Origin of the sequence: Nostoc sp. DedQUE08, assembly GCF_034530895.1 — a bacterium.
Lineage (GTDB): Bacteria > Cyanobacteriota > Cyanobacteriia > Cyanobacteriales > Nostocaceae > Nostoc.
Window position 1 is genome coordinate 230,687 of sequence record NZ_JAVRCD010000004.1, and the last position, 57,671, is coordinate 288,357.

The 57,671-nt window shown below is 41.4% G+C and carries 29 protein-coding genes and 2 pseudogenes (2 of these 31 running past the window's edge); 21 read left to right on the forward strand and 10 right to left on the reverse strand.

From position 1 onward, the window contains the following. The 4 genes from RMY64_RS04505 to RMY64_RS04520 all read right to left on the reverse strand — a co-directional run. Window positions 1-729, reverse strand: partial view of an acyl-CoA dehydrogenase family protein gene (locus tag RMY64_RS04505; RefSeq protein WP_322699436.1) — the 5' portion only. It extends 510 nt beyond the left edge of the window; only the first 729 of its 1,239 coding nucleotides appear in the window; its start codon is at window positions 727-729; its stop codon lies off the left edge, out of view. Between the two features lie 631 nt (window positions 730-1,360). Then, window positions 1,361-3,589, reverse strand: a complete 2,229-nt coding sequence (locus RMY64_RS04510) for an adenylate/guanylate cyclase domain-containing protein (protein ID WP_322699416.1) — start codon at window positions 3,587-3,589, stop codon at window positions 1,361-1,363. A gap of 77 nt (window positions 3,590-3,666) precedes the next feature. Next, on the reverse strand, window positions 3,667-4,404 hold the full coding sequence (locus RMY64_RS04515; RefSeq protein WP_322699417.1) for a DUF928 domain-containing protein: 738 nt from the start codon (window positions 4,402-4,404) through the stop codon (window positions 3,667-3,669). A 242-nt stretch (window positions 4,405-4,646) separates the two neighbouring features. Then, window positions 4,647-9,629, reverse strand: a complete 4,983-nt coding sequence (locus tag RMY64_RS04520) for a CHAT domain-containing protein (RefSeq protein ID WP_322699418.1) — start codon at window positions 9,627-9,629, stop codon at window positions 4,647-4,649. Window positions 9,630-10,249: 620 nt separating this feature from the next. Here RMY64_RS04520 and RMY64_RS04525 point away from each other — a divergent pair. Further along, window positions 10,250-10,570 carry a hypothetical protein gene (locus RMY64_RS04525; RefSeq protein ID WP_322672794.1) on the forward strand — a complete coding sequence of 107 codons (321 nt, stop codon included), beginning with the start codon at window positions 10,250-10,252 and terminating at the stop codon, window positions 10,568-10,570. 113 nt (window positions 10,571-10,683) lie between these two features. Here the strand turns inward: RMY64_RS04525 and RMY64_RS04530 are convergent, their stop codons facing one another. Continuing rightward, window positions 10,684-11,010, reverse strand: a complete 327-nt coding sequence (locus RMY64_RS04530) for an anti-sigma factor antagonist (protein ID WP_322672793.1) — start codon at window positions 11,008-11,010, stop codon at window positions 10,684-10,686. A 226-nt stretch (window positions 11,011-11,236) separates the two neighbouring features. Continuing rightward, the gene (locus tag RMY64_RS04535) at window positions 11,237-13,459 is read right to left on the reverse strand and encodes a sensor histidine kinase (RefSeq protein WP_322672792.1); all 2,223 of its coding nucleotides are present in this window, start codon (window positions 13,457-13,459) and stop codon (window positions 11,237-11,239) included. Between the two features lie 851 nt (window positions 13,460-14,310). Between RMY64_RS04535 and RMY64_RS04540 the strand changes: the two genes are divergently transcribed. From RMY64_RS04540 to RMY64_RS04555, 4 genes are read left to right on the forward strand one after another with little or no spacing between them, the layout of a single operon-like run. Next, window positions 14,311-15,045: a DUF3865 domain-containing protein gene (locus RMY64_RS04540; RefSeq protein ID WP_322699419.1), complete on the forward strand. Its 735-nt coding sequence runs from the start codon at window positions 14,311-14,313 to the stop codon at window positions 15,043-15,045. 19 nt (window positions 15,046-15,064) lie between these two features. Then, window positions 15,065-16,159, forward strand: coding sequence for an aromatic ring-hydroxylating dioxygenase subunit alpha (locus RMY64_RS04545; protein WP_322672790.1), 1,095 nt, complete (start codon window positions 15,065-15,067; stop codon window positions 16,157-16,159). A 51-nt stretch (window positions 16,160-16,210) separates the two neighbouring features. After that, window positions 16,211-16,417 (forward strand): hypothetical protein, encoded by a 207-nt coding sequence (locus RMY64_RS04550; RefSeq protein ID WP_322699420.1) that lies wholly within the window; start codon window positions 16,211-16,213, stop codon window positions 16,415-16,417. Next, window positions 16,395-17,006, forward strand: coding sequence for a hypothetical protein (locus RMY64_RS04555; protein WP_322684356.1), 612 nt, complete (start codon window positions 16,395-16,397; stop codon window positions 17,004-17,006). Before RMY64_RS04550 ends, RMY64_RS04555 begins: the two co-directional genes overlap by 23 nt. A 100-nt stretch (window positions 17,007-17,106) precedes the next feature. Here the strand turns inward: RMY64_RS04555 and RMY64_RS04560 are convergent, their stop codons facing one another. Further along, window positions 17,107-17,475 carry a Dethiobiotin synthetase gene (locus tag RMY64_RS04560; protein ID WP_322672787.1) on the reverse strand — a complete coding sequence of 123 codons (369 nt, stop codon included), beginning with the start codon at window positions 17,473-17,475 and terminating at the stop codon, window positions 17,107-17,109. A gap of 209 nt (window positions 17,476-17,684) precedes the next feature. On the opposite strand from RMY64_RS04560, the gene RMY64_RS04565 reads away from it, so the two are divergent. From RMY64_RS04565 to RMY64_RS04620, 12 genes and pseudogenes are all read left to right on the forward strand, one after another. Then, the gene (locus tag RMY64_RS04565) at window positions 17,685-17,921 is read left to right on the forward strand and encodes a hypothetical protein (RefSeq protein ID WP_322672786.1); all 237 of its coding nucleotides are present in this window, start codon (window positions 17,685-17,687) and stop codon (window positions 17,919-17,921) included. A 527-nt stretch (window positions 17,922-18,448) separates the two neighbouring features. Then, window positions 18,449-18,694, forward strand: a complete 246-nt coding sequence (gene psaC / locus RMY64_RS04570; protein ID WP_012411495.1) for a photosystem I iron-sulfur center protein PsaC — start codon at window positions 18,449-18,451, stop codon at window positions 18,692-18,694. 536 nt (window positions 18,695-19,230) lie between these two features. After that, a complete protein-coding gene (gene glmS, locus RMY64_RS04575; protein WP_322699421.1) occupies window positions 19,231-21,102 on the forward strand; it encodes a glutamine--fructose-6-phosphate transaminase (isomerizing) in 1,872 nt (623 codons plus the stop codon). A gap of 152 nt (window positions 21,103-21,254) precedes the next feature. Then, on the forward strand, window positions 21,255-21,914 hold the full coding sequence (locus RMY64_RS04580) for a TnsA endonuclease N-terminal domain-containing protein (protein ID WP_322699422.1): 660 nt from the start codon (window positions 21,255-21,257) through the stop codon (window positions 21,912-21,914). Next, on the forward strand, window positions 21,898-22,791 hold the full coding sequence (locus RMY64_RS04585) for a Mu transposase C-terminal domain-containing protein (RefSeq protein WP_322699423.1): 894 nt from the start codon (window positions 21,898-21,900) through the stop codon (window positions 22,789-22,791). The genes RMY64_RS04580 and RMY64_RS04585 overlap by 17 nt, the downstream gene beginning before the upstream one ends. Next, a complete protein-coding gene (locus RMY64_RS04590) occupies window positions 22,775-24,442 on the forward strand; it encodes an ATP-binding protein (RefSeq protein ID WP_322699424.1) in 1,668 nt (555 codons plus the stop codon). Before RMY64_RS04585 ends, RMY64_RS04590 begins: the two co-directional genes overlap by 17 nt. Before the next feature lie 4 nt (window positions 24,443-24,446). Beyond that, window positions 24,447-25,394 (forward strand): TnsD family Tn7-like transposition protein, encoded by a 948-nt coding sequence (locus RMY64_RS04595; protein ID WP_322699425.1) that lies wholly within the window; start codon window positions 24,447-24,449, stop codon window positions 25,392-25,394. 140 nt (window positions 25,395-25,534) lie between these two features. Beyond that, the gene (cas6, locus tag RMY64_RS04600; protein ID WP_322699426.1) at window positions 25,535-26,266 is read left to right on the forward strand and encodes a type I-MYXAN CRISPR-associated protein Cas6/Cmx6; all 732 of its coding nucleotides are present in this window, start codon (window positions 25,535-25,537) and stop codon (window positions 26,264-26,266) included. 58 nt (window positions 26,267-26,324) lie between these two features. Continuing rightward, a complete protein-coding gene (gene cas8a1 / locus RMY64_RS04605) occupies window positions 26,325-27,860 on the forward strand; it encodes a type I-MYXAN CRISPR-associated Cas8a1/Cmx1 (protein WP_322699427.1) in 1,536 nt (511 codons plus the stop codon). A gap of 56 nt (window positions 27,861-27,916) precedes the next feature. Further along, window positions 27,917-28,891 carry a DevR family CRISPR-associated autoregulator gene (locus tag RMY64_RS04610; protein ID WP_322699428.1) on the forward strand — a complete coding sequence of 325 codons (975 nt, stop codon included), beginning with the start codon at window positions 27,917-27,919 and terminating at the stop codon, window positions 28,889-28,891. A gap of 1 nt (window position 28,892) precedes the next feature. Then, on the forward strand, window positions 28,893-29,534 hold the full coding sequence (cas5, locus tag RMY64_RS04615) for a type I-MYXAN CRISPR-associated protein Cas5/Cmx5/DevS (protein ID WP_322699429.1): 642 nt from the start codon (window positions 28,893-28,895) through the stop codon (window positions 29,532-29,534). A 254-nt stretch (window positions 29,535-29,788) separates the two neighbouring features. Beyond that, a pseudogene (locus tag RMY64_RS04620) lies at window positions 29,789-30,804 on the forward strand (ISAzo13 family transposase). A 709-nt stretch (window positions 30,805-31,513) separates the two neighbouring features. Here RMY64_RS04620 and RMY64_RS04625 read toward each other — a convergent pair. Both RMY64_RS04625 and RMY64_RS04630 read right to left on the reverse strand, forming a co-directional pair. After that, complete coding sequence (locus tag RMY64_RS04625; RefSeq protein WP_322672779.1) at window positions 31,514-31,678, reverse strand: hypothetical protein; 165 nt, start codon at window positions 31,676-31,678, stop codon at window positions 31,514-31,516. Further along, window positions 31,675-31,914, reverse strand: a complete 240-nt coding sequence (locus RMY64_RS04630) for a hypothetical protein (RefSeq protein ID WP_322672778.1) — start codon at window positions 31,912-31,914, stop codon at window positions 31,675-31,677. Before RMY64_RS04630 ends, RMY64_RS04625 begins: the two co-directional genes overlap by 4 nt. Window positions 31,915-32,087: 173 nt before the next feature. On the opposite strand from RMY64_RS04630, the gene RMY64_RS04635 reads away from it, so the two are divergent. Beyond that, window positions 32,088-34,094, forward strand: coding sequence for a TnsD family transposase (locus tag RMY64_RS04635; RefSeq protein ID WP_322699430.1), 2,007 nt, complete (start codon window positions 32,088-32,090; stop codon window positions 34,092-34,094). 103 nt (window positions 34,095-34,197) lie between these two features. Here the strand turns inward: RMY64_RS04635 and RMY64_RS04640 are convergent, their stop codons facing one another. Further along, window positions 34,198-34,392, reverse strand: coding sequence for a hypothetical protein (locus RMY64_RS04640; protein WP_322672776.1), 195 nt, complete (start codon window positions 34,390-34,392; stop codon window positions 34,198-34,200). Window positions 34,393-34,536: 144 nt separating this feature from the next. Between RMY64_RS04640 and RMY64_RS04645 the strand changes: the two are divergent. The 3 genes and pseudogenes from RMY64_RS04645 to RMY64_RS04655 form a co-directional block, all read left to right on the forward strand. Beyond that, a pseudogene (locus RMY64_RS04645) lies at window positions 34,537-34,674 on the forward strand (transposase); the annotation flags it as partial. Window positions 34,675-36,249: 1,575 nt separating this feature from the next. After that, a complete protein-coding gene (locus RMY64_RS04650) occupies window positions 36,250-47,580 on the forward strand; it encodes a non-ribosomal peptide synthetase (RefSeq protein ID WP_322699431.1) in 11,331 nt (3,776 codons plus the stop codon). Then, on the forward strand, window positions 47,577-57,671 hold the 5' portion of the coding sequence (locus RMY64_RS04655; protein WP_322699432.1) for a non-ribosomal peptide synthase/polyketide synthase. The gene runs 4,200 nt beyond the window's last position; 10,095 of the gene's 14,295 nt are visible here — the first part of the coding sequence; it begins with the start codon at window positions 47,577-47,579; its stop codon lies beyond the right edge, outside the window. The genes RMY64_RS04650 and RMY64_RS04655 overlap by 4 nt, the downstream gene beginning before the upstream one ends.

The window sequence follows — 57,671 nt, forward strand, 5'->3', positions numbered from 1 at the left end:
TCCTGGCTGACCGATTAAATAGCTTTGATCCAACTCGACACCGCTAAAATCCACTTTGTAACTAGCAGTAGCTCGCATCCCAGAAGGTTGCCACCAAGCGGGATCGCTAAGAGTTGTCACTTCGTCCATTGGCACAATGCACATTTGCCAACCGCCCTCTGGCAATACTCCATTCACGAAAGGACGTTCAACATAGCCAGTACCACTACAAAACGTTTTAGAACCTTCCAGCCGATAACGCCCATTCTCACAAGGAATTATCTTCACACCATCAGAGGCTTCAGCATTCCAAACGCCAAATATTTTCTGGCGATCGCGGGCATCATCAGCGCAGCTTGCGATCTGTTCTATGGAACCAAAGGTCTGAATCAGTTGTAGGGCGTTGATATGTCCTTCATAAATTCGCCCAACTGCCAGATTGCCATGCCCTATCTGCTTTAATAGCATTAAAAGCTCGTAGGTAACATTAGCATCAATTCCTGCACCCCATCCGCCTAATTCTTTCGCTAATGGTGCAGCCAATAACCCAGCCTTAGCAATTAGCTCAAACTCTTGCTTGGGAAAAGCAGTATTGCAATCGATTGCAGTGGCATTGTTTAAACAATAATCCGCAATTTCTGCGGCACGTTTGAGATCCAGAGCAATGTTGGAATTATGCCATTTTGGGATGACGACATTCTTTAATAATTGGATGCTAATAGCCGACTCCTTTCTGTAATATTTCTTTATATCTTGTTAAGAAGAATTAAATTAAATAAGTTAACATCTCTATCTTTTGTATGATTATATACCTAACAAAAGGGAGATTATTATATGCATAAATTATTTTTTGCGTAGGACAATGGAGTATACTTTAATTTTAGCAGAATCACCAGAGTTTAACCATCAACTCTCATCTGCCAATATTAAACGTGCCAAATTAGAAGAATTTCATTAAGCAGCGTATAACTATTCAGGTAGAGCGTATGATGCAACTTTTGAACTGATGGATGCGATATTGCTGACGCGAAACGCTTACAGTTTGGTAGATTTATTGCTATCATTGAATGTCTGCTTGATTAAGAGTAGCGTTAAGTAGGCCGGCAGACAATACTTGTCGGGTTTTGGGGGAAGGAGAAAAGGTAAAAAAACCCTTATAACAATTTTTTATAAAGCTGCATAGAATTCGATCCCCCCTAACCCCCCTTAAAAAGGGGGGAACCGGAAAAACATCTATCAAAGTCCCCCTTTTTAAGGGGGATTTAGGGGGATCAAGATATGTGCAACTTCACATTAAATTGGTATTAACCCTTATCCTTTAGCCCTTTCCCAACAATGAACGAGGCTAAAATCCTCTTCCTTTCTGCCCGATCCCAACTACTTAAATCTTACTAAAAATTGCTTTTATCTCAGAACTTTTAGTAGTAAAGTAGATATAAAACAACCCATCTTCTATTGGTTTTTCTAAAACTTTAGCATAAATATCAGCGCTTAATTCTTTTGAATAATTTGGTGATAAAACTAATTTAATATTACTGAATAAAGAAGGGATGACATCTTTTTCTATATCCTTGGGACGTACCTCGGCTCCCTTAGTGGACAGTTTAACTAAACTGCCTTGAAAAAGGGTTTTTTCAATGTGCTTTTCATCTAAAATTGTATATTCTATTGGTATTGCTTCAGCTAAGGGTAGTAATCTTTCTTCTTCTTGAGTTAAAAAGAGATTGTATTTTCCAATAATCCCGCTAACTTCGTAAATATTTATCGGTAGTTTAATTCCTTTTACTTGTACTTGCTTTTGTCCACAGATTTTAACAATTGACTCTACTTCTCTAAATGTCGATTCTGAAATAACAATCTGTCCTCCAATTGTATAGGATTCAATACGATAGGTGAGATTCACCTGGCCACCGACTACACCATACTTGGTTCGGATATAAGAACCAATATTTCCAACAACAACTTCGCCGGTGTTGACAGCTATTCCCATTTCTAATGGCGGCAGATTCCACTGCTGCATCTTTTCATTTATATTCATCATTGCTAACTGCATAGCGATCGCACAAGCAATAGCCCTTATAGTGTCGTCTTCTTTGGCAGTAGGCGCACCAAACAATACTAAAATACCATCGCCTGTAAACTCATCAATGGTTCCTTGATATTGGGTAATGATATCTGCCATTGATGCTAAATAAAAGTTGAGAATTTGAACAACCTTTTCCGGGGGTAATTGTTCCGAAATACTGGTAAATCCTCTTAAATCGGAGACGAGTATGGTGATTTTACGCCGTTCGCCCCCAAGCTGTAAACCTTTTGGGCTTTCTAATAAGGTAGTGACTACTTCTTTGCTTAAGTAACGCCCAAATGTATAACGAATTTCTCCAGCAGTACGGGCGATGTAGACTGTAATAGCGATCGCAGATCCCAACAATGCTAATAATGGTGGTACTACAGGTATCCACCAACTAGCGATAAAGGCTGTATATGTACTAGCCAATAGCACACCTGCTGCCAAAATTGGGCTAGTTATTTTCTGGAAGGATAAAAATTTTATCCCACCTGCATATCGCCATTGCCAAGTTAGACTTGCACCCACAAAAGACCACAAAAAAATCCATCCTATTTCTATTGGCTGCGACCAACTCTTAATTAGTGGGCGACCTGCTGTAGCTGCACTGATAATTTGGCTAGCCATATTCGCATGAATTTCTACCCCAGGCATAGGTTCAGGAGAAGTCAACAAATCACTACTATAGGGAGTGAAAAATAAATCCTCAAAACTCTCGCTGACGTTACCAATCAAAATAATGCGATCGCGTCCCCATTCTGGTGGTACCTTGTCTTCTAAAATATCTGTCATCGTGACTGTAGAAAAGCGCCTAGCTGGCCCCCTGTAATTTATTAAAATTTGGTAGCCACGGTCATCAGCTCGCACATAGCCACCATCATTAGCAGCAAAAGGGATAAATCTTGTCTTTCCTAACTGCCAATTTTTTGTCTGTCCAGAAGTTTGGGGTGCAATACCTTCGGCATCGAGATAAAGTAAAGCTAAATATAATGCAAAACTGTAAATAGTCTCTCCATTTTTATCTGTTAAGTAGAGCAAACTGCGTCTTACCTTTTTATCTGGATCTAAAACCAAATCATTTGCACCTACTTGCCCTTTATCTTTGAGTGCTGGTGGCGGGTCAATTGGCTCGCGTTGGTTATCTCCTACCACTCTTTGAATCCCGACTAAATTGGGGGTAGATGTAAATACTTTGGTTAATTCTTGATGTCCTGGTTCTACAGGTAAATCGCGGTAGATATCTAAACCAATAGCTCGTGGTTTCCTGGCTTTTAATTTTTGCAACAATTGAGCATACAGACCATCTGGAACGATTGGCTGACGAATTTTTTTCATGTCTGCAAGATTTACTCCCACAATGACAATTCGATCGTCGGGTGCTTCTTGGGGTCGCAGACGCATATATCCATCAAAAGCCTCCAACTCCCAAGGCTGCATTAAACCAGCAAAGCGTAATAAGATGACTACACCAGCCACACTAGGAGTAGTAATCAAAACACCGCGCCATTGCCACAGTAGCTTTTTCCACTTTCTCCAGATCATCTTGTTTGTACCAAAATTAATTTTTCCGGGTAGCAAAGTAGCCGTTTTAACTTTGCTGATATTTAGCTGTACTGAGGTTAGGGATCGCTCGTGCAGCAGTCAAGGAAAGGTTCTTTGGCGATCGCCTCTAAACCGACTGATTGTAAAAGTTCTTCCCATTCAGTTGGCTTCTGGCGGCGCAATTGAGCAACGGTATTCAGTGCTTCCTGCCAAATTTGAGACTTTGCATAAATTTTTGCCTGTTCTAGAAGTCCTGCCCCAGCTAGCTGATTTTTCAGGGATGAACTTATTTCAGTACGCTGGAGTAATCCCTTGACAAATTGATCCTGAGAGCGGTCTTGAAAATCGCAAATCATCGTGAAGTACCATCGATAATACTTGCCAATTTGGAGAGAAACATTTGCTGGTAATTCCAGTTTAATGATGCCAGGAGTACTAGGCAGTTTAAAAGTTGTCAGATAAACCTGATTGCCAGCTTCATCTGTCAAAGCCAATTCTCCAGATTGGGCAGTATTTTCAGGAATGTACCAATATAGTGTTGGATTGGCTGCAACCGTTTTCCCAAAATTATTTTTTGACGGCATCAAAGGCGTTATCGGTATTCCTCTCTCATCGATACAAGAAGAGCCACGCGTTCCTCCACCCAATGTTTGAGAGGGCGCTCCTCGGTCATCTACAGGTGGGAATTTGAGACTGACTTTCCACTCCACGTTGGATGGCGATCGCCGTGATGGCAAGCCAGCAAAAGTGACAATGGTGGGAGAAAGTGCGCTAACAAGGATCGCTAAAAACAGAAAAGATTTTGGTAAATTCATGATCCACGTAAAGACTTGTATTGAATGTAAATCTTTGAAGCAGTAAATCAGTCTTTTCAGAAGTATAGTTGAGTGCTGTTAACGGATAGCTAAAGTTTAGCCCGTGCTGAGTCAAGAGGCAGAGCCTCTTGGAACTCGTTCCCAGCCTGGAGGCTAGGAACGAGGGTACAATAAGTCTTTGGGCTTTACAAGCGTGCCATTCCGATCCCAGTTAATTGGATCGTTTATTTTCTGGAAGTCCCTTACCAGGGATTGCCGACGAGCGTGAAACCGCTCCAATAATAAGGATGAGCAAATTCTTTGTCTCCTATCTGTCTTAACTCCGGCGGTAAAGGAAAACTCTGACTCGCTGTTACCAACTGACCCTTCTCTAGTCGCACCTGGCCCTTGAGCATCGCTACCTGTGCTTGCCGTAGAGCCTCGGCTTTGATGGGAGTTTCTTTCAATTTCTCGTAGAAACTTGTCATTAGTCCCATTGTGCTTTCATCGTTGACAGACCATAGACTGCCCATCGCTGATTTCACTCCTGCTAACACCGCCAAACCTGCAAATCCCAACTCCGCTTCTGGGTTGCCTAATGCTGTACGACAGGCACTCAAAACCAATAGTTCCACTGGTGGCTGACTTAACTTCAACTGCTGCAATTGGCTAATTAGTAATTTGCTATACCAAAACTCAATATAGGATTTATTGATATTACCAGGCTGAAAGTTGGCATGGGTAGAGAAATGGACAATACCAAACGTCTGTAAAGCGCGGGCTTGTTTGAGCTTTTCCACTGTGAAGTTTTCGTTGAGGAAAGACTTACCAGACCACAATTGACTAACGATTAAAGACAACTCTACTGAAGCTGCTGGTAAGGGCTTTTGATCGGGGAAGCGATCGGCTCCCATCGCTAAGACTTGCTGATTTCTCACATCCGCATAGCGAGTGTCAGTAAGTGATAGGCTGGGCATAAGACCAACGCTGTATCTTTCCACAATAAACCCTTGTCCGTCATGCAGGGCGGCGATCGGCAGGGAGCGTAAACCCGCGTCCATCAAAAAGCTGAGATTCGTGATTTTTTGAGCTTGTAAATCCTTTTCCAAAGGCCCAAGCAGCCACTTATAGAGCTTTTGAGCCAAAGCTAGATATGGGGGAGAGCGTTGAATGTTAGTGATAGCTGCTTGGAATTCTTGAGCGTTTTTGAGGACTTGCTCTCGCGTCGCTCCCTTAATCTGCCGTCTGATTGGTGTTCCAGAGGAAGTGACCATCACTAGTTCGAGCTGGTAGTTACCTTGAGCTTGTTGCGTAGTGGGTTGTACTTGCTGTCGGCGCTGCTCCAAACTTTGAGAATTGAACTCCCAGATAGGTTGTGGTTGCTTAACAGTCTCCTCTGGTTGAGATTTGGAGTCTTGCTCGGTTTTGGGTTGAAATAAGACATAAATCAGGGCAGGTTTAATGCCAGTGGCTTGTTCAATTCGGCGCAATATAGCCTGAGCTTCTTTTAGGGTTTTGATGCGGGCATTGCTGATGCCCAAATGGTTCTCAAAGGTCTTGGTGAAGGCTTCCTCCAGTTCTGGTAGGTTGGTGTCAGTTGCTGGTGTGGAGGCAAAGGTTACTTGTAGTGGCTGCGTAACAGGGAAGGGATTGCTGAGATCGACGGGATTAAAATTAACAAGTGGAGTCTCAGTTGGGGGTGGAGGGGGGATAATAGAGATTTTCCCGCCAACGATCGCACCAGCTGTACCATTTACCGAGGCATTGCCAATCTGAAACGGATTTAAGTTGCCTCCCCCATGCCGGATCGTGATGTCTCCGCCACTGTTACCGCCAAGGCTGGAAATGCTAGCCAGACTGCTGTTGCTGTCGGTGAAGGTGTCTGTGACTCGGAAAAATTGTCTAGCGGTAATATCTATGTCACCGCCTCTACCGTTTTTCCCACCTTGGGCGTTAATCTGGGTAGCTTGAATGTCACGGCTGGAGTCAAGGGTGATATTGCCACCGTTGCCGAAACTACTGCTGGAATCAATTGCGCCAGTGGTAATATTGGTGGCAGCTTTGGCGATGATGGCACCACCGTTAACTCCTGAACTGTTCAGGTTGCCCGTGGAAATGGCATCGCCGCTTTCGAGAGCGATCGCTCCTCCATTCCCAGTTGTAGAACTAGTATTGAGAGTTCCCGCACTGGTATTGATATTGCCATTGGTACTGGTTATTCTAATCTCTCGACCTTGATTTACCACATCGCCAGTGGTAATGTTTTGGTTGGCTTGCAGGTTAAGGGTGGCATTGTCAGCTCCTGTGAGTTGAAATCCACTAGTGTTGATGGAACCTGAGCCAAAGGGCGATCGCAAAGTAACCGGATCGTTGAAAGTCACATCACCTGCCAAGGTAATGCTACCGCTGCTGTTATCTCGCCCGATCGATATTTGAGAAAAGCCATTTTGCCAGGTGTTTAATTTACTGGCATTTAGATTTAAACGGGCATCGTTAATGTTGCCACCCAAGGTAATGCCTAAGCTAGGAGTCCGAGGCTGCAACTGAAGGATACCAGTACCTTTGATTTGGGTGGAGCCAAGGAAGTTCATTTCATCAGCAGTGAGGGCGATCGTACCACTGCCTGTTCCAGTGGGGTTAATCGAACTGTTGTTAATGCTAATTCCTTCTGTGCTGTTTCTACTAGCACCTTCTAAGGTTATATTTCCTGTTGCCGTCGATTCCACTTCTGCGCCGTCTTCCAGTAAAATACCGAAGTTACGATTTCCCTCTCCATTACCGCCAGTACCCGTGAGGTTGATATTTCCATTGGCTGAACTGACTTTGGAATTGCGACCGATATATATCCCCTCACTAATATCAGTCCCGACTCCGGCAATCCCCTCTAGAGCAATTGTCCCCGTTTTAATCGCAGTGATGGCGCTACTGTTTACTTCAATGCCGTCGTTGTCCCTACCTCCTCTGGCGTTACTAGTACCTTGGAGTGTAATCTTCCCAGTACCCGTGGAACTTACCAGGCTATTGTTAAGCTGAATCCCGTTGTTATTGTTTCCATTCCCGTAGCCTATGCCTGTTAAGCTGATATCTCCATTTTCAGCCATGATGCTGCTATTATTCAGCAAAATACCTTTCTGCTCGCTCGCATCAGCGTTGTTTCCCTGACCTTTAATTGAAATATTGCCAGTACCAGAGTTGAGAGTAGCTCCATTAAGGCTGACTCCAATGGGATTTGCTGCTGTTCCTTGTGCCGATTCGTTTAAGGGGTTACTACTACCGCCCAGAATTATATTGCCTCCATTAGAATCGATCGCAGCACCGCTTTTGATAGCGATCGCTCCTCCATTGATACCGTCTCGATCTGCATTGAGGGTGACATCCAACTTCCCCACACCACTGGCTGTTAGCTTGGCATTTGAGTTGATAAAAATACTGTTATTAGCTTCTAGCGTTAGATTTGTATTGGCAGTACCCGTTGTGCCGATGTTGGCATTGATGTTGATATTGCGATCGGCAGCTAATTTCAAGTCAGAACCGCTACTCCATGAGATCGGATTGCTGACTGTAATATCTCCTTTGCCAGCCAAACCCGATGTTGTCGAAACGGTAACATTACTCAAAGCTAGTTGATTTTGTAGTCTAGTCGAGTTGAGATTAGAAGAGGTTGTAGTGGTGTCAGCAAATATCCCCCTACCGAAGGTCATACTGGCAGTATCCATCGCGCTGCTGATGGTGATATCAGTCGGATCTAGCAGGAGCGTGCCGACTTCTCCCGCAGGCGATCGCAAATCAACTAAGCCTTGAAATAAGAGCAATCCCTTGCTAGATACTTCTACTAACCCGCCATTGCCATTAAGCCCGCCGATGGCGTCGATCTTACCAAAGAACTGAGTGCGATCGTTTGACCAAACAATCGCCCGACCGCCATCACCGTTTCGCAGGGCGTTAGCATTAATTACCGAATCATTGCTAACAAACGTCTGTGAGGCATTGGGCAAAATACCTTGACCTTTGTAGTCTCCCCCAATCCGAACGATGCCGCCACCAGATGTGCCAGAGGCATTAATGTTAGCACCAATCAATCCGACGCGATCGCCCAAGACGTTTACTGTACCACCTGTCTGCATAACTCCTGTATTAGAAACATCTAGGGTTCCAGAAGCGATCGTAGTTCCTGCGGCAGTTGGGATAGTTGTACCAGATCGTGTTAACTGTACTGTGCCAGCATCTAAATTAGGTCTTACACCCAGATTTAGTCCCTTAGCCCCTTGGGTTAACAGCGTTGGCAAATCCAGAGGGTTAATTGCTAGGTGTTGGTCTGTTGTATTTCTTGGTAGTTCTAGCTCTAAACTCAGCAGGTTTCCCGCTTGAGAGATCCGAATCAGGTTTGTCCCTGGTACTGCTGCAAGAGTGATATTGCCGCCAGGTGCGCTCAATGTAGCCGTATTGATAATACTTCCACCGATTAAAGCCAGATTGTATCCTTCTAAAACTGACAAACTACCAGCATTGATAATAGTCCCAGGATTGGCGAAATCAAAGGCAAACCCGGAGGGATTACCATTTAAATTTGAGTAATCATTTTTACCGACTGCATTAAACCAAAAACGATTGTCAAAACCAATTGCTGTAGCAGTCGTTACTGTAAAATCAGCCGGAAGGTTAATTTGGGCATTCGGCCCAAAAATGACTCCTGCTGGATTCATAATGAATAAGTTGGAATTTCCTCCAGTTACCTGAATCAATCCATTGATGGTTGAAGGATCTCCACCGACAACTCGTGTGAGAATATTGTGAATATCGGGATTCGCGAGAAAATTGGCAATCTGCTCTTGATTGAGTCCAAATTTCTCTAAGCTATGAAATAGATTCGCCCGATCGCCAGAAAGTTTACCTCCTTGGATATCGATGCGATTACCCTCTTGAGTTACAACTGTCCCTGTCCCATCATTAGCTGGAACAATCGATTGTCCAAGTACGGGTTTGGCAGCAATGCTCCCTAACCAGAAGCATAGGGTGAGCGCGATCGGCAATGCAGCATTCTGACTTCTAAACACCAGTTGCTTTTGCTGACAAAGACGCTGTAAGTAGCTTGTTTCCCTAAAAAAGTACAAGTGCGCAATTACCGACGCTCGATGACTCGCTACCGCTGACGCTCGATGACTCGCTAACGCTGCGCTAACGCTAACGCCAACGTACTGCCTTACCAACGGACTATTTCCTTTTGACTTTTGATTTTTTCTGTTCACTGCCAATTCCCCAAGCTTAAAGTTGATAATTCACTTGGAATAAAAGCCATCATCTATGAGCATTATTGCTATGTGCGATCGCCATAATTCTAGTGGTGCGCTACACAAACTTTTCCTCGTAGCCAGCAGAGGGGAAAGAACACTTGCGAACTATCTTCTTTTTGTCCAAAGTCCAAACAGTAGATATCTTTAAAATAGTATCATTCTAATATATAAAAATATTAGAGAATCTTTTTACACAAAAATATGAGCAACATACTGAATTATCTTGAAGACAATCCTAAAAAACAAAGTTTTTGATTAGTTGGGAGTATGAACAATTACAACAATTAATTTTAAATACCCAATGATTGTATCATGAAAAACAAGCTTTATTAGAATTGAAAAAAGTGAAAATTATTGTTATACGAGGAGGTCGTAAACCAAAACTATCTATTAAATAACAAATTATTTTAAAAGGCTCGACCTTAACTTCTCACGACGAATACATACTGCGTTGTCTTGTAGTTTAAAAATTTACTTTATAAATTGTCTCTTAATTAACGTAACCAATAATTAGTGATGAGCAGATGGGGTCATTAGCTTCATCCACTGTTACATTTCATACCTTAAAACCAAGTATGTCTTTTTGGAATTTAGCACGCGATGTGAAACAACAAATCGCTACGAATATCCAGCGCAACGATCTATTTAGTATGATGCTAGCGTTTGGACTGGCAGTGGCAACAAAGGGGATGCTCTTAAATCAAGTACTGGCAAGTGTTGGAGTCACTAAGCTTGGTTTAGTTAACATTTTTGATCGCTATGGGGTATTTCAACTCGAAGAAATTAATGCTGTAGCTTCAGCATCGGTGTTTCCAGGTGTTTTTATGGTTGAGGCATTAAGGTTTCAGAAAAACATGTTTTTGAATTTTATATTTTCTGAGCCTTCACTCAGTTAGGAAACGATCGCGGCACTTGCAGACGATGCTATTGCCTACCTAGTTGATGCTTGTGCAGATTAGAGTTTTTGCCAGCGTAAATTTGTTTTTTTGGTAGTAACTAGTTGAGTTTCTCAGGAAGCAGCATCATATTCATCAACTACAAGTAGGCTTTGGTCAAGTCCAGTTTTTTTGAGTGTATCCAAGACCATTTCTTGCGGAGCAACTATGTAAATATTTGCATTAGCATCTATTGTTTGTTTAGCAAAAATGAGTACCCGCAGACCCGCACTGGCCATATATTCTAAGTCTTGCATCAACAACACGAGGTGTTTTGGATGCTCAACTGCTGCTTTCTCTACCTCTGTCTTGAAAATGGGTGCAGTCATTGCATCTAATTCTCCAGACAAAGTGATTTTAGCAACATCATTGCCGATCTCTAGTGTGACGCTCAAAGCCATAACTTTTTCCTCTATGCTTATTTATTTGAATCTATTCGTAAGATTTTAATGTCGGAGATAATTTATCAACAAGCAATTATACTTAAATATTGCTGAAAATTGGCGTTGTAAACATAATCTTTGAACAGGTGATGCCTACTTTGGGCTATGTTTACGCGTAAGGGACTTCCAACTCAAAAAAAATCCCATCGCTTTGTAGGCAGAGGGGCAGGGAGATATTAACAGTCTATACTTTGACGACGCCTTCAGGAGCTTGTTGGCGGATAGGCACTTGAATTATGAAATTAGTGCCTTGCCCAAGGCTAGAAAAACATAGCAATTTCCCACCATGCTTTTCTGTAATGATTTGGTAGCTGATTGCCATACCCATACCTGTTCCTTTGCCTACGGGTTTGGTAGTAAAAAATGGATCGAAGATCCGGTTTTGAACCGATTCTGGCATTCCTTGTGCATTATCAGCGATCGCAATTTCTATTGATTGTGAATCAACCACTGAAGTGCGGATAGTAATTTGACTGGGATTTTCTTGTATCTGTTGAGAGGTACGCTTGATGTCTGCTTCATCAAGGGCATCGATTGCATTTACCAAAATATTCATCAATACTTGATTGAGTTGACCAGGATAGCATTCTACTTGCGGCAAGTTGCCATAATCTTTAATAACTTCAATTGCTGAACGGTCTGGTTTATCTTTAAGGCGATGTTGCAGAATCAAGAGCGTACTTTCGATACCTTCATGAATATCAACTGTCTTAAATTCCGCTTCATCCATACGCGAAAAATTTCGCAGCGATAGCACAATATTACGAATTCTTTCAGTCCCCATTTTCATCGAAGACAGCATCTTTTGTAAATCTTCCACAAGAAATTCTAGATCGATTTTCTCTGCTAATGCTTGAATTTCTGGGTCATGACTAGAATGGCGTTCTTGGTAGAGATAAATCATCTGTAACAAGTTTTCAGTATATTCATCCAAGTAAGTAAGATTACCGTGAATAAAGTTGACTGGGTTATTGATTTCATGGGCAATACCTGCTACCAGTTGACCCAGACTAGACATTTTTTCACTTTGAACTACTTGTGCTTGGGTACGTTGCAATTCACTCAAGGCTGTTTTCAGTTCAACAGTCCGTTGTTCGACTCGCGCTTCTAGTTCTGCATTACTATTTTCTAAAGCCACAAAGGATTCGCGCAATTGTCCTGCCATGTGATTAAAAGAGTGAGCAAGAGTGTTGAGTTCATTGATATTCCCTTCTTCGAGTGTCTGTTGTAAATCACCAAATGCTATTGCCTGAGTAGTCTGATTCAAGCGCAAGATAGGATGGGCAATCCAACGCGAGGTAAATATGCCAATCGTTGTTGCGACTATCAGCGCCCCAAAACACAGCAGGATACTAATTTGGGTGTTGGCATGGATTTGCGCCATGTAAGTTTTTTCCGGAATACCAACTACCACTAACCAGTCCAAACCATGTTGGTCTCGCCAAGGTACAATATGCACATAGAAATTTTCCCCTTGAACATTAACTTTCAGTTTTTGGGTATTGGTAATCGACTGGAAATTTGGAATGCGCTGCTGAAGCTGCTTGGCAATGTTTTGTACCGCCGGATTGGGGCTGTCGATCGCTTTCAGGCGTTTAATTTGGTTATTGACTACAGTAAAAGGCTTTTCTTGAGCAGAATTGGCAACCAACATACCATCACGCTCCATAATAAAAACTTGTCCAAAGTGGCTGACATTTAATTTTTGTAAAAATTCACTGAGTTTCAACAGGTGAATTTCAGCCCCGACAACACCAATCAGTTTTTTGCTGGCATCATAAATCGGACGACCTGCCGATGCCACAATATAGGGGGGATAAGCAGGATCGTAATAAGTATAAATGCGAACCCAGATAGGTTTTCCGGCTTTCACAGGTTCAGTATAGGCAAGTTCATTGACGGTATCCCAAGTACTGGTTGTCATCACTTTGGTTGGGTTGCCATGATTATCTGTTAAGTAAGTTTTCGTATTTTTCGGCAGACTTGGAGTTTTGATTGCATTATCATCGATTGTCACCGTTTTGCCATCGTAGCGGCCGGCTCCAGTTCCTTCTCCAGTTGCTAGGTTCAAGCTGATAAAGGTTAGGTCATAAGCTTGCATTTCGTGCCAGAAATACTTACCAACCTTGAGGCGATCGCGCACATCCAGCAATCCCATATTAATTGCATCCGCATTTAACTGGATAACTTTATGGGGAATCGACAGGTAAGCATCCAAATGTTGATTTACTTCACCACTAGTTCGTTCCATCAACTGATCCGCCAGATCGTTCACCGCTTTCTCGCCATTTTTAAATGACACATATCCAACCAGTCCCACGATGGCAAAAACTTGCAATACGAAAGGAACGATCAGAACAAGGTGTAATGAAAATGCACGGACTTTGCTAGATGGATGTATCTTCATAAGTGGTAAATCTTGGTTCGCTCAAGTCTTGGCTTAACCTAGATTACCCATCACAAACTTCATACTATCAAATACCAGGAATATCACTTAGTTGTATTTATACTATTTTTCAGATAATTTGTGTTTCATCTTCCCGAACTTTATCCTCAATCAAGCTCATTCCTTGCTTCTGCGAACAAGATAAATACATCTTTGTCCTGCTATTTGGGATATTTAATGTGATTTACTAAATATTAATACTTAGTAATTAAGTTTACTTTAATAATGCGATTTGAAAAATGTTTCAGTAGCTAAACATTACTTTAATAATCTTAATGAAGTATTAATGTTTATAATGATTTAATATTTGTAGAAATAAAAATTCAAGGTTTTTGAATTCCAAAAACCAAATCTGGCAATCAAGAATGCCAAAAACTTCATAAATTAACTGTTTGCAATTTCAGACCTGATATCGGTATTCAGAAATCTTTGGTAATCAACCAAGCTAACTGAGTATCAATTTTGTCTTAGCTGTATTCAGAAATACTTGGCGATCGGGCTAGTGAAATGCGTATTAATTTTACGTATCAATTTTGCTTGGTTTTGATATGCCGCTAGTATCACCGTTTGCAAATTTAGTCCTGATATCAGTATTCAGAAATCTTTGGTAATCAACCAAGCTAACTGAGTATCAATTTTGCCTTGCCTGTATTCAGAAATACTTGGCGATCGGGCTAGTGAAATGCGTATTAATTTTACGCATCAATTTTGCTTGGTTTTGATATTGCCGCTAGTATCACCTTTTTTATATTTACACCAACTTTTGAGACAAATCGACCGACACTACTTCAACTCTTGAAAGGACTAAAATTGTGAACACATTCGATTGCCTAACTCAGCAGCTAAATCAACTGCTCGCTCAGGATTACCTGGCATTTAGTATTACAAAAAATCCTGTTGCACAAATGCTGAGCAAAGCAAGCTTTGCTCAGATTGCTTATATCATGCAGCAATATTCGATTTTTCCAAAGGAGTTGGTGGGTTTCACAGAATTAGCAAGACAGAAAGCGCTGGTAGCAGAATGGGACATTGTAGCCCAAGAACTCAAAGAAAACATTGCTGAAGAAATGGGCAAAAGTACACAAGGAATTTCTCATTACACGCTTTTAGCTGAAGGGTTAGAACAAGGACTGAATGTTCCTGTGAAGAACGTAACGCCATCGATCGCTACATCCAAATTGTTAAGAACTGTGCAATCGATATTTGAGCAACAACTACCTAATGTGCTGGGAGCAACCTATGCGATCGAGGCAACCTCAATTCCAGAATTAACTCTGATCGTGCAACTTGTAGAGTGGTTGCTAGAAGGAGCAATGCCCAAAGATTTGGAATATTTCTTTAGCAAACATTTAGATGAGTGGGAAATTGAACATGAAGCAGGCTTGAGAACATCTCTGGCAGCATATATCCAACCCGAACAATTTGGAGAGTTTGCAGCAGGGTTTCGGGCAACGATCGATGCGATGGAAGCTTGGTGGCAGGAATTAGCACAAGAGGCAATCTCATCTGGGGTTGTTCTGACTACAGCGATCGCTCAACACCACTGATTAAATAGAACTTAACACTATGAATATCTTCACGCATTCATCATTTGTAGATGAAACTCCTAATAGTAATAAACCAAAATTTGGGCTACCTGGTGATTACTACTTTAGCGAGCAAATTTTTGCTTACGAGCAGCAAACTATCTGGCGTAACACCTGGCAGTTTGTAGGACGTGAATCCGATCTACCTAATCCTGGGGATTATTTAACTTGCCAAGTTGGCGATCAACCCATGTTCGTGATTCGAGATAATAATGGTGAATTGCAAGCAATGCACAATGTTTGTCCGCATCGCGGAGCGCAGATGTTACAAGGGCAGGGTCATTGTCAACGGGTGCGTTGTCCGTATCATGGTTGGAACTTCAATTATGAAGGCAATCTTAAAGGTTTACCTCGCGCTGAGTGTTTTCCCAATTTAGAGAAGTCGGCTGTCTATCTAGCTAAGGGACGAGTAGAGACATGGGGCGGCTTTATCTTTATTTGCTCAGAAGCAGAAGGCGAATCGTTAGTCAGTTATTTAGCCGGATTCTCAGCCTATTTAGAGCAATATCAGCACTCTTGGCAGGAACTTCAGCAGGTCGATCGTTGGTTTTATGAAGAGCCAGCCAATTGGAAATTTCCCATTGAAAATTATCTAGAGTGTTATCATTTGTCAGTTGTTCATGCCCAAAGTTTAAAGTGTTTCGATCCGAAGAATATTATTTACACTTCAACTGGGCGACACTATCAGATATTTGTTCCTTTTACAGATGATGAATTTGTCAAAGATCACCCCGCTTTTTCAGGAGAACCAAGGGGACAATCGTATCAGGGCTTCATCTTTCCTAATATGATGGTGAATACTGCAAGAGACAAAGTTTCAGTTTTTCGGCTGACTCCTTTATCTCCCACAAGAACTAAGTTTGAGGTTTTCATTTATCAAACAAAAGCACAGATTGAAGCATTTCCTTATAAGCAGGATGAATTTAGACCGGAATTTGAGCGGGTGTTAAATGAAGACTTTGGGGTGGTGCGATCGCTACAAGCAAGCGTTCATTCTAAAGCTTATGGTGTACTTCAGTTTGCAGATATTGAATATGGAATTTCTCACTTCCATCAAGTTTTGTCGAAGTACTAATTTGTCATCAATAGTCATCTTCTTTAAAGGCAGAATCCAATACCCAATATAATGAGTTTTGAATCTCCCAGTCCCAAAATTTATCTTCTTGTCCGTACAATCTTAGCCCCTACGGCGATCCATAAAGGCTTAGATGCGCGATCGCTACAATCCATTGAAGTAATTTTGCTGAAAAACGGGAAGACTATGGTTAATCCCAAATGGGGAAATTTCTATAAAAATCCTGAACAGCAAAATGCTCAAAAAATCTCTACTTAACTGTTTAATTTTGCCTTTTTCTCTAGTGCCCTGGCTCTGTGTGGGAACGCTTTTTGATTCCCAAGCCAATGCTTTACCAGGACAAAGTACAGAAGAGGTAGGCACTTGGATTAAAGCACATCCGACACTCCGCCCCAGGAGAGGGGAGCAATTATTTGTGCAAAAGACTGATACTGCTGCCCAACGATTCACTTTTCAAGCGTCAGTATTGCCTCCTGGTAGGGTGGAGTTTTCCAAAGACCGGGGCACAATTCGGACTGAGCGCATTACTATGTATGATGCTATTAACGGCATGACATTTGCGCGTCTCCAAGAATCCTTGCGGGTGATTTATGGCTTGGAGATTTATCAAGATTACGATCGCGCCCAAGTTGTGTATCAATATCCCAACCAGAAGGTAGTTAATTCCGCACGTCTGGCTAAAACTCCGATTCGGGAAGCCTTAAAGGGAGAATTACGAGTAGGCGATCGCTATGTATATTGGGTGGAAGTTGCCCAACCCAAGAATGGCAAAGCTTTTACCGGTCAAATGACCGTTTTGCTCAAAACTGATTTAGGCAAGTTAGAAAATGAACTGCAAATTCGTTAGTGGGCGACAAGAGGAGGCAGGAGGTAGCAGGCAGGAGGCAGAAGTTCTAAAATGTTTGAATTTTGAATTTTGAATTTTGAATTTTGAATTGATTTCTCCCTCATCTCTTCCCCAACTCCATAGTCGCTAAGGTTTGCCATATACCCGAAAAGATACTTTCAGCTGCTAAGGAAATTCGTAGTAAATCTTCTTTGAGTAGTGGTGGCCAATCAACCCCGGCTTTACGTCCTGCGCCAAATAGCTGTTGCGCCTTAATGCTTAACTGATAAAGGGCTAAAGCCAGTTCTCGGTCTACGTTCTTTGCATCTTTGAGGGCTTCAAACACCACTTTCAATGCCAACAAAATCGAAGTGATCTGACCGGGTACCGGCGGTTTGCCCTGTTTCATACGCGTTAACAGCGCATCTGGGTTTTCCTCGGTTGTGATTGTCTGATCTATGAGGAGTTTCCTAGCTGTTTCGTAATTCATGTAGTCAGTTTAGCGTACATTTTGCTTCAGCAGTAATACTTAATTAAAAAGTAATAAAACGGCTTTCTAGTTATTTATAGCAATCTCTGATGATTTGTGAAATGATAGGCGTGGGGAAAATGATGAGGAATTGGCCATGCTCTAGGTTAACCAGATAGACTGAATATAATATCTTTGAAAAATACATCTGACTAGGAATCAAAAGTAAAATGATCTCATTGAATTTACTAGAAATTGAGCGCTCTATCCTTGCCTTGTCTGTGGAAGAACAACTTTGGTTGTTAGAAAGTATTGTTCGACAAATCCGAGAAAGGGAATATGTAAAAGATAATTTTAATGATGCTAAAAATCTAGATGAACAACTGCAAGTAACCGCTACCCTGCCAAATATTCAAACACAAATTGCTACTATAAATGATGAGTTTGCAATTTCTGAAATCCTCTGATGATATGTAGGAAAAAATATTATGAAATTGCCAGGGCTAAAAAATTAAATATACAAGTTATTAGTGAGCGATCGCAAAAAAAATTGCTGAGTGCAATCGCAGTCTCGAAATTAATCATTTACATCGCACTCAGCAGTTTTATTCAGTAATGAAAACAAGTTTTTGCGTAATCTAGATTGCCAACCTGTTTTCGTTTACACGGAGATGTGGCGATCGCAAAATCAAATTATTAACCAAAATCCCCATAGTTAAAATTATGGAGATGTCCCTATTTACTTTTAATTTTGTTTCATTTGTCTTTACGATTAAACCCTATTATGGTATGTAACTGTGGGAAATACGCTCTGATGATGTTGCTGATTATCAGTCAATAGGGATAATCTCGCAAAAGCAAATTTTAACGGTGCTTATTACATTGTTTAAAGTTATGTAGCCTTTTGATTACGGCCTATCAACCACTGCGGTAGACTATGCGTTGATTATGATTCTTTCGCAGAAAAGAACACTCGAAAGGAGCCGTTTTTTCAATGTCTCATACCGTAAAAATCTACGATACCTGCATTGGCTGCACCCAATGCGTCCGCGCTTGCCCTACTGATGTACTTGAGATGGTTCCTTGGGATGGCTGTAAAGCTGCTCAAATTGCCTCTTCACCCCGTACAGAAGACTGCGTGGGCTGTAAGCGCTGCGAAACTGCTTGTCCCACCGACTTTTTGAGCATCCGGGTTTACCTGGGCGCTGAAACAACTCGCAGTATGGGTCTAGCTTACTAAAAAGCTGAGTGCTGAGTGCCCAGTGCTGAGTGCTGAGACAAAAAGAAGTAAATCAGAAACACAATTTCTTGATTCTTCACTCGGAACCCAGAACTCGGAACTCAGCACTCAAGACTTTTAATTGTCTCAATAGCAAGCACCTTTACGATCGTAAAGTGGACACTGCCCGCCTTACGAAATCGCAATTTTAGATTGGGGATATAATCTCTGGGTATCTAAATCCTAGAAGTTGTATTTGTACCGTCAGGTCAAAAGCTGACGGCGAATCCGCTGTAAAAAAACCTAAAATCCATAACAATAGCTAGTAGTCTGCCAACCTAAAAATGTTAGGTGGAGGTTGGGTAAAGGTTAAAGGGACTCATGGTAAGGGATAAAAAACCTTTTCCCTTTCCCCCTTACCCTTTTCCCCGCTTGCGTTGCCAAGGCGAACTACTAGTGGTAGGGGAGTAAATCACTCCCTTTTTCTTTGCAAAACGTCCACTTTATGCTACCTACTATACTGGATTTAATCATCCTGAAAAAAAGTGGCGTGAAGAATGTGCGGAATTGTTGGATATATAGGCACTCAAGCAGCGACAGACATTTTACTAGCTGGACTGGAGAAACTAGAGTACAGGGGCTACGATTCGGCTGGAATCGCCACTGTTTGGGAAGGTGAGGTAAATTGTGTGCGGGCAAAGGGTAAACTCCATAACCTGCGTTCTAAACTGGAACAAATAGAAACCCCTGCCCAAATTGGTATTGGTCATACACGCTGGGCAACTCATGGCAAACCAGAAGAGTATAATGCCCATCCCCATTTGGATACAGCAAAGCGAGTGGCAGTGGTGCAAAATGGCATTATCGAAAACTACCGCGAGTTACGCGAGGAACTCAAAGCTAAAGGACACGAATTTCGTTCTGAAACCGATACCGAAGTCATTCCCCATCTAATAGCCGAATTTTTAAAGAATCTTCCCCCTTCATCTCCCTTCCTTGAGGCAGTTCGCCAAGCCGTTAACCATTTGCGCGGGGCGTTTGCACTTGCAGTTATTTCTGCTGATTTCCCCGATGAATTGATTGTTGTTCGCCAACAAGCACCTTTAGTAATTGGTTTTGGTCAAGGGGAGTTATTTTGTGCCTCTGACACACCTGCGATCGTTTCTTACACCCGTGCAGTACTACCTCTGGAAAATGGCGAAATTGCCCGCCTCACACCTTTGGGCGTTGAGATTTACAATTTTGCTGGCGACAGGTTGAAAAAACAACCCCGGCTGCTCAACTTCAATCCGGCAATGGTAGAAAAGCAGGGATTCAAACATTTCATGCTCAAAGAAATTCATGAGCAACCAGGAGTAGTAAGAGCGAGTTTAGACGCATACTTTAACCCAACCGAATCTACCGAATCACCAATCAATCTTGGTTTACCTGAAGATTTATATACCGATTTAGAACAAATTCAGATCGTCGCCTGTGGTACCAGTTGGCACGCAGCATTAATTGGAAAATATTTAATTGAACAACTAGCAGGAATTTCAACTCAGGTGCATTACGCTTCTGAGTATCGCTATGCACCATCACCCGTGACGGCTAACACCTTGATCGTTGGCGTTACCCAATCAGGTGAAACAGCCGATACCCTAGCAGCTTTGACGATGGAAAAAGAACGTCGCCAAGGGAAAGAACCCAAATATCAAGCGCGACTACTGGGCATTACCAATCGTCCTGAAAGCAGCCTTGGTCATCTAGTACCTCATGTCATCAGTACCCTAGCAGGAATTGAAATTGGGGTGGCGGCGACAAAAACTTTTACTGCTCAACTGATGGCGTTTTATGCTTTGGCATTGGATTTAGCAGCTCGTCGTCAGACAGTTTCAAAAGATACACTAGATCAAATTATTAATGGGTTGCGACAGATTCCCAAAGAAATTGAAGCGACTTTGGCAAATCAGGAAAGTTTAACTGAACAGCTAGCCCATGAATTTGCTGAAACTCAAGATTTCATTTTTGTGGGTAGAGGAATTAACTTTCCCATTGCTTTGGAAGGGGCATTGAAATTAAAAGAAATCAGCTATATTCATGCTGAAGGGTATCCGGCTGGAGAGATGAAACATGGCCCGATCGCACTTTTAGATGCGAAAGTACCAGTAGTTGCGATCGCAATCCCTGGTAGTATTTACGAAAAAGTTATTTCTAATGCCCAAGAAGCCAAAGCCAGAGATTCTCGCTTAATTGGCGTGACTCCCGTCAACGATAGCGAAGCTGCGGAAATATTTAACGATCTTCTTCCCGTCTCTCATGTAGAAGAGTTACTTTCTCCCATCCTTACAGTAGTTCCCCTGCAATTATTGGCTTATCATATTGCCGCCCGTCGCGGTTTAGATGTCGATCAACCAAGGAATTTGGCAAAAAGTGTCACGGTAGAATAGTATAATTTTATACTTTAATTTAAATGTGGAGGAATAATTCGGTTGAACAATTAGTAATTCGGTTAAACAATTAATAATTCGGTTAAACAATAACCCTTTACAGAGTACGCTTGTATTAAGAAGATATGCGATCGCTCTCAGGGGTTATTTTTATGGTTAGAGGCAGAGGAGAATGGACGCAAGCCAAATTTGAGCGCTATAGAAAAGAAGGTCGTGGGCGCGGGAGTGGTAAAGACTATAAACCCTGGATTACAATCCAAGATTTTCCCTCGAAAGGTCGGTCGTCTAGGACTCCTGGCTGGAAAAGCAACCGAGTACATCATTTCTTGTCAGACCAAGAAAAACGATTATTTTATTTATTTGAGTGGTCAGATGTCGTCACAGATACAAGAGAGCAATTCCCTTTAGACGACCTTGACCTAGCGATGAGTATTGCTACGGAGATGGGTATAAAGTATCCTGTAGACCTACAAAGTGGTACTCCTTATGTCTTAACAACTGATTTCATGCTTACAGTAAATCAGAATGGAAAGCAGGTTCAGATTGCCCGAACAGTTAAGCAATCAACAGAGCTAGAGAAAAAGCGAGTAATTGAAAAATTGGAATTAGAGAGGCGGTACTACTTAGCAAAAAGCATAGACTGGGGAATTGTTACAGAAAATGAAATTCCAAGGCTATTAGCGGAAAATGTTGAGTGGATTCATTCTGCCTATAAATTAGAAGCAAACTCTGAGATGGATATTGCTCAATTACATGAGCTAGCAACTATTTTAAAAGCCTTTCTTACCTGGTTATGTGGATACAGATTTTAGACAAAGAGGCGCAAGAGATTATCGACTGGATAGTAAACTCGATATAGACCAATTTGCTGAAATTATTATTCGTTTAATTATTTTTCACAATAATAAACCTCTTAATGAATATGAGAGGGATGAAGCGATGATTGCTGATGATGTACCTCCTATCCCTAGAGAGTTATGGAAGTGGGGTATCGCTAATCGCTCTGGTAGACTTAGAAGCTTTTCTGAAGATATTGTCAAATTAAATCTAATGCCAACTGAAAAAGCCACCATCACTGCTAAAGGCATTAAACTCAGAGGCAAGAATATGTACTATAGCTGTGATCAAGCAGAAAAGGAACAATGGTTTGAAAAAGCTAGAAGCAATATGCTCTCTAAATCAGAGAAATCGTTAATAGTTTCCTACGATATTAGGAACCCTAATTTTATTTACCTCCCATTAGAGGATGGTAGAAATTTTGAAAAGTGTTTTCTTCTTGACCCAGAAGGTAGATACATTAACAAAAACTTTTATGATATTGAGTATATGCTTGCTTACGAAGAATTACAACAGCAAAAAACTCAAGGCAAAACACTACAAGAAAAAGTTGATTTAATAGCAGATATAGAACATATAGTTAGTAAAGCAAAAAACATGACTGAGGCGGCTCAGGATGAACCATTAAGTAAGAGCAAAAAAGTTGCTGGTATTAGAGAAAACAGGGCTTTTGAAAAGGCTAAACGGCGTGAAAATGAGGGATTTGAGCTAGCAAAAACAGAAACTCCAACTAGCACGGAAGCTGTAGAGACGAACAATGAAAGCTTAAAACCACCCAATTCGTTGCAACCTAATCATCTTGATATTCTTAAGCAGAAACGACTGGAGCGTAAACGTGGACGGAAAGAATGAGCGTGAATGGGTTGAAATTCCAAATGGTGATTGGGCTGCTATTGCTAAATATAATGACCATAAGTTAGCTGAATATAATATTAATCCCTTAGTTCAGGCATTACCTCCTATCCTTTCAAGAGATGAGTTTGTTGAAAGAGTGACAGAAGTGCCTGATTATGATTCTGTAGAGACGGAGCTAGAGCCACAGTATAGATTTCATTGCATTGAACGATTATCGAGATATTTTGATCCACAGAATAAGACAATCGAGCTACAGAAGGTAATTGCTGTGTTAATTATGCAAGGCTATATAGCTCGAAATATTTTGAAGCCAGAATATACACGTAGGTCAAGGCAAATCTATGATGCTATAAAAGATGGCGGCGGTAAAACATTGGAAAATTATGTTTATGTTCCTACCTCTGCATCAGGGCTGACACTGATTGGCCCATCAGGAATGGGCAAGTCAACTAATCTGCTGAATATTTTGTCTTTATACCCGCAGGTCATTCTTCATCCAGAATATACTACTTTCCAAATTGTTTGGCTGAAAGTTGATTGTCCCCGCTCTTTGAAAGGTTTGTGTACTGATATTTTTCTTGCTGTTGACAGGCTTCTTGGAACTAGCTACTTCAAGAAATTTGGTTCTAGAGGTAATTCAGAAGACTATATGTTAGCTCAAGTTGCCCAAATTGCTCATACCCATCACTTAGGAGTTTTGGTTATAGATGAAATGCAAAATTTGGTGAACGCAAGAAGGAATAGAGATGATTTATTAAATTTTTTAGTCAAAATGGATAACACTATCGGAGTTCCAGTAATTCGAGTGGGAACAAACGAAGCTTTTCCAATTTTACAAGGTAATTTTCGGAATGCTAGAAGAGGAACAGGGCAAGGAAGTGTCATTTGGGAGAGAATGCTTCAAGATGATGACTGGGATTTCTTCCTCACGGGAATATGGGAGTATCAGTGGACAAAAACTCCTGTTGATTTTTCTGATGAAATTAACAAAGCTTTCTACTACGAGTGTCAAGGAATTATTGATATTGCTATCAAGCTCTATAAAATGATTCAATGGAGGGCAATTTCGCTCGGAGGTGATGAGAAAATTACTGTTGACCTAATTCACCAATCAGCAAAAGATGGACTATATTTAGTCAAACCAATGCTGGATGCTATAAGGTCAGGAGATGAGGATTGGATGATTAAATACAAAGATATTGCTCCCATTGATGCTATAGAATATAAAAACAAGTGTTTCTCTGAGCTTGAATCTAGGGACTTAGAAGAAGTTCGCAGATTAGGACGTAAGCAGCAAAACAGGGGAAATCAATCAGTAAAGCTACGTCATATTATTGTTGAACTTGTGAAGTTAGATGTAGAGCCTTCTGTAGCTAAAGAGTGTGCTGAAAAAGTTTTTGCAATTAATGAAGATAATGCAGATATTCCTTCGTTGGTAAAAGAAGCATATATTTATGCTTTGCAAGGCGAGCCAGTTAAGAAAGGCACTGCAAAGACGAACATACGCAAAACAAAGCCAAAATATCAGAGTAATGATATTCGCCAAATTGTCGAGAATGCCAAGAATAAAAAAATTCCTGCTTATCAAGACTTAAAAACAGCAGATATAATTAAAAATCCACTTCAAGACTTTATCAATATTGAGTAGGCTTATGCTCAGTTTTTTTCCACAACTTTATCCTGATGAGCTTTTGTATAGTGGTTTAGCTCGATATCATATCAGGAGTGGTAACACAAGTTTCAGGCAAACAGAAATAGAGCTATTTGGATATTATTCTCAACAAATATGTAGAGTTATTTTACCTAGTAACTTAAATTATCTAGTTAATAACTTACCCTTGCGTTCAAAGCAGACTGTAGAAAATATAATTCAAAATCATAGTTTATACCCTTTTTATGCGACTTTTCTAATTCCACAGGAAGCTTGGGTAGTAAGAGAGTCAATGAAGAAAAAACTAAATGGCTCTATCTTAGAGATGGCTAAAGTAGCTTTTAACTCTACCGATAGAGCAAAAAAGTTTCTCAAGTTTTGTCCTATATGTATGGAAGAAGATATGCAAAAATTTGGAGAAGGTTACTGGCATCGGTTTCACCAAATTCCTGGTGTAATGGTTTGCTCTGTTCATAATTCAGCTCTATATGATAGCTCAGTTATTGTCGAAACGCGAAACACACACTATCATGCTGCAAGTCCAGATAATTGTATTCTCAATACGAACACAAGAAATTATACAGAAGAAACTTTACAAAAATTAATAGTGCTAGCCAGGGAAGTTGAGTGGCTAATTAGTAATAATATGGATTTTAAAGGTTTAGCTTGGCTTCGCAGCCAATATAAGCATTATTTAGTTAATAAAAAATTAATCACACTTTTTCCAGGTAGTAAATTTATATTTAAAGAGAAAGATTTTTCTAAATCTATCTTTAACTTTTATGGGCAAGACTTTTTTGAAACTATTAATCAAAATTGTATTAAAAATCCCGATAAATATTTTTTTAATTGCCTGCTAGCCTGTGATATAAACCCAGTCATTGACCGAATCATACATATTCTAATTATAAATTTTCTAGCTAACTCTCTAGAAAAATTTTTTAGGTAAATATTAGTTGGCAGTTTTATAGTTAAAACCATTTTTATTACAAAATATTATTATTGTTAATTTCGCTTAATAAAAACTTATATATAAAACTATCGGGTATTCTAAGGAAATAAGAATGAGTAGCCTAAGATTTTGTGTGTTTGGTTCAACAAGATATGGTGAAAGAGATGAGTAGCTATTTTAGCTTACCTACCCAAACCCCCATAACAGAAACTTTAACCCAAACCTACCCAAAAGAAACTTTAACGCCTAAGTTACCCTGGGTTGAATTACGTTTTAGCATCATTGGTCAGACTATACCTGTGGATCACGGTTATGAGTTGTATTCTGCGATCGCTCATTTTCAATCCCAAGTTCACGACATGGATACATTGGGTATTCACACTATTGCAGGTATTCCCAGCGAGGATGGTCAGATTCATCTGACTGATAATTCTAGGCTTCAGATTCGCCTACCTGTGGACAAAATCAGTCTAATCTATCCGTTAGCAGGTAAGTCGCTGAAAATTGGTAAGCATACAATTCGCTTAGGAATTCCTGAAATTTATTTGCTTGAGCCTGCTGAGAGACTGCGATCGCGTATAGTGATTATCCAGGGTTATCAAGAACCGGAGTCGTTTTTAGCAGCAGCACAGCGTCAGTTAGAACAACAGGGTATACAGGGGAAAGCCTTTATTACCAAAAATACTGATGGTAGTCCAAAACGTAGAAGTATCAAAATTAAGCGCTTTACTGTTGTGGGTTTTGGGTTAGAAATCATTAATCTCAACGATGAAGATTCGCTAACATTGCTGAGATATGGCATTGGGGGAAAACGTAAGATGGGCTGTGGCGTTTTTGTGCCTGTGAAGAGAAAGGGAAACGCAAGTTAAAGCTGCTTTTAACTACTACCCAATATAAGTTTGAGAGTATTTCCCAGAAATAAATAAGATGTCCGTAGTAGCTAGTGTTGTCAACCCCAAAATTCAGTTAAATTTGGGCGATCCAAGCATAACTTGGATACATCGTGCTGGCATAGCAGGGCTGTGGATGACGCTCAAGCAACTAGAAAAACTATACCCAATACCTGCGGAACGACCTGGTAATTTAACTTGGTTGCTGACTCCTCGCAGTATTAGCCTTGAATGGCAAGGGCAGGATTTCGTAGTTTTAGACTGGCTGCTAAAGCAATCTTTTCAGATTAATGAAGAAGGTCTAATTTCGCTGACAGGCTTAAATACGCATTCAATCAATATTGAAACCCAAATTAATATTCACTTGGGAATAACAGGAACGTTTCTCCAACATAACCAGGTTTTTAAATTTGACGGCGGTAAATCCTGGTCATTAATAGTTGATGGTATAGAAATCGATGTCGAGTATAAGAAAGCAGTTTCCTATGCTCATCAACATTTTGCTAAACAACTCTGTGATAAACAAGGTCAATTATTAGGACAATCAATTGGTGTAGCAGGGTGGCTATATCCAGGATCTGTAGTTCGTCATGTCGCTTTTACAAAAAAAACTAAGTTTGAAGAGAAACCACAATTGGCTTTTGCTCTTTTATATGCTCCTGTTGCTTGCCACTACTTTGTTTTGCGATCGCACATCAAACTGGAACAGACACAATATGCCCTAGTTATACCTGAAGTGGTTGACTTAGAAATTTATGCCCAGGAATACTGGAATTTGGGAAACTTAGATTACAAGGATTTCCATGTATCTAGCTTAGGAGATGCTGCATTAAGATTCCTTACTTACGAAACAATTATAGAACTGACTACGCCCGATCAAGTAAAACGATGCCAGGTCATGTTGTTTGGAACGGTAATTTGGTCAAAGCAGCAAAAAACTCGCATAGAAATAGCAGTGGTAGAAGCGACTGAAATAATAGATTTTATCTATAAGCTTAGTCGGATTTCTTTTCCAGATTACCAAATTATTCAGTATAAAAATAAAAATTTTATCATTAGCGATGTATTTACGGGAACAATTGCCGATAACTTAGTAAAGGGCTTTCCTTGGTGGGCTAATTTATATACAATTTTTAAAAATAAAAATTTATTTAAATTTATTACTAATGATGGAGTTTATAAGATGATTCAAAACGCTGAATGGAATCTAGAAAGTCAAAAACTCTTTATTAAAGCTTGTCATGAGGCATTGAAGAAAATCTACGCTAAAATTTATGGGCGAACAAAGGAAGGTCAATATGCTCAAATTGAGCGAGAAAATATACGTATTTTATCGCAACTAGGACGTTGTACAAATGCTGAAAACTTTCGGAAATTTATTGCGGAGTTTTGGGGAAGAGCAGGTCAACTTTCCATTCTAGAAAAACACTGGGAAGAATTACTGCCATTAACTTCTGGCATAATGGATTGGAAAGTTGCCAGAGATTTAACTTTTATTGCTATTGCTAGTTATCCAAAAAGCAAGATGGTTGAGAAACAAATATTGGAAATTTCTGATTCTAATAGTGAATAATTACACATTTTTTTTGCTTAAAAAACACAAAATATGAATTTAATAGGCAATTTAAAATGTTTCATTTATTCGGTAATATTTTGACTAGCTATGGAACCGCAGCTAATAATCGTGGGGAAAATGAAGGTAATATAACTCCCTTACAAAAATTGAATTGGAAAGGTGAAGTTCATACTATTGTTTCATCTGAGGCGATTCGTTGGGCGTTACGGTACTACTGGCAAAATGTTGGCTATCCGGTGAATCGACGTTGGGATGAGAACGCTCAACCAGTAGCGGATCATGTTTGGCAAGACCCCAACTTTGATGATATTCGCTTCATTGATGATGATGTTTTGGGATTTATGCAGGCTGAAGCAGCAAAAGTGGAAGCGTCAGATGAGTCTGGAGGCGATGCCGAGGAAGCATCTCAAGATGAGAGCAAAAAAAGTTCTAAAGGTAAAGATAAGCAAACTTCTCCACGTAAGGGCAAGCAAAAGCCTAAAGGAAAAATAACTGCTAGACGAGGTGTATTAGAAGTTACTCGTGCAGTGTCAATGATACCCTTTGCTGGGAATATTACTTTTAATGCTGTCAGTGGAGCCAAAGGACGAAATTCTCTTTATGCCACAGAGATTCATGCTACTCGTTATCAATATGGTTTTGCATTGACACCTGATAGCCTCAAAGATAAATCTCGCATCCATGCTGTTCTAGATGGTTTGATTTCGATTGGTGAAGTGGCGGGAAATCATGCCCGTTTTTTGTATGATTTCTCCCCTGAAAGTATTGTACTGCGGTGGACACATGATTTTTCCCCTCGTTTTCTATATTGCTTTGAGCAAGACGAACTGGGAAATTTGTCAGTATCCAACTTAGTGCGACAGGTAGAGGTAGGAGATATTGATCCCAAAGAATTATGGATTGGAGGCTTAATTTCTCAGGGTTTAGAAGATTTGGGAGCAAATGTGTTTCCTGGAGTGAAGTCGGCAGTCAAAGCATTAAAACAGGTCATTGCTGAAGATTTGCAGTTGTCATCGGGGAGCGATTAAGATGACGACAATTGTTTTGAAAGTTGAAGTGCCTATTGCTTGCTTTCGTCAATCCCGTGCTAGAGAATACGCTGAAACGTATCTAGTACCTCCGCCTTCTACGGTGTACGGGATGTTGCTTTCTCTGATTGGTGAGACAAATCGTTATAAACATTGTGGAACTCAATTAGCGATCGCGCTCTTGTCTAAACCAGAAAAATCTATTGTAATTCGGACTTTTCGCAGGTTTAAAACGAAAGATATTCATCACCCTAAGAATACTAAACCTGATTACCAAGAGTTACTAACGAACGTTGAGTTTGTAGTTTGGGTGAAAACAGACAAAGCAAAGCCTACTTTAGCAGAACTTTTGCAGCAGGCATTTGCGAACCCAGCTTCTATCAATCGATTTGGTGGACTGTGTTTAGGTGAAAGTCGGGATCTAATCAATACTGTTACCCTTTTACCTGAGAACTATCATGCTGAGTCGCTGTGGTGGTTAGTTACAGATGAAGATGGTTCGCTAACCCTACCTTACTGGGTTGACCATGTTGGGTCTAAGGGACTTCCAAAAAATAAAACATCCCAGCAAAAGATAATGATAATCATTGTAGGAGAGGGAGAAAGCGGCAGCCGATGGCTGCCGCTTTCTCCCTTTTTGTAGTAAATTCAGTAATAATAATTGAAATTTCGGGTGCAGCAGGGGTGTCTATAGTATTAACTTCTTCACTGAAACAACTATTGAAACAAACAGCATCTCAATTAAAAGGAGCTGCAAAACGCAAATTTCTAGCGTCAACAGTACAGGGTTTAGGTCTAGGAGGGCAGAGACTTGCAGAAATAGAATTGGGCTGGAATCGAGCTACTATCCGTAAAGGGATGAAAGAATTAACAAGCGGCATTACTTGTGTTGATAATATGAGTGCTAAAGGACGCTATCAAGCAGAATTACACTTACCAAATCTTTTAACAGACATAGAAAATATAGTAGATTCCCAAAGTCAGACAGACCCAACTTTTAAAAGTCAAAGACTATATACTCGTTTAGGAGCGACTGAAGTTAAAAAGCAGCTAATAGAAAGATATGGTTATAGTGATGAAGATTTACCTACGTCAGAAACGATTCGTTTAAAACTTAATGAATTGGGCTATAACTTGAGAAGAGTAGCAAAAGTTCAACCTCAAAAAAAATTCCCCAAACCGACGCAATCTTCAAGCAACTAGAGATAGTAAATCAAAATGCGTCTGAAGACAAAAGTATTTTACGTCTCTCGCTGGATGGGAAAGCTCGCGTCAAAATTGGTTCATTTGACCGAGGAGGTAAAAGCCGGGCTTCGGTTAAAGCTGATGACCATGATTATCATCCCAAAACAACCGTAACTCCTTACGGAATATTCCTTCCAGAACTAGATGAGCTTTTTTTATATTTTACCGAATCGAAAGTTACAAGCGATTTTATAGTTGATGTTTTAGAGGATTTTTGGTTAAAAGAAAAATCTCGTTTTTCGCATATTCAAACTCTACTGCTTAATCAAGATAATGGCCCAGAGAATAGTTCTCGGCGTACCCAATTCATGAAACGGATAGTAGAGTTCGCCCAAAAACACTCATTGAATATACGTTTAGCCTATTATCCTCCTTACCATAGCAAATATAATCCGATAGAGAGGACATGGGCAGTATTAGAAAATCATTGGAATGGTAGCATTTTAGATGAAATAGAAACGGCTTTAAACTTCGCTGCTAGTATGACATGGAAGGGTAAACATCCAATTGTTAAGTTAGTTACGGGGACTTATGCCACCGGAGTGAAACTCACAAAAAAATCTATGTCGGAAATTGAGAAACAAATTGAGCGTTTGACTCATTCTCAAAACGAACTTTTCCCTAATTTAGGTAATTGGTTTATTGATATTAATTTTGCCAAAACGTAAGTTATAAATAGTAATTTATAGCTTTATAGTCTTAAATAAACATAACTTCACTTTGCGATTTGCTCCCGCGAGTGTAGATTTTTTCATGCTTACAAAGGGGGAGGAGAGCGGCAGCCGTCGGCTGCCGCTCTCCTCCCTAATAATGATTATCATTATTGTTTAACTGCTAAAAGATTAGTTTTTTGGGACAATTTATTCTTTGGAAGTCCCTAAGAAAACGCGCTGGCAGTGTTATGAGCTTCAAGAGTCCCAACTATGGCAACCACCGGATTTATCGTGGACTACAATTCAAACTAGTTGAAAAAAGAGGATATTTAGATTTTGACAAGGATATCTGCTTGTTGAGCCGACATAAAGAGATAAAAAGTCGGTATTCTTTACTGAATCAGCAATTCAGCGTTTTCATTATGATTGGCGAAAATATAAGTTCTTTAACATTAGATGTCGTCAGACGTTGAGCAGGACAGAAATGATGGGGGTCGCACCAAGCAGCAAGCAGTTCTTTAACATTAGATGTCGTCAGACGTTGAGCAGTTTGCCTGTTTGAATGGGGACAAACAAAAGAACCCTGTTCTTTAACATTAGATGTCGTCAGACGTTGAGCAGTCCTCGGCTGCTCAATTGGTGCAGGAGGCGATCGCGGTTCTTTAACATTAGATGTCGTCAGGCGTTAAACAAGATCCTACTTCTCGTTGCCATAGTTTATGCTTCAAAAATTTCCTTCAAGCCTCTCCTCTTCATGCGAAATTTTTGTGCGAATTTGTTCCCATTGCTCAATCTGCTTCTGTAGTTGCAATTTGCGATCGCCCTCAACTGCACCAAGACCAGTAAACAAACCCTGACCGTTCAACTGATCGCTGTAAATAGCAATCAATTCAGCCAGTGCTTTTTTATGCCTTCCATCTCCTCCTCAGTGAAGGAATTTACATCTAGGCAAATCAGTCGTCTGCCAATTCTCTCCACAAGCTCCGATCTGCTTATATCAAAATTGGAAGCGATCGCATCTAATCCTTCAATACCAGTGGGAGTAAGGGCTAGGTTGACCCTTTTCTTCACCTCGTCGTACATCTCTGGTACGTCTTTTTGTCCTTTCTGCCCTTTCTTTCCCATTAGTACCCAGCTATTACACACCTCCTAAATCATAGTCAACAGCAAGCACTACGGGTAGATTCTATAAATTGCTCAAAGATATTTAGTTATTGTGTAATACCTGAATTATTAATAATATAGGCGTTGTGTAATACCTAAATTTTTGATGATAGAGGACAAAAATCCTCATAATTTTGTTTGCTGTAGAGAGAAAGGTGTGGAAGGCGATCGCCACAAACTTGAAACACTTTGGAATTTACAAAAATATTCTTTTCAGGTTTCAACATAAGAAAGAATCTATGCTTGGCTTTTTCCCAGCCCCTTATCCAGATGAAATTTTATACAGTATCTTGGCTCGCTACCACATTAGGAGTGGTAACACAAGTCCAAAAATAACTCTAAGAGAGCTATTTAATTCTCAAGATGTAATAGCTACTGTTGACTTACCTTCTAACCTTAATTCGTTGATTGAGAATCTACAATTTATCTCGAATTATCAAGTAGAAGATTTGATATATAAATATACCCTCTATCCTTTCTACAGTGTTTTCCTACCACCAAAAAGAGCCAGCCAGGTGATGGAGTCTATGAAAGCAGATTTCGGAGGAGATATTCATACCAGAACCGGAATTATGGCAAGTTCGTTGAAGATGCAGAGGTATCTACGATTTTGCCCAAAATGTTTGGAAGAAGATTTGCAAAACTATGGTGAGTCCTACTGGCATAGACTACACCAAACACCAGGGGTTCTAGTTTGCCCAGTTCATGGTGTGACTTTGCAAGATAGTACAATTTTTATGCAAGGTTTTAACAGGCATGAATACTATGCTACAAGCCAAGAAAACTGTCCTGTTGTACCGATACAACAGACTTACAGTCAAGAGACTTTAAAGAAGTTACGACTGCTGGCTCAAGATATTTCATGGTTGATAACTAGTAATCTTTTCTCTAAAGAACTAGAGTGGTTTCAAAGAAAATATATAGCTTTATTGATTGAAAAAAATTTTGCAACGGCAACCGGGCGAGTAAACCAGAAGAGGCTACTAGATAATTTCTTGTTCTTTTATGGTGCTGAAATGCTTGAGGCTGTTAACTCAATGGTGAATTACGAAAATGAGCAAAACTGGCTATTCAGCATTGTTAGGAAGCATAGAAAGTCATTTCATTCCATCAGACATCTACTGGTAATTAGATTTTTGACGAATTCTATCGAGGAATTTTTCAATACGGATTATCAGTATAAACCTTTTGGTGAGGGGTCTTGGCTGTGTCTAAATGCTGCGGTAGACCACTACCTCAAGCCAGTGATAACTAATCTTGTTGTCACTCACTGTTTGGATAATAAAAAGTACCTAACGGCTTTTTATTGTTCCTGTGGGATGGTTTATTGCAGAACTGGCCCTGATGAAACTGATGAAGATAAGCAGCGAATTGGCAAAGTCTTGACATACGGTCAATTCTGGGAGCAAAAGCTAAAAGAACTGGTAGAAATCCAAAAGTTAGGTCTACGGGAGACAGCAAGACAACTCAAGGTCGATTCCAGAACAGTAAAACGCTATACTGCCATACTTAAGCTAAAAACTTTTTGGAAATCTTCACAGGAAAATCAGCTAGTAGACTTAGAGGAAGTTTTAGACTCAAATCTAAATTTAGCCAGCGATCGCAAAGTAAAATACAGGGAAGCTTGGAAAGCTTTACAAAAGCAGTACCCAGAGACATCGAAAACTACTCTCAGGGCATTAGCTAAGGCAACATATATTTGGCTATACAGAAACGATAAAGAGTGGCTCAACAAAAATTCGCCTTCTTTAAAAATGCCTTTCCCTTCCGTCGGTAAAGTTGACTGGGTAGAAAGAGACAAGCAAGTTCTCGAAAAGGTAAAAAATGCTGTGCGATCGCTTCTGAGTGCAGAAAAACCTGCGAGAATAACTATTGGCAAGATAGGGAAAAATATTGGCTTACTAGCACTACTCGAAAAACATTTGGCAGAAATGCCACTGACTAAGGTTTATTTAGAATCAGTCACAGAAACTGTAGAGGATTTTCAGATTCGGCGTATTAAATGGGCAATTAAGCGGCTTGATGATTGCGGAGAAGAAATTCAGCCTTGGAAGGTGATTAGGCTGGCTGCGCTACGAGGAAATTGCTCTGAGAGAGTACAAGCAGCTCTAGAAAATGAGCTTTATAAGCAACCGTATTAAGTTAATAATATTTTCTTGATCATAGTTCTGTTGATCAAAAGCTTCAAACAAGAAAGAGACGTGTTAAATCCACGTCTCTAAGTGATGACAAAAATATTGAGTTCTAAGCTACATCCGCGACCAGTAAGCCGTTGACAGCAATAATCAAAAGCAGCGCTGAATCAGAAGTGTCACAGCAATGTCTTTTATCGCTATTACAGGGTTGCGCTATCCATTTGCCTTCAAGATTCTGGTAAAAAGTTCCCAGAAGTTGGGAACCGTTCCAAACTCGATACAGTTCTCCCAAATCGTCTGGCACTGAGTCAATTTCAATTTCTGGCGCTACTGCGTGCGTCAGCTAAGTGGTCAACATATTCCTCAAACTCTGCTTGAGCCGAGGCTTGGTTGTCAAACTCATCTTGTACAATCATCTGAGTAACCTCATTGATGGGGTTATGAGTTTATGAGTGACCTAATTCCAGAACCCAAACCCGGTGGTCGCAAACGTGAAGTTGATATGTGGGAAGTCTTAAACGCGATTTTTTATGTTTTGGTCGAAGGAGTGAGATGGCGAGCGTTGCCTGGGGACTTTCCCGCTTGGCAGGCAAGTGATGATTTTCGTTTGGTCGCACCTTGAAAGGGCTAGTCTAGCTCTCTCTCACAAAGGAAACGTGTTTGTCGGGCGAAAGTTTGGCTTCAGGAGACTTCCAAAGAATAATTATCAAAACAGAATCTAGGAGCCAGAAAACAGGTATGAATTCTGTACGAGTGGCGGATGAATAAACGGGTTTAAACCCCCACGAAATCGTAAATTTGGTGGTCTTCAATCAGCGGTGGGTCAGAATCAATCTTCGTGAGGGATTCTGACTTCTGAATTTTTGTTCAATATTCACTAACTATTTTAAATATCTTTATTATTTGTTTAACTGTCTTAACTGTCTTAACTGTCTTAACTGTCTTAACTGCCTGCTTAACTACCTGCTTAACTACCTGCTTAATTTTCTTAAGTAGTATTGCATTTTATTGGCAAATCTGAGATGATTTATAGATTAAAGTAAAAGTTTACCTTTAAATAAGCTTACCTCTGGTTATTTAAAGGTAAACTTTTACTTCACTTCTAAAGATCATCAGGTAAGTAAGTCTCTGTACTACTAAATATCAGGGATTGCCGTCAATATTCACTTTATTCCTTAACTAATACTGTAAGAATTTGAGGTAAGTTCAATAGATGAAACCGTAAAAACTGGCTGGGTTAGATGGTATTTCTGGCATAATCTTAATCACATCAGGAGGGTAGTTATGCCACAGTTGCAGCTACTATCACAGCCTGCTGAAACCCTTTGGAGCGTAGAAATCCCTGCTAGTCTGATAACAATTGTCGAGAAATATTGTAGCCCAATATAAAATTGAAGCGATTTTCAAGGACATTTATGCAGAACGGAGTAAAAAGCAATTCGTAATAGCGGGACTTAAACATTTTTGAGGCAGAAACAAGCTTCAAGCCCATACAGGGCAAGGGAAATACACCATTAGCTCAAAAATGGCTCAAACCTAGATATATCAATAAACCAAGCAAAACGATGTCAAAATATCTCTGTATATAGATTTGAGACTATTTTATGGGTGTTTTTTGTCTAAGTCCCAATAGTTATTCAGTAATTCAATATTTATCCATTACAGAGGAGCCAAAAAGTCTATTTAGCATAGAAACAATTAGTGATGTTCAAAAAGTGGAAACCCAAAAAATAGTTGAAATAGTTGAGTAAGAATCTTTGATATATAGCTGTACTTTCCGAAAAATATAACTAAATAATTGTAATTCTTAAAAAATCTACTTTAAGTAGGGTGGGCTAATGCAGTTAAATAACATACCAAGTATTTAAAAAATTCAAATCAGCAAAAAGAGTTAACCCAATGAAACAGAAGGATGCGATTAATTAAATACCATTAATTAAAGTTTAATCATAGACAATTGCGTAGTAATAGAGATACAGATAAAAAGTTCAAAGAGGAGTTCACTTACTTATATTGTACTAACACGAATATTTGCTCGAAAAAAAATATTATCTAATTTCTAAACAACCACGCTTAGTGAAGCTATTAAAAGTAACAGGGTTAGAGAAAAATTATTACTTTGTTTCCTGTAAAAAAAGCATTCCTTAAAGGATAGTAAACTATGAATTTAACAGAGCTTTTAGAAAACCTTTCAGCAAATAATGTTGAACTCTGGATTGATGGAGGAAAACTGCGCTACCGATCGCCTAAAAAGTCACTAACCTCTGAATTATTGGGGGAAATTGAACAATATAAACCGGAAATTATCCGAATTTTATCCCAGAGTATTAATCAGGCTGCAACTTATCCCCTCTCCCACGGTCAACAGGCACTCTGGTCTTTATATCAATTAGCACCTAGCAATACCGCTTATAACGGCACTTATGCAGCAAAATTAGTCACAAATTTGGATATTCCAGCCCTGAAGCAAGCAGCACAAGCCCTATTTGAAAGGCATCCAGGTTTGAGGACTACCTTTGTGACCATTGATGGGGAATCTGTGCAAACAGTTCATGAAAACCAGCAAGTTGACTTTAGCATCCAAGAAACTTTCGATCTTGGCCAAGATGATGTAAATAAATGGCTTTCAGAAAGAAGCGATCGCTCCTTCGATTTAGAACAGGGTTCGATATTGCGCTTTGATTTATTAATTAACCATACTAAAACTGATAAATTACCAACAAAAGAACATATTCTCTTAATCACGCTGCATCAGATAGTAGGGGATTTCTGGTCTTTAGAAATCATGCTCAGTGAACTGAGAGCCTTATATAAAGCAATTATCACAGGTGTAGCAGCCCAACTACCAGTACAAAACTATCAGTATCAAGATTACGTCAACTGGTCGGAGCAAATGCTCGGTAGTTCAGAAGGTGAGCGTTTGTGGGCTTATTGGCAGCAACAACTATCTGGTGAGTTGCCATTGCTAAATTTGCCAACAGATCGCCCAAGACCTCAGACCCAAACCTATAATGGTGCTTCCAAGTTTTTTACTGTTGAAGAAAAACTGCGGCAATTGCTTACAAAATTAGCAAAGAGAGAAGATACGTCTCTTTACATAATTTTATTAACAGCATTACAAATACTATTACTGCGTTATACCAATCAAGAAGATATTTTAATTGGCTCTCTAATGGGGAATTGGAGCCGTTCAGAGTTTGAAAAGATTGTGGATCACTTTACTAATCCTGTGGTTTTGCGAGGAGACCTTTCAGGAAAACCGACTTTTCAAGAGTTGCTGGGGCGATCGCGCTCTTGTGTGTTAGATGCCCTAGAGCATCAGGATTATCCCTTTCCCCTGCTGGTGGAGCGACTGCAACCTGTCCGCAACCCCAGTTTTTCGCCACTCTATCAGGTAGCCTTTGCTTGGGATAGCTACCATCAGAATGACACAGAAGTGTCACTTATGGATAGTGATGGTTTGATTGTGGAATCGATGATTCCAGAGACTAAAGGGGCTGCATTTGATTTAACCTTAACCATTCTTGAGGCCCCAGGCTCACTTAAAGGTACATGGAATTATAACACCGACTTGTTTGATGACAGCACCATTGAGCGGATGATGGGGCATTTTGTAACGATGCTTGAGGCAATAGTTGCTAATCCTCAGCAACGAATTTCCCAGTTGCCAATGCTAAGAGAATTTGAGCGGCAACAGTCATTAGTTGAGTGGAATGATACTCAAGCAGATTATCCAATAGATAAATGTATCCATCAGTTATTTGAAGAGCAGGTAGAGCGTACACCAAATGCAGTGGCAGTGGTGTTTGAGAATCAACAATTGACGTACCATGAATTGAATTGTCAGGCTAACTCTTTGGCGCATTATTTGCGGTCTTTGGGAGTGGGAACGGATGTGCTGGTGGGGATTTGTGTAGAGCGTTCTTTAGAGATGGTCGTGGGACTGTTGAGTATCCTCAAGGCGGGTGGGGCTTACGTACCACTTGACTCTGAGTATCCCAAAGACCGCCTCTCGTTCATGCTTGAAGACGCTCAAGTTTCCGTATTACTGAGTCAAAAGCGACTCCTCGATAAACTACCTGAGTATCAGGCAAAATTGGTTTGCTTAGATGAAGTCTGCTCAGAAATTCTGCAAAACAAACAGGATAACCTTATTAAGGTAGTGACGGCTACTCATTTAGCGAATGTGATTTACACATCCGGCTCCACAGGCAAACCTAAAGGAGTAATGGTTGAGCATAGTGGATTGTGCAATTTAGCTCAAGCTCAGATTCAGACTTTTGGCTTGTCTGGTGATAGTCGAGTTCTCCAGTTTGCCTCCTTCAGTTTTGATGCTTGCATATCAGAAATATTGATGGCTTTTGGATCGGGGGCAACACTTTACTTAGGAACAAAAGACTCTCTCATGCCGGGTATGCCTTTAATTGACCGATTAAAGAATGATGGCATTACCCATGTCACCCTACCACCATCAGCACTGGCAGTCCTGCCACAAGAAGAACTGCCAACATTGCAAACAATCATTGTCGCCGGAGAAGCCTGTCCTATTGAACTGATGCGACAATGGGCTACAGGAAGAAACTTCTTCAATGCCTATGGGCCGACAGAAGCGAGTGTTTGTGCAGCGATCGCTAAATGCACTACTCAAGACCAAAAAATTTCCATCGGTCGTCCAATTTCTAATACCCAGATATACATACTCGATCAAAACTTACAACCAGTACCTGTAGGTGTGCCAGGAGAACTGCACATAGGTGGTGCAGGATTAGCAAGAGGCTACTTGAACCGACCAGAGTTAACACAAGAAAAATTCATTCCTAATCCCTTCGGTGGAGGCAGGGGGCAGGGGAGCAGGGGAGCAGGGGAGCAGGGGGGCAGGGGGGCAATTCAGCACTCAGCACGGGCTAAACGCCCCGCTACCGCTAACAGCACTCAGCACTCAGCACTTTTATATAAAACAGGGGACTTGGCTCGTTATTTACCAGATGGTAATATCGAATACCTGGGGCGTATCGATAACCAAGTAAAAATCCGGGGATTCCGCATTGAGTTGGGAGAAATCGAAGCAGCACTGAGCCAACATCCCCATGTGCAAGCATCATGTGTCATAGCCCGTGAAGATATCAGGGGTGATAAGCGCCTAGTAGCCTATATCGTACCGCAGCCACAGGTGACACCTAGAATCAGCGTTCTGCGTAGCTTTCTCAAAGAAAAGCTACCAGAATACATGGTACCAAGTGCCTTCGTTATCTTAGAATCTTTACCCCTAACCCCCAACGGCAAAATAGATCGTCGCGCCCTACCAGCACCAAAGCCAAGTAGTGAATTATTAGAGAAATATGTAGCTCCGCGCACCCCCATTGAAGAAATCCTGGCATCAATTTGGCAACAAGTCCTGAGAGTAGAGCTCGTAGGCAGACATAACGACTTCTTTGAACTAGGAGGACACTCCCTACTAGCAACGCAATTCATCTCTCGTGTACGTAGCAGATTGAAAGTAGAAATACCATTGCGAAGCTTATTTGCTGCACCAACAATTGCCGAGTTAGCACCATCGATTCAGCAGTTACAGCAGCAAGATATAGAACTGTCAGCACCACCCATCTTAAGGCGGGTAGAGAATGCAGAAATACCACTGTCTTATGCTCAACAGCGTTTGTGGTTTTTAGATCAGTTAGAGTCGAACAGTGCTTTATATAGTATCGTCATTGGTTTGCGTCTAGTAGGAACTCTTAATCTTGCAGCCTTAGAACAAAGTTTAAAAGAAATTATCGATCGCCACGAAGCCTTACGCACCAACTTTGTTACTGTTGATGGAAAGCCAACACAAATAATTCAAACTCAAACGAATTGGACAGTAACAGTAATTGACTTGCAGCATTTACCCACACTTGTACTGAGCGAAGCCGTTGGCGCAGCCTCTGCCTCAGCAGAAGTAACAGAACAAAAAACGGTTGCACAGAAATTACTGGAACAACGAGCAATTGAGCCTTTTGACTTAGCTCACGATCCACTAATGAGAGCGACATTAGTGATGCTGTCTCCTACAGAACAGTGGTTATTAGTGTGTATGCACCATGTTGTCAGTGATGGCTGGTCAATCGGTGTGTTTGTCCAGGAGTTACAAGCACTGTACAATACCTATTCTCAGGGTCAACCATCTCTACGAGACGCTACGCGAACACCCCTGTTGCCACTGCCGATTCAGTATGCAGATTTCTCTATTTGGCAAAGACAATGGTTGCAAGGGGAAGTACTACAAAACCACTTGAGTTACTGGCAACAACAATTGGCAAATGCACCCACATTCTTGCCACTACCCACAGATAGACCCAGACCTCCTGTGCAGACTTTCAATGGCTCATATCATGTGTTTACTCTGTCTGTTGAGTTAACTCAAAAGTTGTTGCAGCTCAGTCAACAGCAAGGGGTGACTTCGTTTATGACCTTGTTAGCGGCATATAATACCCTGCTTTACCGCTACACGGGACAAGAAGATATTTTGGTGGGGACACCAATTGCTAACCGCGATCGCACCGAGCTAGAAGGTCTAATTGGCTTTTTTGTCAATACTTTGGTGATGCGGACTGATTTAGCAGGAAACCCCAGTTTTAACGAATTACTCCCGCGCCTGAGAGAAATGGCATTATCCGCATACGCTCATCAAGATTTGCCCTTTGAAATGTTGGTGGAAGCATTGCAGCCAGAACGGGATCTCAGCCATACACCATTGTTCCAAGTGATGTTCGTTCTCCTGAACGCTCCCATGTCTGAAATAGAGTTGACTGGGTTAAGTGTCAGTGGATTGCCGATAGGAATTACTACGGCAAAGTTTGATTTAACTTTAACAATAGAAAACACTCCTAATGGACTCTTTGGGTGGTGGGAGTACAACACTGACTTGTTTGATAGCAGCACCATTGAGCGCATAACTGGTCATTTTCTGACACTGCTTGAGGCAATTGTGGCAAATCCCAGCGAGCGGATTTCCCAATTGCCAATATTAACAGCATCTGAGCAGCAACAGTTATTAGTGGAGTGGAATGATACTCAAGTAGATTATCCCCAAGATAAATGTATTCATCAGTTGTTTGAGGAACAGGTAGAACGAACACCCGATGCAATAGCAGTGGTGTTTGAAAATCAACAACTGACATACCAAGAGTTGAACACTCGTGCTAACCAATTGGCGCATTATTTACAGTCCTTGGGTGTGAGAGCAGATGCGCTGGTTGGGATTTGTGTGGAGCGCTCTTTAGAGATGGTCGTAGGACTATTGGGCATTCTCAAGGCAGGTGGGACTTACGTACCACTTGACCCAGAATATCCCCAAGAGCGTTTGCGCTTTATCTTGGAAGATGCTCAAGTCTCAGTCCTGCTGAGTCAACACCATTTAGTTGAGAAATTACCTGAGTGTCAGGCGCAGCTTGTAAACTTGGATACTGACTGGCAGTTGATTTCTCAGTTGGCTCAAGAAAATGCGTTAGTGCAGCTTACCGTAGGTATTGCTAATGCCCAAGCTAGTAACTTAGCTTATGTGATTTATACTTCTGGTTCTACAGGTCAGCCCAAAGGCGTGCAGATTTCACATAAATCTGTGAGCAATTTTCTATCTGCCATGCAGCAGCGTCCAGGAATCACAAAACAAGATACACTGCTTGCAATTACTACTATTGCCTTTGATATTGCTGCTTTAGAAATTTTTCTGCCCATAACTGTAGGTGCGTGTTTGGTCATAGCCAGTCGTGACGTGACCCTTGATGGAAGAGAGTTATTTGACTTGCTAGTTAAGTCTCAGGCAACAATTATGCAAGCAACTCCAGCTACTTGGAGATTGCTTTTAGACTCCAACTACCAATTTAGCGATCTAAAAATACTGTGCGGCGGTGAAGCTTTACCTTGGGATCTAGTTAATCAATTACTTGCCAAAAGCGCCTCTTTGTGGAACCTTTATGGCCCAACAGAAGCTACTATTTGGTCATCGGTATCTCAACTCGAATCCAATGAGAGCTTGATTTCTATTGGCCGTCCAATTGATAATACGCAAATCTACATACTTGACCAAAACTTACAACCAGTACCTGTGGGTGTACCAGGAGAGTTACATATCGGTGGTGCAGGATTAGCAAGAGGCTACTTCAACCGTCCAGAGTTAACACAAGAAAAATTTATCCCCAACCCTTTCAGTGGAGGCAGGGGGCAGGGAGCAGGGAGCAGGGAGAGAGAACGGTTGTACAAAACAGGGGACTTGGCGCGTTATCTACCAGATGGCAAAATAGAATACCTGGGGCGTATCGATAATCAGGTGAAAATCCGGGGATTCCGCATCGAATTGGGAGAAATTGAAGCAGTACTAGGCCAACATCCCAATGTGCAAGCATCATGTGTCATAGCCCGTGAAGATATCAGGGATGACAAGCGCCTAGTAGCATACATAGTGCCGGAGCCACAAGTAACACTCACAATTAGCGAACTGCGTAGCGTCCTTAAGGAAAAGTTACCAGACTACATGCTTCCTTCGGCAATAGTCATCCTGGAGTCTTTACCCCTAACCCCCAACGGCAAAATAGATCGTCGCGCTTTACCAGCACCAAAGCCAAGTAGTGAATTATCAGATAAATATGTAGCTCCGCGCACCCCCGTCGAAGAAATACTAGCATTGATTTGGCAACAAGTCCTAAAAGTAGAGCTTGTAGGTAGACATGATAACTTCTTTGAGCTAGGAGGACACTCACTACTAGCAACGCAACTCATTTCCCGTGTGCGTAACAGCTTGAAAATAGAACTACCATTGCGTTCGTTATTTGCTGCACCAACAATTGCCCAATTAGCACCATCAATTCAGCAATTACAGCAACAAAACTTAGAACTTGCTGCACCGCCCATATTACCCAGGACAGGAAATACCGAATTAGTACTATCGTTCGCTCAACAGCGTTTGTGGTTTTTAGACCAGTTTGAACCGAACAGTGCCTCATACAATATCCCTGTCGGGTTGCGTTTAGTAGGAACTACTAATGTTGTTGCGCTACAACAAAGCTTAATTGAAATTATTCATCGCCACGAAGCATTACGCACCAACTTTGTTACCGTTGATGGACAAGCTGCTCAAATCATTCAAACAAAGACGAATTGGACAGTTACAGTTGTTGACTTACAGCATTTATCGACAATAGAACAAGAAATTGCTGCACTCAAATTAGTGCAACAACAAGCTATTGAACCTTTTGATTTAGCTGAGGATGTATTAATCAGAGCAACATTAGTGGTACTGTCCGAGACAGAACAGTGGTTATTAGTGTGTATGCACCACGTTGTCTCTGATGGCTGGTCAATAGGTGTGTTTGTCCAAGAGTTACAAGCACTGTATAATGCTTATTCTCAAGGTGAACTGTCCCCTTTAATACCACTGACGATTCAGTACGCAGATTTTGCTATTTGGCAAAGACAATGGTTGCAAGGCTCGGTACTGAACAGCCAATTGAGTTACTGGCAAGAACAATTGGCAAATGTACCCACATTCTTACCATTACCCACAGACAGACCCAGACCTGCTGTGCAGACTTTCAATGGTGCAAATCTGGAGTTTGCCCTGTCTGCTGAGTTAACTCAACAACTGACAAAACTAAGTCAGGAGCAAGGGGTAACTTTGTTTATGACCTTGTTAGCGGCATACAATACATTACTTTACCGCTATACGGGACAAACAGATATTTTGGTGGGGACACCAATTGCTAACCGCGATCGCACCGAGCTAGAAGGTCTAATTGGCTTTTTTGTCAATACTTTGGTGATGCGGACTGATTTATCTGAAAATCCCAGTTTTAACGAATTACTCCCCCGCATTCGAGAAATGGCGCTGTCAGCTTATGCTCATCAAGATTTGCCATTTGAAATGTTGGTGGAAGCATTGCAGCCAGAACGAGACTTGAGCCATACACCACTGTTCCAAGTGATGTTCGTCCTCCAGAATGCTCCCATAGAAGTAGAGTTGACTGGGTTAACTGTCAGTTCATTACCAATAGAAGGTGCGATCGCCAAGTTTGATTTAACTTTAGCAATAGAGAATACTACCACTGGACTCGTGGGAGGATGGGAGTATAACACAGACTTGTTTGATGCGTCCACTATTGAACGGATGACGGGGCATTTTGTAACACTGCTAGAAGGTATTGTTGCTAATCCCAAACAGCGCATTTCTCAATTACCAATACTCACAGCATCTGAGCAACAGCAGTTATTAGTTGAGTGGAATAATACTCAAGTAGATTATCCAATAGATAAATGTGTACATCAATTGTTTGAGGAGCAGGTTGAGCGTACACCCGATGCAGTCGCAGTGGTGTTTGAGAATCAACAATTGACGTACCACGAGTTGAATTGTCGTGCTAACCAATTAGCCCATTACTTGCAGTCTTTGGGTGTAGGAGCGGATGTACTGGTTGGGATATGTGTAGAACGCTCCTTAGAAATGGTGGTGGGATTACTTGGTATTCTCAAGGCGGGTGGTGCTTACGTGCCACTTGACCCTGAGTATCCCCAAGACCGTCTCTCGTTCACGCTTGCAGACGCTCAAGTTTCCGTGCTACTTACCCAACAGCATTTAGTTGAGTCTCTTCCTCAACATCAGGCGCGTGTAGTCCACTTAGATCAAGACTGGATTGCGATCGCTAAGTTTAGCCAGGAGAATCCAAGTGCTGACGTGCAAGCTAGTAACGTAGCTTATGTGATTTATACTTCTGGGTCTACTGGTCAACCCAAGGGGGTAATGCTATCTCACAGTAACCTTTGCAACCACATGTTCTGGATGCAAGCAACATTCCCTTTAACTAAAAAAGACAAAGTACTACAAAAAACTCCCTTTGGTTTTGATGCCTCAGTTTGGGAATTCTACGCTCCATTGTTAGCAGGTGGACAGTTGTTAATAGCTGAACCGGGAGGTCATACTGACAGTGCTTATCTCATAAAGTTAATTGTCCAGCAGCAGGTAACTACTATTCAACTTGTTCCATCTTTGCTGCAAATGCTTTTAGAACAAGGAGGAATCGAAACTTGTCACTCCCTCAAACACGTATTCTGTGGTGGTGAAGTCTTACCCGTTACTCTGCAAGAAGGCTTGTTAAGTAAGCTAGATGTAAATTTACATAATCTCTACGGCCCAACAGAGGCTTGTATTGATGTAACTTTCTGGAATTGCCAGCGTGAAATTCATCCACAACTTGTCCCTATTGGTCGCCCAATTGACAATACACAAATCTACATACTCGACCAAAACTTACAACCAGTACCTGTGGGCATACCAGGGGAACTGCACATTGGTGGTGCAGGATTAGCAAGAGGCTACCTCAACCGCCCAGAATTAACACAAGAGAAATTTATCTCCAACCCTTTTGAGAAGGCAGCGGTTCGGCTTCGCTCACCGATCGGAGGGAGTAAATTATATAAAACTGGGGATTTAGGACGTTATCTACCAGATGGCAATATCGAATACTTGGGACGCATCGACAATCAGGTGAAAATCCGGGGATTCCGCATTGAGTTAGGAGAAATAGAAGCAGCACTGAGCCAATATGAAGATGTGCAAGTATGTTGTGTCATCGTTAGCGAAGATATTCCCGGAAATAAACGCCTAGTCGCCTACATAGTACCCCAGTCACAGATAACACCCACAGTTAGCGAACTGCGTAGCTTCCTCAAAGAAAAGCTACCAGAATATATGATACCAAGTGCCTTTGTTATCCTAGAATCTCTACCCCTAACCCCCAACGGCAAAATAGACCGTCGCGCCCTACCAGAACCAGAAGCACGCACAGGAATAGAAATCGATATAGTGCAACCGCGCACCCCCATTGAAGAAAAATTAACGCAAATTTGGGCGCAAGTATTAAGAGTAGAGAAAATAGGCATACACGATAACTTTTTTGAACTAGGTGGAGATTCGATCCTTAGCATTCAAATCATCACCAGAGCAAAACTAGCCGGAATAGAACTAACAGTCAAACAACTATTTGCCAATCAAACGATCGCTCAATTAGCCACAGTCGCAGGCACAACAAAAACGTTGCAAATAGAACAAGAATTAGTTACAGGGACATTACCCCTAACACCAATTCAACACTGGTTTTTTGAACAAAAGTTATCAGAAAAGCACCATTTTAATCAATCATTTCTACTCACAGTACCATCCAATCTCAACTTAGAAATATTAGAGAAAGTATGGCAGCAACTACTAAAACATCATGATGCTCTACGCCTAAGATTCACCCAAACAGATACAATATGGCAGCAAACTCATGCCGACCCAACAGATAATATTACTATCTCCCGTTTTGACCTATCGACAGTTCCAGAAACAGAGATAGAAACTGTCATTGAAACCAAAGCCAGTGAATTACAGGCGAGTTTAAATCTGTCAGAAAATATCGTGCAAATAGCATTTTTCTGGCTGGGTATTGACAAAAAAGCACGATTACTCATAGTAATTCACCACCTAGTAGTAGATGGTGTGTCCTGGCGGATATTGTTAGAAGATTTGCAGACAGCTTACCAACAGCTAAGTCAAGGCAAAGCTATTCAACTACCTGCCAAAACCACATCCTTCAAAGATTGGGCGCAACAGCTGACAGAGTATGCTCAATCAGAAGTTTTGAAAACAGAACTAGATTATTGGTTGAGTGCATCTTACGATGCAGTTGACTCCATCCCAGTAGACTATTCACAAGGAATAAATACTACTGCATCGGCTAAGACAATATCAGTGTCATTAAACGAAGCAGAAACCCAAGCACTCCTGCAAGATGTACCGAAAGCTTATAAAACACAAATTAACGATATCTTGTTAACTGCCCTAACGCTGGTGTTGAGCAGATGGACTAACTCTGAGTCAGTGTTATTCAACTTAGAAGGTCATGGACGGGAAGAGATCGTTGATGGTCTAGATTTATCACGGACTGTTGGTTGGTTTACAACGATTTTCCCAGTAATTGTAGAACTGGGAATCATAGATGATCTTGGTACTGCTTTAAAATCTGTCAAAGAACAATTACGTGTAATTCCTAATAAAGGTATTGGCTATGGCTTATTGCGTTATTTGAATGTTGATGCAGAAATTAGCGCCCAACTAGAGAGAATTCCTCAAGCAGAAATTAGCTTCAATTATTTGGGGCAATTTGCTCAAGTTGTTAATACATTCTCTCTGATGCAAATAGCTAATGAGCCTAGCGGAAACAGCCAGAGTTTACAAGGTCAGCGCCATTATTTGCTAGACATTAATGCCATTATTACCAACGAACAACTGCAAATAGATTGGACATATAGCAGCAATATCCATCAGCACGAAACGATTGAGAATATTGCCCAAGAATTTGTCGAAATATTGCAGGAGTTAATTGCTCACTGTTTATCACCAGAAAATGCAGGTTATACACCAACAGATTTTCCATTAATCAACCTTAATCAACTAGAACTCGATCAAATATTACAAAATTTATGAAACTAGAACTTAGCAAAACTAATCGGCAAAATATTGAAGATATTTATCCCTTATCTCCTATGCAAGAAGGGATGCTGTTTGAAAGCTTGTATGCTCCAGACTCAGGTGTATATTTTGAGCAGATAACTTGCATTTTGACGGGAAACCTAAATGTAAAAATCTTTGAGCAAGCTTGGCAGCAAGTGGTAGCTCGGCATCCCGTCTTCCGCACAGCTTTCCTGTGGGAGTCTTTGAGCCAGCCAGTTCAAGTGGTGTATCGACAGGTGAATGTGACGGTCGAAACATACAACTGGCGAGATTTATCTACGCAAGAGCAGCAACAGCAATTAGAAATTTTTCTAGATTCTGAGCGACAACAGGGGTTCCAAGTATCGCAAGCGCCATTAATGCGCCTACATCTAATCCAGTTGGATGGGAATACTTATCAGTTTGTTTGGTGTCATCATCATTTATTACTTGATGGCTGGTCGTCACCTTTGGTTTTCAAAGACCTGTTAGATTTTTATCAAGCTATTTCTCAGGGTGAAAGTTTATCCAACATCGGAACTGTCAGCTACCGCAACTATATTTCTTGGTTACAGCAACAAAATCGAGATTTAGCTGAGAAATTTTGGCGGCAAAAATTCCAAGGTTTTACTACACCAACTCCTTTGACAGTGGATAAACCATTGTCAATGCGAGAGCAGCGTTCGGGCTATGGTGAACAACAAATTGAATTAACTGTGCCAGCGACAGCAGCAGTGGTGTCTTTTGTCAGACAGCATCAATTGACGATGAGTAATTTGGTGCAGGCGACTTGGGGATTGTTACTGTCTCGCTACAGCCAAGAAACAGATGTGGTTTTTGGTGCAACTGTGTCTGGTCGTCCGCCTGAACTTGTTGGTGTAGAGTCGATAGTGGGGTTATTTATCAATACTCTGCCAGTGCGGGTACAAATCTCCGAGCAGACTGAATTGCTGGGTTTATTAAAGGATTTACAGGCACAACAGATTGAGTCTGAGCAATTTTCCTATAGCTCATTGGTAGAGATTCAGGGGCTGAGTGATGTTCCCAGGGGTACATCTTTGTTTGAGAGTATTGTTGTTTTTGAGAATTATCCTGTTGATGCTGATGTTCTACAAGGCAATAAAGATTTTTCTCTCTCAAATTTTAGGTGGATTGAACAAACAAATTATCCACTGACGGTTTTAGTTTCCCCTGGTGAGCAATTGTCGCTGAGGGTGATGTATGATGCTAGTCGATTTGAAGATGAAACGATTAGCCGGATGCTTGGCCATTTTAGAACAATGCTTGAGGCGATCGCTACTAATCCTCAGCAACAAATTTCCCAGTTGCCAATACTAACAAAATCTGAGCAGCAACAGCTATTAGTTGACTGGAATGATACCCAGATAGATTACCCCCAAGATAAATGTATCCATAAGTTATTTGAGGCGCAGGTAGAACTTACACCCAATGCTGTGGCGGTAGTCTTTGAGAATCAACAACTGACATATCATGAGTTAAATTGTCGTGCTAACCAGTTGGCGCATTATTTGCAGTCCTTGGGTGTAAAACCAGATGTATTAGTGGGGATATGTGTAGAACGCTCCCTAGAAATGCTAATAGGAATACTAGGAATTCTCAAAGCAGGTGGCGCTTATGTACCACTTGACTCAGCGTATCCCCAAGATCGTTTGCGCTTCATGTTAGAAGATGCGGCTGTGTCAGTGCTACTTACCCAACAACAATTGGTTGAGAAATTACCTGAGCATCAGGCGCGTGTCGTCTACTTAGACACCGACTGGCAACTTATTTCCCAGTTAAATCAGGATAATCTCATCCCTGGCGTGCAAGAGAATAACTTGGGTTACGTAATTTACACCTCTGGTTCTACGGGTCAACCAAAGGGTGTAGCCATGAATCAGCTTGCTCTTTGCAATCTTATATTATGGCAACTGCAAAATTCGCCCATTTCTCCTAGTGGAGTAAAAACCCTACAATTTGCTCCTGTCAGCTTTGATGTCTCCTTCCAAGAAATGTTTTCTACTTGGTGTTCTGGTGGCACATTGCTGTTGATTGGAGAGGAATTACGCCGGGAACCCTTGGCTTTATTAGGTTTACTCCAAGAACAAGCTATTGAAAGACTGTTTGTTCCTTTTGTTGCTTTACAGCAACTAGCGGAGGTAGCTGTTAGTAGTGAATTAGTGACTAGTAATTTGAGGGAAATCATTACTGCTGGGGAACAGTTACAGATTACTCCCGCCATTTCTAAATGGCTAAGTCAGCTAAGTGACTGTACTCTGCACAATCATTATGGGCCATCGGAGAGCCATGTGATCGTCACTTTTACTTTGACTAATTCGGTGGACACTTGGTCGCTACTTCCTCCGATTGGCCGTCCCATTGCCAACACGCAAATCTACATCCTGGATAAGTATTTACAGCCTGTACCTTTGGGTATACCAGGGGAACTGCACATCGGTGGTGTTTCCTTAGCGCGAGGCTACTTGAATCGACCAGAGTTAACAGAAGAAAAATTTATCCCCAATCCTTTCGATAGAAGCAGGGGAGCCGGGGAGCATACTTCGACTGCGCTCAGTAACCGGGGGAGCAAGGGGGGAGAACGTCTCTACAAAACAGGGGATTTAGCACGTTATTTATCAGATGGCAATATCGAATACTTGGGACGTATTGATAGCCAAGTAAAAATACGGGGATTTCGCCTTGAGTTGGGAGAAATAGAAGCAGTACTGAGCCAATATAAGCATATACAAGCATCTTGTGCGATCGCCCGCGAAGATACTCCTGGTGATAAACGTCTAGTTGCTTACATCGTTCCCCAACCAGAGCAGACTTGTACTGAGCGACTCGTGCCGAGCGGAGCCGAGGTAAGTCGAAGTACACCCACAGTAAGCGTTCTGCGGCAATTCCTCAAGTCCAAGCTACCAGAATACATGGTTCCTTCGGCAATAGTCATCTTGGAGTCTTTACCCCTAACCCCTAATGGCAAAGTAGACCGTCGCGCCCTACCTGCACCAGAGCCAAGTAGTGAATTATTAGAGAAATATGTAGCTCCACGCACCCCAATTGAAGAAATACTGGCGCTGATTTGGCGACAAGTCCTGAAAGTAGAGCTTGTAGGCAGACATGATAATTTCTTTGAACTAGGGGGACATTCTCTACTAGCAACGCAACTCATTTCCCGTGTGCGTACCAGCTTGAAAGTAGAATTACCATTGCGGAGCTTATTTGCCACACCAACTGTTGCTGAATTAGCATCATCGATTCAGCAATTACAGCAACAAAATATAGAACTATCAGCACCACCCATATTTCCAAGGGCAGAGAATGCAGAAATACCACTGTCATTCGCGCAACAACGGTTGTGGTTTTTAGACCAGTTAGAGCCGAACAGTGCTTTATACAACATCCACTTCGGGTTGCGTTTAGTGGGAACTCTTAATGTTGCAGCATTAGAACAAAGCTTACAAGAAATCATTCATCGCCACGAACCATTACGCACCAACTTTGTTACAGTTGATGGACAAGCTGCTCAAATCATTCAAACACAACCAAATTGGACAGTTCCAGTTGTTGACTTGCAGCATTTATCGATAACAGAACAAAAAATTGCTGCACAGAAATTAGTGCAACAACAGGGGATTCAACCTTTTGACTTGGCTGAGGAAGCATTAATTAGAGCGACATTAGTACTATTGTCGGAGACGGAACAGTGGTTATTAGTGTGTATGCACCATGTTGTTAGTGATGGTTGGTCAATAGGTGTGTTTGTCCAAGAGTTACAAGCGCTGTACAATGCTTATTCTCAAGGTCAACCGTCACCCTTGTTACCACTACCAATCCAGTATGCAGATTTCGCTATTTGGCAAAAGCAATGGTTGCAAGGCTCGGTACTGAACAGCCAATTGAGTTACTGGCAAGAACAATTGGCAAATGTACCCACATTCTTACCATTACCCACAGACAGACCCAGACCTGCTGTGCAGACTTTCAATGGTGCAAATCTGGAGTTTGCCCTGTCTGCTGAGTTAACTCAACAACTGACAAAACTAAGTCAGGAGCAAGGGGTAACTTTGTTTATGACCTTGTTAGCGGCATACAATACATTACTTTACCGCTATACGGGACAAACAGATATTTTAGTGGGGACACCAATTGCTAACCGCGATCGCGCCGAAACAGAAGGTATAATTGGCTTTTTTGTCAACACTTTAGTTATGCGGACTAACTTGGCAGAAAATCCCAGCTTTAGCGAATTACTCCCGCGCCTGAGAGAAATGGCTCTATCCGCCTATGCTCATCAGGATTTGCCCTTTGAAATGCTGGTGGAAGCATTGCAGCCAGAACGAGACTTGAGCCATACACCACTGTTCCAGGTGATGTTTGTTCTCAATAATGCTCTTATGTCTGAAATAGAGTTGACTGGGTTAACTGTCAGTTCGTTGCCATCAGAAAGTTCCACGGCAAAGTTTGATTTGACCTTAGGAATGGAAAACACTACTACTGGACTAGTGGGGTGGTGGGAATACAACACTGACTTGTTTGATAGCAGCACCATTGAGCGGATGACTAGTCATTTGGTGACATTGCTGTCAAGTATTATCGCCAATCCACAACAGCGAATTGACCAATTACCAATGCTCACAGCATCTGAGCAACAGCAGTTACTAGTTGAGTGGAATGATACTCAAGTAGACTATCCCCAAGATAAATTTATTCATCAGTTGTTTGAAGAACAGGTGCAGCGCACGCCCGATGCAGTGGCAGTGGTGTTTGAGAATCAACAATTGACGTACCACGAATTGAATTGTCAGGCTAACCAATTGGCGCATTATTTGCGGTCTTTGGGAGTAGGAGCAGATGTGCTGGTGGGGATATGTGTGGAACGCTCCTTGGAGATGGTAGTGGGATTACTTGGTATTCTCAAGGCGGGTGGGGCTTACGTACCACTTGACCCTGAGTATCCCCAAGACCGTCTGAGTTTTATGCTTGAAGACGCTCAAGTTTCCGTGCTACTGAGTCAACAGCATCTAGTTGAGAAATTACCTGAACATCAAGCGCGTGTTGTTTGCTTAGATAGCGAGTGGCAAATCATTCCCCAGTCGAATCAGCACAATCCCATCATTGGTATACAAACTAGTAACTTGGCTTATGTGATTTACACTTCGGGTTCCACCGGAAAGCCTAAAGGAGTGCTAAATACGCATCTAGGGATTTGCAATCGCCTCCTGTGGATGCAGCAAGCTTATGAATTAACAGAAATAGATTGCGTTTTACAGAAAACTCCTTTCAGCTTCGATGTCTCCGTTTGGGAGTTTTTCTGGCCATTACTGACTGGAGCGCGTTTAGTTGTAGCTAAACCAGGTGGACATAAAGATAGTAATTACTTGGTCAAGCTAATACTAGAGCAACAAGTTACTACACTGCATTTTGTCCCTTCAATGCTTCAGATTTTCGTAGAAGAAGAAAGTATTAAAAATTGCAGTAGCTTGAAGCGAGTTATTTGTAGTGGCGAAGCACTGCCTTTAGAACTTCAGGAACGCTTTTTTGCTTCTTTAAAATGTCAATTACATAATCTCTACGGGCCAACAGAAGCGGCAATTGATGTCACCTTCTGGGAATGTCAACCAGAGAGCAATTTGAAGACTGTGCCTATTGGTCGCCCAATTGACAATACGCAAATCTACATACTCGACCAAAACTTACAACCAGTACCCGTGGGTGTGCCAGGAGAGTTACACATCGGTGGTGCAGGATTAGCAAGAGGCTATCTCAACCGACCAGAGTTAACACAAGAAAAATTTATCCCCAACCCTTTTGAGAAGGCAGGAGGCAGTACTTCGGCTTCTCTACGAGACAGGAGACGAACGCTCAGTAACCGGAGACAGGATCTCACTGAGCGACTTGCCTTGAGCGGAGCCGAAAGGAGCCGAAGTAGGGCAGGAGGGAGTAAATTATATAAAAGCGGAGATTTGGCTCGTTATCTACCAGATGGCAATATCGAATACCTGGGACGCATCGACAACCAAGTAAAAATCCGGGGTTTCCGCATCGAATTGGGAGAAATCGAGGCAGCACTAAGCCAACATAAAGATGTGCAAACATCTGTAGTCATCGTCTGCGAAGACATCAGGAGTGACAAGCGCATAGTAGCCTACATCGTACCGGAACCACAGATAACACCGACAATCAACCAACTGCGTAGCTTCCTCAAGGAAAAGTTACCAGAATACATGGTACCAAGTAACTTTGTCGCCCTAGATTCTCTACCCCTAACACCCAACGGCAAAATAGACCGTCGCGCCCTACCAGTACCAGAGACAAGTAGTAAATTATCAGATAAATACGTAGCTCCACGTACACCCATAGAAGAAATCCTGGCACAAATTTGGGTGCAAGTGCTGAAAGTAGAGCTTGTAGGCAGACATGATAACTTCTTTGAACTAGGGGGACACTCACTACTAGCAACGCAACTTATCTCCCGCATCCGCACTAATTTCCAAGTAGAATTACCATTGCGGAGCTTATTTGCTGCACCAACAATTGCGGAATTAGCGCCAAACATTCAACGGTTACAGCAACAAGACTTAGAACTTTCTGCACCAGCCATATTACCAAGGGCAAACAATGCAGAACTACGCCTGTCTTATGCTCAACAGCGTTTGTGGTTTATAAACCAGTTGGAGCCGAATAGTCCATCATATAACATCCCCATTGGTTTGCGCTTAGTCGGAATTCTGAACGTTGCCGCCTTAGAACAAAGCTTAATTGAAATTATTCATCGCCACGAAGCATTACGCACCAACTTCATCACAGTAGATGGACAAGCTGCTCAAATCATCCAAACAGAAACGAATTGGTCAGTTACTGTTGTTGAGTTGCAAAATCTACCAACAATTGAACAAGAAATAGCTGCACAGAAATTAGTGCAACAACAAGCAATTCAACCTTTTGACTTGTTAAATGAAGCCCTATTCAGAACGACATTAGTGATACTGTCCGAGACAGAACAGTGGCTATTAGTGTGTATGCACCATGTTGTCAGTGATGGCTGGTCAATAAATGTGTTTGTCCAGGAGCTACAAGCACTATACAATGCCTATTATCAAGGTGAATCATCTCTACGAGACGCTACGTGTAGCTTGCTTCCCCAGAGGGGTACACCCCTGTTGCCACTGCCAATTCAGTATGCAGATTTCGCCTTATGGCAAAGGCAATGGTTACAAGGGGAAGTACTCAACAGTCAATTGAGTTACTGGAAACAACAGTTGGCAAATGCGCCCACATTCTTGCCATTACCCACAGACAGACCCAGACCTGCTGTGCAGACTTTCAATGGTGCAAATCTGGAGTTTGCCCTGTCTGCTGAGTTAACTCAACAACTGACAAAACTAAGTCAGGAGCAAGGGGTAACTTTGTTTATGACCTTGTTAGCGGCATACAATACATTACTTTACCGCTATACGGGACAAACAGATATTTTGGTGGGGACACCAATTGCTAACCGCGATCGCACCGAAATAGAAGGGTTAATTGGCTTTTTTGTCAATACTTTGGTGATGCGGACTGAAGTTTTGGGCGATCGCACCTTTAACGAACTACTCACTCATGTTCGGGAAATGGCACTGTCAGCTTATGCTCATCAAGATTTGCCTTTTGAAATGCTGGTAGAAGCATTGCAGCCAGAACGAGACATGAGCCATACACCACTGTTCCAGGTGATGTTTGTCCTCCAGAATACTCCCATGTCTGAAATAGAGTTAACTGGGTTAACTGTCAGTTCATTGCCAATAGAAAGTTCTACGGCAAAGTTTGATTTGACCTTAATAATGGAGAATACCGCTACTGGACTAGTGGGATGGTGGGAGTATAACACTGACTTGTTTAATAGCAGCACTATTGAGCGAATGACAGGTCATTTTGTGACAATGCTTGAGGCAATTGTGGCGAATCCTCAAGAGCGGATTTTCAAATTGCCAATATTAACAGAATCTGAGCAACGGCAGTTATTGGTTGAGTGGAATGATACATGGGTGGATTATCCCCAGGATAAATGTATTCATCAATTGTTTGAAGAGCAGTGTTTGAGTACACCGGATGCAGTGGCGGTGGTGTTTGAGAATCAACAACTGACATACCACGAATTAAATTGTCGTGCTAACCAGTTAGCCCATTACTTGCGATCGTTGGGAGTAGGAGCAGATGTGCTGGTGGGGATATGTGTGGAGCGTTCTTTAGAAATGCTTGTAGGAATACTTGGGATTCTCAAGGCGGGTGGAGTTTATGTACCTCTCGACCCAGAGTATCCTGAAGAGCGTCTAAATTTTATGCTAGAAGACGCTCAAGTTTCATTGCTGTTGACTCAAGAAAAATTAGTAGAATCTCTTGTGCAACATCAGGTGCGTCTCGTCTCCTTAGACAGCAACTGGCAGAGCATATCCCTCGCAAATCAAGATAATCTCAACAGTACAGTCAGTCCTGAAAACCTATGTTATGTGATTTACACCTCTGGTTCTACAGGAACACCCAAGGGAGTAGCAGTAACCCATCAGGCTGTAAATCGACTAGTCTTCAACACTAATTATGTACAATTGTCTCCTAGCGATCGCGTTGCTCAAGCGGCAAATATTGCCTTTGATGCTGCGACCTTTGAAATTTGGGGAGCATTGCTTCACGGAGCCAAGCTAGTCATCATCAATAAATCTGTATTGCTCACCCCGAAAGAATTTGCTGCAAATATGCGCTACCACGAGGTTAGTGTCTTATTCTTAACCACAGCTTTATTCAATCAGTTAGCCAATTTTGTACCGCAAGCGTTTAGTTCTTTAAGATATCTACTATTTGGTGGTGAAGCGGTTGACCCCAGATGGGTGCAAGAAGTACTCGAAAAAGGCGCTCCACAGCAATTGCTTCATGTCTATGGGCCAACAGAAAATACCACCTTTTCTTCTTGGTATTTAGTAGAAAACTTACCAACCACAGCCACAACTATCCCTATCGGTCGCCCAATTTCCAATACACAAATCTATATATTCGACCAAAACTTACAACCAGTACCTGTGGGTGTACCAGGAGAGTTATATATCGGTGGTGTAGGATTAGCACAAGGCTACTTCAACGCAAAAGAGTTAACACAAGAAAAATTCATCCCAAACCCCTTCAGTGGAAGGAGAGGAGGAGAACGCTTATATAAAACTGGGGACTTAGCCCGTTATCTGCCAGATGGTAATATCGAATACTTAGTACGCATCGATAACCAAGTAAAAATCCGGGGATTCCGCATCGAATTAGGAGAAATTGAAGCAGTACTGAGCCAACATGAAGATGTGCAAGTATGTTGCGTCATTGCCCGCGAAGATATCAGGGGTGATAAGCGCCTAGTAGCCTATATCGTACCGCAGCCACAGATGACACCCAAAATCAGCGTTCTGCGTAGCTTCCTAAAAGAAAAGCTATCAGAATACATGATACCAAGCGCCTTCGTCATACTGGAGTTCCTACCCCTTACCCCCAACGGCAAAATAGACCGTCGCGCCCTACCAGCACCAGAGACAAGTAGTGAATTATCAGAAAAATATGTCGCCCCACGCAGCCCCATCGAAGAAATTCTGTCACTGATTTGGACACAAGTCCTGAAAGTAGAGCTTGTAGGCAGACATGATAACTTTTTTGAACTAGGAGGACACTCACTACTAGCAACGCAACTCATTTCCCGCATCCGCACTAACTTCCAAGTAGAAATCCCCTTGCGAAGCTTATTTGCTGCACCAACAATTGCCCAATTAGCGTTAAACATCCAAAGGTTACAGCAACAAGACTTAGAACTTTCAGCACCACCCATATTGTCAAGAGCAGAAAATGTAGAGATACCACTGTCTTATGCTCAACAGCGTTTGTGGTTTTTAGACCAGTTGGAGCCGAACAGTGCCTCATACAATATCCCCATCGGGTTGCGTTTAGTGGGAACTCTTGAAGTTACAGCCTTAGAACAAAGCTTAATTGAAATTATTCATCGCCACGAAGCATTACGCACTAACTTCATCACAGTAGATGGACAAGCTGCTCAAATCATTCAAACACCACCAAAT

Coding starts and splice junctions, on each gene's coding strand:
- RMY64_RS04560 (WP_322672787.1), bottom strand. CDS start 17,475: ATGAATTACGAAACAGCTAGGAAACTCCTCATAGATCAGACAATCACA.
- RMY64_RS04550 (WP_322699420.1), top strand. CDS start 16,211: ATGAGTTTTGAATCTCCCAGTCCCAAAATTTATCTTCTTGTCCGTACA.
- RMY64_RS04555 (WP_322684356.1), top strand. CDS start 16,395: ATGCTCAAAAAATCTCTACTTAACTGTTTAATTTTGCCTTTTTCTCTA.
- RMY64_RS04580 (WP_322699422.1), top strand. CDS start 21,255: ATGGTTAGAGGCAGAGGAGAATGGACGCAAGCCAAATTTGAGCGCTAT.
- RMY64_RS04525 (WP_322672794.1), top strand. CDS start 10,250: ATGTCTTTTTGGAATTTAGCACGCGATGTGAAACAACAAATCGCTACG.
- RMY64_RS04595 (WP_322699425.1), top strand. CDS start 24,447: ATGCTCAGTTTTTTTCCACAACTTTATCCTGATGAGCTTTTGTATAGT.
- psaC (WP_012411495.1), top strand. CDS start 18,449: ATGTCTCATACCGTAAAAATCTACGATACCTGCATTGGCTGCACCCAA.
- glmS (WP_322699421.1), top strand. CDS start 19,231: ATGTGCGGAATTGTTGGATATATAGGCACTCAAGCAGCGACAGACATT.
- cas8a1 (WP_322699427.1), top strand. CDS start 26,325: ATGTCCGTAGTAGCTAGTGTTGTCAACCCCAAAATTCAGTTAAATTTG.
- RMY64_RS04630 (WP_322672778.1), bottom strand. CDS start 31,914: ATGGGAAAGAAAGGGCAGAAAGGACAAAAAGACGTACCAGAGATGTAC.
- RMY64_RS04545 (WP_322672790.1), top strand. CDS start 15,065: ATGAATATCTTCACGCATTCATCATTTGTAGATGAAACTCCTAATAGT.
- RMY64_RS04535 (WP_322672792.1), bottom strand. CDS start 13,459: ATGAAGATACATCCATCTAGCAAAGTCCGTGCATTTTCATTACACCTT.
- RMY64_RS04530 (WP_322672793.1), bottom strand. CDS start 11,010: ATGGCTTTGAGCGTCACACTAGAGATCGGCAATGATGTTGCTAAAATC.
- RMY64_RS04650 (WP_322699431.1), top strand. CDS start 36,250: ATGAATTTAACAGAGCTTTTAGAAAACCTTTCAGCAAATAATGTTGAA.
- RMY64_RS04515 (WP_322699417.1), bottom strand. CDS start 4,404: ATGAATTTACCAAAATCTTTTCTGTTTTTAGCGATCCTTGTTAGCGCA.
- RMY64_RS04510 (WP_322699416.1), bottom strand. CDS start 3,589: ATGATCTGGAGAAAGTGGAAAAAGCTACTGTGGCAATGGCGCGGTGTT.
- RMY64_RS04565 (WP_322672786.1), top strand. CDS start 17,685: ATGATCTCATTGAATTTACTAGAAATTGAGCGCTCTATCCTTGCCTTG.
- RMY64_RS04610 (WP_322699428.1), top strand. CDS start 27,917: ATGTTTCATTTATTCGGTAATATTTTGACTAGCTATGGAACCGCAGCT.
- cas5 (WP_322699429.1), top strand. CDS start 28,893: ATGACGACAATTGTTTTGAAAGTTGAAGTGCCTATTGCTTGCTTTCGT.